42 protein-coding genes and 2 pseudogenes (2 of these 44 running past the window's edge) are annotated in these 57,671 nt (G+C 71.2%); 27 read left to right on the forward strand and 17 right to left on the reverse strand.

The features are described from left to right. A protein-coding gene (locus tag Phou_RS47605; protein WP_173070952.1) for an AMP-dependent synthetase/ligase crosses the window boundary here: on the reverse strand, positions 1 to 1,709 show its 5' portion. The gene continues 88 nt to the left of window position 1, outside the view; only the first 1,709 of its 1,797 coding nucleotides appear in the window; it begins with the start codon at positions 1,707 to 1,709; its stop codon lies beyond the left edge, outside the window. 76 nt (positions 1,710 to 1,785) lie between these two features. Here Phou_RS47605 and Phou_RS47610 point away from each other — a divergent pair, with 76 nt between their 5' ends. From Phou_RS47610 to Phou_RS47630, 5 genes and pseudogenes are all read left to right on the forward strand, one after another. Further along, the gene (locus tag Phou_RS47610) at positions 1,786 to 2,232 is read left to right on the forward strand and encodes an SRPBCC family protein (RefSeq protein ID WP_173070953.1); all 447 of its coding nucleotides are present in this window, start codon (positions 1,786 to 1,788) and stop codon (positions 2,230 to 2,232) included. Further along, a pseudogene (locus tag Phou_RS47615) lies at positions 2,229 to 2,487 on the forward strand (hypothetical protein); the annotation flags it as partial. The gene Phou_RS47610 and the pseudogene Phou_RS47615, both read left to right, overlap by 4 nt. Before the next feature lie 172 nt (positions 2,488 to 2,659). Further along, positions 2,660 to 3,607 (forward strand): ROK family glucokinase, encoded by a 948-nt coding sequence (locus Phou_RS47620; RefSeq protein WP_173070955.1) that lies wholly within the window; start codon positions 2,660 to 2,662, stop codon positions 3,605 to 3,607. A gap of 135 nt (positions 3,608 to 3,742) precedes the next feature. Then, entirely contained in the window at positions 3,743 to 4,420 is a 678-nt protein-coding gene (locus tag Phou_RS47625; protein ID WP_173070956.1) for an endonuclease/exonuclease/phosphatase family protein, read from the forward strand. A gap of 80 nt (positions 4,421 to 4,500) precedes the next feature. Continuing rightward, on the forward strand, positions 4,501 to 5,130 hold the full coding sequence (locus Phou_RS47630) for a hypothetical protein (RefSeq protein WP_173070957.1): 630 nt from the start codon (positions 4,501 to 4,503) through the stop codon (positions 5,128 to 5,130). 61 nt (positions 5,131 to 5,191) lie between these two features. Here Phou_RS47630 and Phou_RS47635 read toward each other — a convergent pair whose 3' ends face one another. Then, positions 5,192 to 5,548, reverse strand: a complete 357-nt coding sequence (locus tag Phou_RS47635) for a YciI family protein (protein ID WP_173070958.1) — start codon at positions 5,546 to 5,548, stop codon at positions 5,192 to 5,194. Positions 5,549 to 5,654: 106 nt separating this feature from the next. Here Phou_RS47635 and Phou_RS47640 point away from each other — a divergent pair, with 106 nt between their 5' ends. Together Phou_RS47640 and Phou_RS47645 are read left to right on the forward strand one after the other, a co-directional pair. Continuing rightward, the gene (locus Phou_RS47640; protein WP_173070959.1) at positions 5,655 to 7,049 is read left to right on the forward strand and encodes a flavin-containing monooxygenase; all 1,395 of its coding nucleotides are present in this window, start codon (positions 5,655 to 5,657) and stop codon (positions 7,047 to 7,049) included. Beyond that, a complete protein-coding gene (locus tag Phou_RS47645; protein ID WP_173070960.1) occupies positions 7,046 to 7,843 on the forward strand; it encodes an alpha/beta hydrolase in 798 nt (265 codons plus the stop codon). Before Phou_RS47640 ends, Phou_RS47645 begins: the two co-directional genes overlap by 4 nt. A 943-nt stretch (positions 7,844 to 8,786) precedes the next feature. Here Phou_RS47645 and Phou_RS47650 read toward each other — a convergent pair. Both Phou_RS47650 and Phou_RS47655 read right to left on the reverse strand, forming a co-directional pair. After that, the gene (locus Phou_RS47650) at positions 8,787 to 10,202 is read right to left on the reverse strand and encodes an alpha,alpha-trehalose-phosphate synthase (UDP-forming) (protein ID WP_173070961.1); all 1,416 of its coding nucleotides are present in this window, start codon (positions 10,200 to 10,202) and stop codon (positions 8,787 to 8,789) included. A 179-nt stretch (positions 10,203 to 10,381) separates the two neighbouring features. Continuing rightward, positions 10,382 to 11,161, reverse strand: a complete 780-nt coding sequence (locus Phou_RS47655) for a DUF308 domain-containing protein (RefSeq protein ID WP_173070964.1) — start codon at positions 11,159 to 11,161, stop codon at positions 10,382 to 10,384. A 215-nt stretch (positions 11,162 to 11,376) separates the two neighbouring features. Here Phou_RS47655 and Phou_RS47660 point away from each other — a divergent pair, with 215 nt between their 5' ends. Beyond that, positions 11,377 to 12,114: a lysophospholipid acyltransferase family protein gene (locus tag Phou_RS47660; RefSeq protein WP_173070966.1), complete on the forward strand. Its 738-nt coding sequence runs from the start codon at positions 11,377 to 11,379 to the stop codon at positions 12,112 to 12,114. 165 nt (positions 12,115 to 12,279) lie between these two features. Here the strand turns inward: Phou_RS47660 and Phou_RS47665 are convergent, their stop codons facing one another. Beyond that, positions 12,280 to 15,735 (reverse strand): ATP-binding protein, encoded by a 3,456-nt coding sequence (locus Phou_RS47665; RefSeq protein ID WP_246274726.1) that lies wholly within the window; start codon positions 15,733 to 15,735, stop codon positions 12,280 to 12,282. Between the two features lie 111 nt (positions 15,736 to 15,846). Continuing rightward, positions 15,847 to 16,539 (reverse strand): Crp/Fnr family transcriptional regulator, encoded by a 693-nt coding sequence (locus Phou_RS47670; protein ID WP_173070968.1) that lies wholly within the window; start codon positions 16,537 to 16,539, stop codon positions 15,847 to 15,849. A gap of 371 nt (positions 16,540 to 16,910) precedes the next feature. Between Phou_RS47670 and Phou_RS47675 the strand changes: the two genes are divergently transcribed. The 4 genes from Phou_RS47675 to Phou_RS47690 all read left to right on the forward strand — a co-directional run bounded on the left by Phou_RS47675 (position 16,911) and on the right by Phou_RS47690 (position 20,045). Then, on the forward strand, positions 16,911 to 17,402 hold the full coding sequence (locus Phou_RS47675; RefSeq protein ID WP_173070970.1) for a polyadenylate-specific 3'-exoribonuclease AS: 492 nt from the start codon (positions 16,911 to 16,913) through the stop codon (positions 17,400 to 17,402). 219 nt (positions 17,403 to 17,621) lie between these two features. After that, positions 17,622 to 18,650, forward strand: a complete 1,029-nt coding sequence (locus Phou_RS47680) for a 6-phosphofructokinase (RefSeq protein ID WP_173070973.1) — start codon at positions 17,622 to 17,624, stop codon at positions 18,648 to 18,650. 74 nt (positions 18,651 to 18,724) lie between these two features. Further along, positions 18,725 to 19,543: a pyrroline-5-carboxylate reductase gene (gene proC, locus Phou_RS47685; protein WP_173070975.1), complete on the forward strand. Its 819-nt coding sequence runs from the start codon at positions 18,725 to 18,727 to the stop codon at positions 19,541 to 19,543. Positions 19,544 to 19,676: 133 nt separating this feature from the next. Beyond that, the gene (locus Phou_RS47690; RefSeq protein WP_173070977.1) at positions 19,677 to 20,045 is read left to right on the forward strand and encodes a hypothetical protein; all 369 of its coding nucleotides are present in this window, start codon (positions 19,677 to 19,679) and stop codon (positions 20,043 to 20,045) included. A gap of 110 nt (positions 20,046 to 20,155) precedes the next feature. Here Phou_RS47690 and Phou_RS47695 read toward each other — a convergent pair whose 3' ends face one another. Further along, on the reverse strand, positions 20,156 to 20,356 hold the full coding sequence (locus Phou_RS47695) for a hypothetical protein (protein WP_173070979.1): 201 nt from the start codon (positions 20,354 to 20,356) through the stop codon (positions 20,156 to 20,158). Positions 20,357 to 20,648: 292 nt separating this feature from the next. On the opposite strand from Phou_RS47695, the gene Phou_RS47700 reads away from it, so the two are divergent. Then, positions 20,649 to 21,005 carry a DUF2203 domain-containing protein gene (locus Phou_RS47700; protein WP_173070984.1) on the forward strand — a complete coding sequence of 119 codons (357 nt, stop codon included), beginning with the start codon at positions 20,649 to 20,651 and terminating at the stop codon, positions 21,003 to 21,005. 85 nt (positions 21,006 to 21,090) lie between these two features. Here Phou_RS47700 and Phou_RS47705 read toward each other — a convergent pair whose 3' ends face one another. From Phou_RS47705 to Phou_RS47715, 3 genes are all read right to left on the reverse strand, one after another. Next, positions 21,091 to 21,723, reverse strand: coding sequence for a class F sortase (locus Phou_RS47705; protein WP_246274728.1), 633 nt, complete (start codon positions 21,721 to 21,723; stop codon positions 21,091 to 21,093). Continuing rightward, entirely contained in the window at positions 21,723 to 22,610 is an 888-nt protein-coding gene (locus Phou_RS47710; RefSeq protein WP_246274730.1) for a DUF4397 domain-containing protein, read from the reverse strand. Before Phou_RS47710 ends, Phou_RS47705 begins: the two co-directional genes overlap by 1 nt. A 169-nt stretch (positions 22,611 to 22,779) precedes the next feature. After that, positions 22,780 to 25,092 carry a toast rack family protein gene (locus Phou_RS47715; RefSeq protein ID WP_173070986.1) on the reverse strand — a complete coding sequence of 771 codons (2,313 nt, stop codon included), beginning with the start codon at positions 25,090 to 25,092 and terminating at the stop codon, positions 22,780 to 22,782. 461 nt (positions 25,093 to 25,553) lie between these two features. On the opposite strand from Phou_RS47715, the gene Phou_RS47720 reads away from it, so the two are divergent. Then, the gene (locus tag Phou_RS47720) at positions 25,554 to 27,194 is read left to right on the forward strand and encodes a glycosyl hydrolase family 18 protein (protein WP_173070988.1); all 1,641 of its coding nucleotides are present in this window, start codon (positions 25,554 to 25,556) and stop codon (positions 27,192 to 27,194) included. 338 nt (positions 27,195 to 27,532) lie between these two features. Further along, the gene (gene tuf, locus Phou_RS47725) at positions 27,533 to 28,720 is read left to right on the forward strand and encodes an elongation factor Tu (RefSeq protein WP_173070989.1); all 1,188 of its coding nucleotides are present in this window, start codon (positions 27,533 to 27,535) and stop codon (positions 28,718 to 28,720) included. A 38-nt stretch (positions 28,721 to 28,758) separates the two neighbouring features. Here tuf and Phou_RS47730 read toward each other — a convergent pair whose 3' ends face one another. After that, a complete protein-coding gene (locus Phou_RS47730; protein WP_173070991.1) occupies positions 28,759 to 29,361 on the reverse strand; it encodes a TetR/AcrR family transcriptional regulator in 603 nt (200 codons plus the stop codon). Positions 29,362 to 29,762: 401 nt separating this feature from the next. Here Phou_RS47730 and Phou_RS47735 point away from each other — a divergent pair, with 401 nt between their 5' ends. From Phou_RS47735 to Phou_RS47745, 3 genes are read left to right on the forward strand one after another with little or no spacing between them, the layout of a single operon-like run. After that, positions 29,763 to 32,228 (forward strand): sensor histidine kinase, encoded by a 2,466-nt coding sequence (locus tag Phou_RS47735; protein WP_218579622.1) that lies wholly within the window; start codon positions 29,763 to 29,765, stop codon positions 32,226 to 32,228. Beyond that, on the forward strand, positions 32,182 to 32,601 hold the full coding sequence (locus tag Phou_RS47740; protein WP_173070996.1) for a roadblock/LC7 domain-containing protein: 420 nt from the start codon (positions 32,182 to 32,184) through the stop codon (positions 32,599 to 32,601). The genes Phou_RS47735 and Phou_RS47740 overlap by 47 nt, the downstream gene beginning before the upstream one ends. Beyond that, positions 32,598 to 33,566, forward strand: a complete 969-nt coding sequence (locus Phou_RS47745; protein ID WP_246274732.1) for a TAXI family TRAP transporter solute-binding subunit — start codon at positions 32,598 to 32,600, stop codon at positions 33,564 to 33,566. Before Phou_RS47740 ends, Phou_RS47745 begins: the two co-directional genes overlap by 4 nt. Before the next feature lie 1,205 nt (positions 33,567 to 34,771). Here the strand turns inward: Phou_RS47745 and sigJ are convergent. After that, positions 34,772 to 35,665 (reverse strand): RNA polymerase sigma factor SigJ, encoded by an 894-nt coding sequence (gene sigJ, locus Phou_RS47750; RefSeq protein ID WP_173071563.1) that lies wholly within the window; start codon positions 35,663 to 35,665, stop codon positions 34,772 to 34,774. 78 nt (positions 35,666 to 35,743) lie between these two features. Between sigJ and Phou_RS47755 the strand changes: the two genes are divergently transcribed. Further along, the gene (locus tag Phou_RS47755) at positions 35,744 to 36,529 is read left to right on the forward strand and encodes an SDR family oxidoreductase (RefSeq protein WP_173070998.1); all 786 of its coding nucleotides are present in this window, start codon (positions 35,744 to 35,746) and stop codon (positions 36,527 to 36,529) included. Positions 36,530 to 36,571: 42 nt separating this feature from the next. Beyond that, a complete protein-coding gene (locus Phou_RS47760; protein ID WP_173071000.1) occupies positions 36,572 to 38,668 on the forward strand; it encodes a PBS lyase in 2,097 nt (698 codons plus the stop codon). A gap of 78 nt (positions 38,669 to 38,746) precedes the next feature. Here Phou_RS47760 and Phou_RS47765 read toward each other — a convergent pair whose 3' ends face one another. The 4 genes and pseudogenes from Phou_RS47765 to Phou_RS47780 all read right to left on the reverse strand — a co-directional run bounded on the left by Phou_RS47765 (position 38,747) and on the right by Phou_RS47780 (position 43,834). After that, positions 38,747 to 39,973: an MFS transporter gene (locus Phou_RS47765; protein WP_218579623.1), complete on the reverse strand. Its 1,227-nt coding sequence runs from the start codon at positions 39,971 to 39,973 to the stop codon at positions 38,747 to 38,749. Positions 39,974 to 40,075: 102 nt separating this feature from the next. Beyond that, positions 40,076 to 41,295: pseudogene (locus tag Phou_RS47770) on the reverse strand (vWA domain-containing protein). Further along, a complete protein-coding gene (locus Phou_RS47775) occupies positions 41,292 to 42,518 on the reverse strand; it encodes an AAA family ATPase (RefSeq protein WP_173071004.1) in 1,227 nt (408 codons plus the stop codon). The pseudogene Phou_RS47770 and the gene Phou_RS47775 overlap by 4 nt, the downstream one beginning before the upstream one ends. Before the next feature lie 38 nt (positions 42,519 to 42,556). Beyond that, positions 42,557 to 43,834, reverse strand: coding sequence for a hypothetical protein (locus Phou_RS47780; RefSeq protein WP_173071006.1), 1,278 nt, complete (start codon positions 43,832 to 43,834; stop codon positions 42,557 to 42,559). Between the two features lie 328 nt (positions 43,835 to 44,162). Between Phou_RS47780 and Phou_RS47785 the strand changes: the two genes are divergently transcribed. Beyond that, entirely contained in the window at positions 44,163 to 46,604 is a 2,442-nt protein-coding gene (locus Phou_RS47785; protein ID WP_173071008.1) for a M14 family metallopeptidase, read from the forward strand. Between the two features lie 10 nt (positions 46,605 to 46,614). Here the strand turns inward: Phou_RS47785 and Phou_RS47790 are convergent, their stop codons facing one another. After that, a complete protein-coding gene (locus Phou_RS47790) occupies positions 46,615 to 47,724 on the reverse strand; it encodes a hypothetical protein (protein WP_173071010.1) in 1,110 nt (369 codons plus the stop codon). Positions 47,725 to 47,918: 194 nt separating this feature from the next. Between Phou_RS47790 and Phou_RS47795 the strand changes: the two genes are divergently transcribed. From Phou_RS47795 to Phou_RS47815, 6 genes are all read left to right on the forward strand, one after another. After that, positions 47,919 to 48,191 (forward strand): amphi-Trp domain-containing protein, encoded by a 273-nt coding sequence (locus tag Phou_RS47795; protein ID WP_173071012.1) that lies wholly within the window; start codon positions 47,919 to 47,921, stop codon positions 48,189 to 48,191. 691 nt (positions 48,192 to 48,882) lie between these two features. Continuing rightward, the gene (locus Phou_RS55960) at positions 48,883 to 49,386 is read left to right on the forward strand and encodes an N-terminal phage integrase SAM-like domain-containing protein (RefSeq protein WP_218579624.1); all 504 of its coding nucleotides are present in this window, start codon (positions 48,883 to 48,885) and stop codon (positions 49,384 to 49,386) included. A gap of 97 nt (positions 49,387 to 49,483) precedes the next feature. Beyond that, positions 49,484 to 50,239: a tyrosine-type recombinase/integrase gene (locus Phou_RS51945; RefSeq protein WP_218579625.1), complete on the forward strand. Its 756-nt coding sequence runs from the start codon at positions 49,484 to 49,486 to the stop codon at positions 50,237 to 50,239. Positions 50,240 to 50,695: 456 nt separating this feature from the next. After that, the gene (locus Phou_RS47805; RefSeq protein WP_173071014.1) at positions 50,696 to 54,283 is read left to right on the forward strand and encodes an NACHT domain-containing protein; all 3,588 of its coding nucleotides are present in this window, start codon (positions 50,696 to 50,698) and stop codon (positions 54,281 to 54,283) included. Positions 54,284 to 55,748: 1,465 nt separating this feature from the next. Next, on the forward strand, positions 55,749 to 56,333 hold the full coding sequence (locus tag Phou_RS47810) for an RNA polymerase sigma factor (RefSeq protein ID WP_173071016.1): 585 nt from the start codon (positions 55,749 to 55,751) through the stop codon (positions 56,331 to 56,333). A gap of 344 nt (positions 56,334 to 56,677) precedes the next feature. After that, positions 56,678 to 57,671 carry the 5' portion of a hypothetical protein gene (locus Phou_RS47815; RefSeq protein WP_218579626.1) on the forward strand. Its footprint extends 140 nt past the window's final position, so only the first 994 of its 1,134 coding nucleotides appear in the window; the start codon lies at positions 56,678 to 56,680; its stop codon lies beyond the right edge, outside the window.

Raw genomic sequence — 57,671 nt, forward strand, 5'->3', positions numbered from 1 at the left:
GTGGCCTCGGTGAAGTCGTGCGGCAGGACGCGGAACACCTTGATCGCCTCGGCGTGCGAGACGGACTTGTTGGCCTCGTCGACCGCCTTCTGGATCTCGGCGCGCAGCTTGTCGTCGTCGCGGCGGTCGGCGACCGTGTCGGTCTCGGGATAGCCCGCCGAGGCCAGCCACTTCGGCCACGCCTCCTCGTCGATGGTGACGAGCGCCGCGATGAACGGCTGCCGGTCGCCGATGACGAGCGTCTGGCTCACCAGGGGGTGGGCCCGGACGCGGTCTTCGAGCATCGCGGGTGCGACGTTTTTGCCGCCCGCGGTGACGATGATCTCCTTCTTGCGGCCGGTGATCTTGAGGTATCCGTCGCCGTCGAGCTCGCCCAGGTCACCGCTGTGGAACCACCCGTCGCCGTCGAGCACCTCGGCCGTGGCGTCCTCGTTGTTCCAGTACCGCGGAAAGACGATGTCGCCCTTGATCAGGATCTCGCCGTCTTCGGCGATGCGGACGGTCACGCCGGGCAGCGGGCGGCCGACGGTACCGATGCGGATCGCGTTTTGAAGGTTGACCGCGACGGCGGGTGAGGTCTCGGTCAGCCCGTACCCCTCGTAGACGGTGACCCCCACGCCGCGGAAGAAGTGCGCGAGCCGCACGCCCAGCGGTGCCCCGCCGGAGATCGCGTCGGCGCACTGGCCGCCGAGGGCGGCGCGAATCTTGCCGTAGACAAGGCGGTCGAAGAGCGCGTGCTGGAGCTTGACGCCGAGGCTCGGGCCGCCGGGCTTGTCCAACCCCTCGCTGTACGCGATGGCGACCGCCTCGGCCCGGTCGAAGATCTTGCCCTTGCCGTCGCCGTGGGCCCGCTGCTTGGCCGTGTTGTACACCTTTTCGAAGACCCGCGGCACCGAGAGCACGAACGTGGGCCGGAAGCCCTGGAGGTCGGTCACCAGGTTTTTCACGTCGGAGCAGTGCCCCATCCGGGCCCGCGCGGTGACCACGCCGACCTGGATCAGCCGGGCGAACGAGTGCGCCAGCGGCAGGAACAGCAGCGTCGACGCGCCCTGGTGGAAGAGGTTGTGCAGGCCGGGGATGGCGTTCTTGATGTCCGAGTGGATGTTGCGGTGGGTGAGCACGCAGCCCTTGGGGCGACCGGTGGTGCCACTGGTGTAGATGATCGTGGCGATGTCGTCCGCGTTGACCGCGGCGCGGCGGCGGTCGATCTCGGCCGCCTCGACGCCCGCGCCCCGCTCGACCAGCGCCGCCAGGTCGCCGGTCTCGATCTGCCACACCTGCGCGAGGGCCGGGACATCCTCACGGACGCCGGCCACGGCCAGCGCGTGGGTGTTGGTCTCCACGAAGGCGGCGGTGGCGCCCGAGTCGGACAGGATCCAGGCCACCTGCTCGGCGCTCGAGGTCTCGTAGATCGGCACGGTGACGCCGCCGGCGGACCAGATCGCGTAGTCGATCAGGGTCCACTCGTAGCGCGTCTTGCTCATCAGGGCCACCCGGTCACCGGGCTCCACGCCCGCCGCGACAAGGCCGCGGGCCAGCGCCACGACCTCGTCCCGGAACTGGGCGCAGGTCACGTCGACCCACCCCTCGGGCGTCCGCCGCGAGAACTGGACCGTTTCGGGTGCCACCTCGGCGTTGTCCCAGACAGGGTCGGTCAGGTTGGCGGTGGCGTCGATCGTCACCACCGGCGGTACGGCGAACTCGCGCACGGCACTCCTCACGGAAAACTATCCGCAACCTACCCGGGAACAGGGCTTCTCCGCTTGCACGGGTAACCTCGCCGGCATGGCGGACTCCTCCACCCAGTCGATCGTCGTCGCCGCGCCGCCCGAGCGGGTCGCGGCCGTCATCTGCGACTTCGCCAGCTACCCCGAGTGGACCGACGCGATGAAGCGGGTCGAGGTGCTCGAGGAGTACGAGGACGGCTACGCCAGCCAGGTGCGGTTTACCCTCGACGCCGGTGTCATCGCGGACGAGTACACCCTGGCATACGAGTACGCCGAGGACATCTCCCGGATCGAGTGGCACCTGGTCGGGCCGTCAAAGATGCAGAAGGTGCAGAACGGGTCGTACGACATCGCCGACAACGGCGACGGTACGACCACCGTCACCTACACCTTGGAGGTGGAGTTGTCGGTGGGCATGCTGGGAATGTTCCGCCGCAAGGCGGAGAAAATGATCATGGATACCGCTTTGAAGCAGCTCAAGCGCCGGGCCGAGGGGGACGCATGAACCCGACCGATCCCGCCTCCGCCCGCCAGGAGGCCGAGCGCCTGGTCGCCACCGTGCTGGCCACGGTCTCATCCGGCGCCATCTTCGGTGCCGTGCCGGCACACGGTCCGGTCGCCACCGGGTCAGCCGAGTGCTGCGTGTGCCCGCTGTGCCGGGTGATCGCCGCGATGCGCGACCCCAACCCCGAGTTCGCCGAGCGGGTGGCGACGGGTGCCGGCGACTTCGCGGCCGGGGTGGCGAGCCTGCTGCGGTCGCTGTCGACGCCACAGCCCTCGGGGCCTCCGGAGGGCGGAGCGAGCGCCCCCGAACCCGCGACGCCGGATTCCGGTTCGCGGGACGATGAGGAGGATGTCTGGCGCGCGGCCACCCGGGCCAGTCATTATCCAGGGCCGTAGTAGGTAGGGCGCTCGACAGAGGGGACACGGCGTTGACGCTGACCATCGGTGTGGACATCGGCGGTACCAAGGTCGCCGCTGGCGTCGTCGACCCGACCGGCGCGGTGCTGGCGCAGACGCGCCGCGACACCCCCGCCGATGATGTGGCCAAGACGCGCGACGTGATCATCGAGGCGGTCGCCGAGCTGGCCGCCGGGCGCGAGATCGAGGCGGTCGGCATCGGCGCCGCCGGCTGGATCGACGCCTCCCGCTCGAACGTGCTCTTCGCGCCGAACATCGCGTGGCGCGACGAGCCCCTCCGCGAGTACGTCAGCGCCGCCACCGGCCTGCCGGTCATCGTCGAAAACGACGCCAACGCGGCCGCCTGGGCGGAGTTCCGCTTCGGCGCGGCCCGGCAGGCCGAGGACTCGATGGTCATGTTCACCATCGGCACCGGCGTGGGCGGCGCGATCGTGCTCGGCGGCGACCTCGTCCGCGGCACCCACGGCGTCGCCGCCGAGCTGGGACACATGCTGTCCGTGCCCGAGGGACACCTGTGCGGCTGCGGGCGGTACGGCTGCCTGGAGCAGTACGCGAGCGGCAACGCGCTGGTCCGCTTCGCGCGCGCCGGGGCCCGCCAGGAGCCGGGCAACGCGCCGGCCCTCCTGGAGCTGGCCGACGGCGACGCCGAGTCGATCACCGGGCCGATGGTGACGGCCGCGGCGATGGATGGCGATGCGGTGTCGCGGCAGGCGTTCGCGCAGATCGGGCACTGGCTCGGCATCGCGCTCGCCGACATGGTGCAGATCCTCGACCCGCAGATGCTCGTCGTGGGCGGTGGCGTGGTGGAGGCAGGCGACCTGCTGCTCGGTCCCGCCGGACGCTCCTATGTGGACTCCCTTGCGCAGCGCGGCCGCGTGCCGGTGGCCGAGCTGAAGGCCGCCGAGATGGGCAACGCGGCCGGCGTGGTCGGTGCGGGAGACCTCGCGCGCCGCCGATAGGGTCGTAGCCGTGAGCGAGCGAGTTGGCGCGGCGGCGTCTGGACGGAGCCGGCCCGCCGACGGAGTCGGGGTTTCGGGCCGGCGGAGGAAGACGTCGCCTTTGGTGCCGCACGAGCGAGCGAACCTGGAGGTGCGGTGGATCTGCGGGTGCTGACGTACAACGTGCACAGCCAGCGGGACGACCAGGACGCGCTCGCCGCGGTGGTCCGGGATGTGGCGCCGGATGTGCTGATCGTGCAGGAGGGGCCGCGCCGCTTCCGCTGGCGCGGCAAGACCGCGGCGCTGGCCCGCTCGTTCGGCATGGTGGTCGCCGCCGGCGGGCTGCCGTCCCTGGGCAACCTGGTGCTGACCACCCTTCGGGTGCGGGTGCACGACGCGTGGTCGATCCGCCTGCCGCACACGCCGGGGCGGCACCTGCGGGGTGCGGCCTTCGCGGAGTGCTCGGTGGGCCCGACGCGGTTCGTGGTGGTCGGCTCCCACCTGTCGAAGTACCCGGACGAGCGGCCGGCGCAAGCGACCGCGCTGCGGGCCGAGACGTCCAAAATAGATTTGCCGGTCGTGCTCGGCGCAGATTTGAATGAGTCATTTTTAGGTGACGCGTGGCGCATTCTCGCCGAGGGAATGACGGACGCCGCGGCCGAGGCCGGTGGCGCCGACAGACCCACGTTTTCCTGCGCAAACCCGCGTGAGCGAATCGACGCGCTCTTCGTGGATCCGCGGGTGACGGTGCTCGGATACGACGTGGTGGACACGCCCGACGCGCTGCGCGCGAGCGATCATTTTCCTGTGGTCGCGCACCTTCACTTCACGTGAATCCCTTGGGGGAGCTGTATTCACGCTCATCGGGGTAACACTCTCCATAGAGATATCTATATGTATCTATGGAGAGTGCCGTGTTGCCCTCGATTCGCGCCGTCCTCACGCCCGCCCCCACCGGTCCGTCCCTGGCCCTTCGGGCCTACCGGGACTTCTACCGTGACCCCGCCTCCCGCCTGGCACTGCTGGTGACGGCGCTGATGATGTGCTACATCGGCGGTCTGGCGATGTTCTGGTTCCACTCCGTCTACCTCGACGAGGGTGGCCCCGCGATCGGGTGGACGGTGCACTGGCTGCTCGACTCGTCGTTCGCCTTCGTCGCGCTGACGCCCGCGCTGGCGCTCATCATGCCGTTCGCGGTGTGGCTCGCGCGTGCCGTGGCGCCGGCGTCCAAGCGCTGGATCCCGTGGCTGTACGCCACCGTGGCCGGTACCGCCTTCGCCATGGTGACCACGCCCGGACCGATCGCGCACGACATGCTCGTCGGCCGTGGCACGTGGGTGGCCGAGCGGGTGACGCAGGCGCTGGGTGACCCCTCCGCCCCGCTGGCGCCGGCCGCCGACTACCCGCCGCTGGCCGCGATGGCCCAGCAGTTGGGCGCGGGCGTGCCGCTCTACGTCGCGCTGATGGCCGCGACGGTCGTGGTGCTCCGCGCCATCCTGCGCCCCGCGCCGGCGCGGGAGGCGGTGGGCGCGGCCGAGGGCTGAGCCCACCACGGGTGACCAGCGGCCCTCAGCGTCGCTGGTCACCCAGCCGGCGGAGCCGGCTTCACGCCTGGGCGTCGGACATGGAGGTCGGGAGGCGGCCGCCACCCTCGAAAGCGACAAGGCCCTCGGGAACCAGCCAGCTCATCACCTCGACAGCGAGGCGGCCGGCACGCACGGACGGGTCCTGCTCATAGAGCGCGCGGGCCTCGTCCGGCGGCACGGTCAGGTACACCACGCCGCGCAGGCGCTCGTCGTCCTGACCGACCAGCGGGCCGGCCGCCAGCACCTTGCCGGCCGCGTGCAGTCCCGCCATGTACGCGAGGTGGGCGTCCTGCAGCGCGTCCGCCTCCTCTTCGGTGAGCTCGGGCGGCTCCGGCGGCCGGACCAGGAGCACCATTGTGTGCTGGTCGAACTTCATGCAGACGCACAATAGTGGCGTTCATACCGCTTAAACACTCTCTCGGGGTGGACAAAGGGGTCGGGCAGCCGAGAGGATTTCGCAGCCGCGATTTCAAGGAGACTCGGTGACCACCTCCACCGACCACGACAGTGCGACCCTTTGGCGGGACGGGCGCCCGGTTTACGACCGGGGTGACACCGTCTGCGTCGTCGGCGCCGGGCCCAGTGGCCTTGTCGCGATAAAAAACCTCAGGGAGCACGGCTTCGGCGTCGACTGCTACGAGCGCGAGACCGGTGTCGGCGGAGGGTGGAATTGGCGCCATGACCGCAGCCCGGTCTACGGGAGCGCGCACCTGATCTCGTCCAAGCCCTTCACGCAGTACCCGGACTTTCCGATGCCGGACGACTGGCCGGACTACCCGCACCACAGCCATGTGCTGTCCTACCTCGAGCGCTACGCCGACCATTTCGACCTGCGCCCGCACATCTGGTTCGGCACCGAGGTCGTCAAGGTCGAGCCGGCCGACGGGATGCGGTGGGACGTGACCACCCGCAGCACGGGGGGATATGGCGCGGAGCGCACCCACAGATACCTGGGGGTGGTCGTCGCCAACGGGCACAACTGGTCGCCCAACCTCCCGGCCTACCAGGGCCTCGACGACTTCAAGGGCCGCGTGATCCACTCCTCGGCGTACAAGGACCCGGCCGAGCTGCGCGGCAAGCGGGTGCTCGTGATCGGCGGCGGCAACACCGGCTGTGACATCGCGGTCGAGGCGGCGCAGCAGGCGTCCCGCTGCTGGCACTCGACACGGCGCGGGTATTGGTACGCGCCGAAGTACGTGCTCGGCCGCCCCGCCGACCAGTTCCACGACGCGATCCTGCGGCTGCGCCTCCCGCTGTGGCTGCGGCAGTGGCTGCTGCAGCGCACGCTCCGGCTGACGGTGGGCGACCTGCGGCGCTTCGGCATGCGGCGCCCCGACCACAAGGTCTTCGAGACCCACCCGATCGTCAACAGCCAGCTGATCTACCACGTCGGCCACGGCGGCATCGCGCCGGTGCCCGACATCGCCCGCTTCCGGCAGTACAGCGTGGAGCTCACCGACGGCACCGAGGTGGAGCCCGACATCGTGGTCGCCGCGACGGGATACCGGCCGCGCTTCGAGTTCCTGGCGCCGGAGACGCTGGCCGCCACGCCCGAGGGACGGCCGAGGCTGCACCTGCACGCCTTCTCGCGGCGGCACCCCACGCTGGCCGTGGCCGGGCTGCTGGAGTCCGACTCGGGCCTGCTCCCGCTCGTGCACTGGCAGACCGTGGCCATCGCGCGGTGGCTGCGACTGCGCGAGGCAGCGCCGCAGCGGGCCGGCGAGTTCTGGGCGAGCACGGTCGCCAAGGCGCCCGAGCGGCGCTTGACCGGCGCAAAGGTCCAGGAGACGCCGCGCCACTGGTTCGAGGTCGGCCACGTGGACTACCTGCGGGCCCTGCAGAAGATGATCGACGGCCTGGCGGGAGCGCGCGCATGAAGCTCATCCGCTTCGACGACTGGGCCAAGCCCGTCCCGCCGGTGCGCCGCGAGATGCGCAGCGCCACGCCGGAGCTCGACGAGGGCAAGCCGCCGGTGCTGTTCGTGCCGGGCTTCGGGCACGGCGCGTGGGCGTTCGCCGAGTTCTGGCTGGAGCACGCGGCCGGCCGCGGCTTCCCCGCGCACGCGGTCAGCCCGCGCGGCCACGGCGCCAGCGGTGCGGCACCCAAGGCAAGCCTCCGGGCGTATGTGCACGACGTCGTGCAGGCCGCCGCCAGCCTGCCCCGCCAGGCCGTGCTGGTCGGTCACGGCGCGGGCGCCCTGGTGGTGGAGCGCGCGCTGGCCCGCTACCCCGCACGCGCCGCGGTGCTGGCCGCGCCGGTGCTGGGCGGCTGGGCCACGTTCGGCACGGCGCTGCGGCGAAACCCGGCGGGCACGCTGCCGGCCATCGTCGGCGGCCGCCTGCGGCTGAGCCGCCGCCAGCTCTTCAGCCGCGCGGTGCCGGACGCGGTGGCCAGGGGATACGTCGACCGCCTCGGCCGCGCCTCGGCCCGCGCCCAGTGGCAGCTGCTGCTGCACCGCGGCCCCGAGCCGGCCGTGGGCGACCCGCCGGTGCTGGTGGTGGGCAGCCCCGACGACCGCGTGGTGCCGGCGTCCGCACTGACAAGAGCTGCCCGCCGCTACGGCGGCGCGCCGCTGATGTTTCCCGGCATGGGCCACGACCTGATGCTCGACGCCCGCTGGCGCGAGCCCATCGACGCGATCCTCGACTGGCTCGAAAAGGGCGGGTCGTAGGCAGCAGATTTGCCCCGGTCCGCGCCAGCTGCGGACCGCACGCTCCCGCGGGCACCGCTCCAGCCGGCGGCTCGCCAGGGCTCCCCGAAACCCCGGCCTCCGCTGCCAGGCCCGGGGGACAAGCCCAACGCCGAGGCTCCTTGATCGGCGCTGCCACGCGGTCCGCGCACATGTGGGTCGGCGTCGGGGCGCGGTGCCTACGCGATGCTCGCGGTGATCCAGGCCGTTGCGATGCGGTCTCACGCTCGCAGCCGGCCGGCCCTCTGCAGATCTTGGTGAGACCCTTCGGGTGGGATCTTCGTGGTCTTCAGTAGATCCGTTTGAACCAGACGCGAGCTACCGCGACGCCCGTGGTGGTCCGGACCGTTGCTCCCGCAGCCTCACCCTCCGCGGTCGCCCAGCTCAACTTGGGAGCCTGCTCCGGCAGATCTTGGCAAGTTAGCGTCGAAATAACGCGCCAACTCACCAAGATCTCGATTGTGGTGCCGCTTGTGCCCGACGGATGGTTGCTGACGGTAGTGAAGGTCTCCACGACGGCGCCGCGCCGTGGAGGGAGACCTTTCGGCTTAAGGGTGGGTGGATCTCCGTGGCCTTCAGTAGATCCGCCCGAGCCGGATGTGAGCTGCCGCGACATCCGTCGTGTCCGGACCGTTGCTCCCGCGGCCGCCTCACCCTCCGCAGTCGGCAAGCCCACACCAACAGCCGCCGCCACGCAGATCTAGGCGACTTACGGCTGCTATGGCGCCCGGTGCCGCCGTTGCCCCGAAAGCTCTCTCCAGATCTCGCGCTGCGAGAGCTCGTTGATGAGCGCTGGCGGTGGCGCTGCGTGGTCCCGCACCCCGACGCCGGACGGGCTCGCGCTGGTCAAGGAGCCCACGCCCGGCCGCGGGTGCGTGGACCGCGCGCGGCGGTCCGGACCACCGCGGGCGTCGACGCGGGGCTTCTAGTCGGCGCGGAGTCGTGCGGCTAGGGAGCCCGTGTGGTCGAGCGCCGTCAGGTACGAGCGGGCCCACGCCTGGATGTCGTGGCCGCGCAGGTGCTCGCGCATCGCGCTCATCCGGGCGTTGACGTCGTCGGGGGAAGCCTCCTTGGCGTGCATCAGCGTCAGCTTCAGGCCGTCGAGGTCGTGGGGGTTGACCAGGTACGCCTGGGTCAGCTCGGCGGCCGCCCCGGCGAACTCGCTCAGCACCAGCGCGCCCGTGTTGTCGACGCGGGCGGCCACGTACTCCTTGGCCACCAGGTTCATGCCGTCGCGCAGTGGGGTGACCACCATGATGTCGGCGGCCCGGTAGAGCGCGACGAGCTCGGCCCGGTCGAAGGGCTGGTTGAGGTAGTGGATGGCGGGCTCGCCCACCCGGCCGAACTCACCGTTGATGCGGCCCACCCGGTGCTCGACCCGGTCGCGGAGCACCTGGTACTGCTCGACGCGCTCGCGGCTCGGCACCACCACCTGCACCATCACCGTGTCGCGGACCTTGATGTGGCCGTCGGCCAGCAGCTCGCTGTACGCCTTCAGCCGGTGCTCGATCCCCTTCGTGTAGTCCATGCGGTCCACGCTGAGGATCATGTGCTGCGGCTCGCCGAGGTCGGCCCGGAACTGTTTCGCGCGCGCGACCACCTCCGGCTGCTCGGCGAGCTGCGCCATCTCGGCCATGTCGATCGAGACGGGGAACGCGCCGATGCGCACCACCCGGTCCTCGACGGCGATGCGGCGGTCGGTGGCCGGCACGTTGAGCACCTTGGCGCAGAGCTGGGCGAAGTTGTGCGCGGCCTGGGCCCGCTGGAAGCCGACCAGGTCGGCGCCGAGCATGCCGAGCAGCAGCTCGGCCCGGCGGGGGAGCTGCATGAACAGCTCCGGCGGCGGAAACGGCACGTGCAGGAAGAACCCGATCAGCAGGTCGGGCCGCAGCTCGCGGAGCATGCCGGGCACGAGCTGGAGGTGGTAGTCCTGCACCCACACGACCGCGCCGGGCTCCGCGATCTCCGCGGCCGCCTCGGCGAAGCGCTGGTTGACCCGCTGGTAGGACTCCCACCAGCGGCGGTGGTAGACGGGCTGCTCGACGGCGTCGTGGTAGAGGGGCCAGAGTGTGGCGTTGGCGAAGCCTTCGTAGTGCTCACGCACGTCGTCGGCGGTGAGGGCCACCGTGTGCATGCGCACTCCGTCGACCTCGGGCAGGCTCGGTGCGGGGCCGGTGCCACCGGCCCAGCCCACCCAGGTCGCGGGGGTGTGGTGAAGGATCGGATGCAGGGCACTGACCAGGCCGCCTGGGCTGCGTCGCCACTCACAGGCGCCATCTGGCGCGACTGTGTCGTCGACGGGCAGGCGGTTGGCCACCACCACGAGGGAAGTCTGCCGCATTCGGCACCTCGCTTCGGCGGGGCGGCGATCGGAAGAGGGCATCGACAACCGCGCGCCATGGTCGGGGGAATTGGCGTGTTAGGAGTATTCCTACTGACGCCAAGTTACACAAGCGTTACGTAACGGAGACAGCGGTAGATGAATTTCTCTGTCTAAGGGCTTGTGCGACGCAAGGTTTTTCAGACGACGGCGCCGTCGTCGGGGTCTTCGTCCTCGTCATCGCCGGATCGGAGGCGCCAGACCAGCGTGACGAAGCCCGCCAGGATCGCGGTGAACCCGAGCAGCGTGGTGATCCCGCGGTCGGCGGGCAGAAGCTCCGGGAAGAGGAAAAGCACGAAGCCGCCGATGATCGCGAGGATGCCGAGCACCGCGTACTTCGAGATCCGGGGGAAGGGCGGCGGCGGTGGCGGCGTGTACCCCTCGTCGTCGTCATCGCCGGGGAGGTCCGCGCCGAAGGTGTCCAGACCGTCCAGAAGGGACGGCTCCTCGTGGCGGCTGCCGAGCGTCACGCCGCTCACGCGGGTGGCGTCGGTGAGCGGCTCGCTCGTGTCGGCCTTGTGCGCCGGAGCCGCCTCCTCGGCGGTCGGCCAAGGGGGCGTGCGGTCGCCCAGGTCGCTGTGGAAGCCGGCCACGATGCGCTGCCACTCCGCCTCGACGTCGACATTCACCTCGCGCGGCTCGGGCTGCGGCGACTCGGCCAGCTTGGCCAGGTGGTCGCGGGCGACGTCGAGGTGGGCACGGTCCACGTACAGCCGGTCGGTCGGTCTGGGCGGGATCGTGGTCGTGCGGGTGACCGGGTTGAGGTCGGCGGAGGGCTGGAGGTAAGCCGCGATGCCGCCGGCCGCCAGCACGTCGAGGAGGTGCTCGCCGACCCGGGGGTCGACGTCGCCGGCCACGGCGTACTCGGTCGCGTCGAGCCCGTTGTCCCGCCGCCCCCGCCGGGCGCCACCCGCTGACACCGCACACACTCCTCGCTGGCGCTCGTGGCGCCGGGTCGGCCTGGCTTGGACGGCCCCACTCGACCGTGCGAGCCGTGCACTGAATCGTGACACGGCGAGGACTGGTTGCGGGAGTGCGTTGTGGCGCGGCGTACCCGCTTCGTAGGCTCATCCCGGACGGGTTCGTGCGTGGAAGGATACGGTTCCGTGCGCGGAGCTCTGCGGGAAGGACGCCTGTGCTGTACTGGTTGCTCAAGTACATCCTGCTGGGGCCATGGCTCAGGTTGATCTGGCGGCCGCAGGTAGAGGGTCGGGACAACGTGCCCGACGACGGGCCGGCCATCATCGCCAGCAACCACCTGTCGTTCTCCGACTCGATCTTCATGCCGCTGATGGTCAAGCGGAAAGTCACCTTTGTCGCCAAAGCTGAGTATTTCACCGGCAAGGGGATCAAGGGTTGGCTGGTGAAGATGTTCTTCGTCGGCACCGGCACGATCCCGGTCGACCGCTCCGGCGGCCGCGCGGCACAGGCCGCGCTGGACACCCAGCTGCGCGTGCTGCGCGAGGGCAACCTGGCCGGCATCTACCCGGAGGGCACCCGCTCGCCGGACGGCCGGCTGTACCGCGGCAAGACCGGCGTGGCGCGTCTGGCGCTGGAGAGCGGCGCCCCGGTCATCCCGGTCGTGATGCTGAACGCCGACGAGATCCAGCCTCCCGGCAAGATCATCCCCAAGATCCAGCGCGTGAAGATTCGCTTCGGCCAGCCGCTCGACTTCAGCCGCTACGCGGGTATGGCGGGTGACCGCTTCGTCGAGCGGGCCATCACCGACGAGATCATGTACGAGCTGATGGAGCTGTCCGGCCGCGAGTACGTGGACATCTACGCCCAAAAGGTCAAGACCCAGCAGGCCAAGGCCGCCGTCGCCCCCACAGACACCGGCGCGGAGCCCCCGCCCGCCCCGGTTGCCGCCTGACCCCGCCGCCCCACACCAGCCGGCGCCCCGCGGTCGGGGCCGGCGCTGAGGCGGACCTGGGAGCTTGCCCCACGCGGAGGGTAAGGCCGCGGGAGCAACGGTCCGGACCACCGCGGACATCGCGGTAGCTCGCTGTCTCGAATTCGATCTTCGGGGTTGTCGTGCTCAGGAGGCGAGGATCGGCGTGTAGTTGCTGTCGGGCGAGGCGCCGTGGGCCAGGCGCAGCAGGCCCGGCGCCTGGTTGCGGTGGGCGAACGCCCGCACCTCCTGTGACACCGCGTCCGCGGCCGGGTGGTCGCCGGCCCGGCGCAGCTCGCCGGCCGCGAGGGCCAGCGCCAGCACCCGGTCGGTCGCGTCCGGGATGCCGCCGTAGATCTCCGCGGCGGCGAGGAACCCGGCCGCGGGCCTCGACGGGGCGGAGACCGTGTGCAGCGCGGCCTCGGCCCACGGGGTGCGGTGCCCGACCTCGCCGAGCGCCGACCGAAGCAGTGCGGCGGCGTCCGGGCCGGTCAGCGCCGCCGCGTAGGCCGCGGCCGCCACCCACTCGCCGCTGGCCAGCGCGGGCACCGGGCGCCACGCGGCCACGAGCTCGTCCAGCAGTGCCGCCGCCTCGCGGGCCCGTCCGGCCAGGGCGCGGCAGAAGGCGCCCAGGCCGAGCGCGGTCCAGTGCGGCCGGTGGAAGCCGCTGCCGCGGGCGGTGTCGACCGCCTCGTCCACGTCGTCGGGGTGCGCCTCGCCGCGGAGCAGGCGCAGGACCGAGCGGACGCCGCGGACCTGCATATCCCACCTGCCGGTCGGCGTGTGCAGGAAGGCGTCGGCGGCGGCGAGCAGGGCGGGGAAGTCGCCGGCGAAGTAGGCGCGCATCGCATCGCCGGAGTACCCGGTCGCGAGCACGCCGGGATCGGTCCCGCCGGCGAGCAGCGTGTCGGAGCCGACCCAGTCGCCCTCCTCGCGCACCGCCCACGCGAGGTTTTGCACGGCGCGGGGGAGGGCGAGCAGGTGGCGCTCGCGGCAGAACCTCGTGACCTCGCGCAGCTCGTCAAGGCCGGCCCGGTCGCCGGCCTGGTAGCGGGCGGCGGCCACCGTGATGCGGGCGTTGGCGATCACCTCGACCGCGCCGAGCCGCTCGGCCATCTCGGCCGCTGCCGTGGCGGCCTGGATGGCCGGCTCGCGCTCGTAGTTGAGCATGTGGAGGCGGCCCAGCTCGGCGTACGCGTCGGCCTTCTGCGCGCTGTCGGGAAGCGCGTCGAAGAGCTCGACGGCCCGGTCGAGGCTGGCCAGCGCGGCGGTGCGGTCGGCGCGCACCCAGGCCGCCTGGCCGAGCAGCGTCCAGGCCCGCGCGGCACCGGCGTGGTCGCCGCCGGTGAAGAGGCGGTCGGCCAGCGAGGTCAGCGACGGCACGTCGAGTGAGCCCTGCCGGTGGAACGAGATCTCCGCCGCCAGCAGCTCGAGGTCGAGCCCGGGGATGCCGGGCAGCGCGAGGGCGCGCTCGGCGTGGGCGGCGGCCGCGTCGAGGGCGTGCAGGGCGTACGCGCGCCGGGCCGCGCGGTGCAGCGCTTCGCGGGCGGCGAGCGCGTAGCGTTCGGCCCGCACACCGAGGGAGTGGGCGACCTCGTGGGCGGCCCACCGGTGGTGGGCCAGGACCTCCGCGAGATCCGTGTCCCGGGTACGGGACAGAGCGTCCAGCCACGCGGCGGTGCGTTCGTGGCGGGCGACCCGCTCGGTGCGGGGGAGCCGCCGGTAGCAGACGTCGCGCACGAGCACGTGGCGGAAGCGGTACTCGGCCTGGCCGGCGATCGTGGACTGGGTCCGCTCGTGGACGAAGTCGCGCTGCTCAAGGCGGCGCAGGCAGCGCTCGACCCACTCGACGGGGCGGCTGAGCGCGGCGGCCACCGCGCCGGGCCAGAGCGACGTGCCGACCACCGAGGCGGCGAGCAGCACCTGCCGGTCGTCGCTGTCGAGCAGGTCGATGCGGTTGGCGATCACGCCATGGACGCTGTCCGGCATGGGCAGCTCGCGCCCGGCGTCGAGTGACCAGCCGCGCCCGGACTGGCGCAGGGCGCCCTGCTCGATCAGCATCCGCACGTACTCGTGTGCGTAGAGCGGGTTGCCGTCGGCGACCTCGACCAGCGGGCCGAGCATGTCGGCGGCGACCGGGCCGCGCCCGAACAGGTGGCTGTAGAGGGCGGCGATCCCGTGGTCGGGCAGCGGCGGGAGCGTGATCGCGAGCGAACTCGTGCCAGCCCAGCCGGGCGCCTGGTCGACGAGCTCGGGGCGGGCGGTGCAGAGGACCATCAGCGGCACGTCGCGGGCCGAGGCCGCGAGCAGCTCCAGGAAGCGCAGCATGTTTTCGCCGGCCCAGTGCAGGTCCTCGAAGACGAGCACGGTGGGGCGGCGCGCGGCGAGCGCGACGAGGAAGCGCCGCCACGCCGACTCCGCCTCCTCCGCCGGCATGCGGTTGCCGTCCAGCCCGACCAGCGGGCGGAGCGCGTCGACAAGCCGCGTGGCCTCGGCGGCCGGCACGAGGTCGGCGACGGCGCTGGACAGGCGCTGCGCGGCGGCGGGCGCCGTGTCGGTGTCGAGGATGCCGCACTCGGCCTTGACGATGTCGGCCAGCGCGGCGAACGCGACGTCGTCGCCGAACGGCGGGCAGTTGCCCACGAGCCAGCAGACGCCTGCCTCGCCGCCGGCGGCGGAGGCGGCCGGGGTGGCGAGGGCGTGCAGCTCGCGTACCAGCCGGGATTTCCCGATGCCCGCGTGACCGAAGAGGGTGACCAGCTGGGGCGCGCGGTCCTGGAGCGCGCGGCGCAGCGCGTTGTCGAGCAGGCGCAGCTCGTGCTCGCGGCCGATCATGGGCGTCGCGTCCGCCGCGCGGTCGGCGCGTGCCGCGCGCAGCGGAGCCTCGGCCAGCCACACCTCCGTCGGTGCCGAGCGGCCGCGCAGGGTGACCGCCGGCCGGGCGGCGAACCTGATCGCGTCGCGGGTCAGCGCGTACGTCGTGCCGCACACCAGCACCCCGCCGGGCGGTGCCACGGACTGCATCCGGGAGGCGGTGTTGACGACGTCGCCGGCCACGATCGCCTGCCCACCGTCGCGGGCGGCGGCCACGTCGACGAGCGCCTCACCGGTCGCCACGCCCACCCGGAAGCGCAGGTCGCCCGCGAACCCGGCGAGCACCCGCTGCAGCTCGAGCCCGGCCCGCACGCACCGCAACGGGTCGCTCTCGGTGGCCACCGGCGCGCCGAAGAGGGCCATCACGGCGTCGCCGATGTACTTCTCGACCACCCCGCCGTACTGCCCGACGACGCGCCGGGCGGCCGAGAAGAAGCCGGTCTGCATGCCGCGGACGAGCTCGGGGTCGCTGCTCTCCACGTACGGCGTGAAGTCGATCAGGTCGACGAACAGCACGCTGATCCGCCGCCGGTCCTCCTGCGGCACCGTGGCCTGCACCGTGCCGACGGCCGCTCCGCACCCCGTGCAGTAGGCCGCGCCCGCCGCGAGCTGCCGCCCACACCGCGCACAGGCCGCGCTCAGCTCCGCGCCGCACCCCGCGCAGAAGCGGTCAGCGGCGGCGGCCGTCCGGGCGCACCGGGGGCATGGGGCGGTGATGCCGTCCTCCAAGAAGGTAGGGGCCCTCCTGTGACGTAGGGCGTGGGTCCCGTACCAAACCGAGTATCGCCGTGCCCCGCCAAGCCCGGAAGCGGGCAGTCGGCCGAATCACCCGGCCAACGGTCAGCGGTCGGCCATGCCCGCACGGCGGCGCAGGGCCGCCACGTCGGTGACCACGATCCGGCGTCCCTCGGTGCGCAGCCAGCCACGGCTGGCGAACGAGCCGATTGCCTGGTTGACGCTCTGCCGCGAGCCGCCGGCCATCTCCGCGAGCTGGCTCTGGTTGAGCTCGATGGTGATCATCGGGGCCTGGCTTTCACCCGCAAGGCGGACGAGCGTCTTGGCGACCCGGCCGGGCAGGTCGAGGAAGACGTGGTCCGCATTCTGCTCGGTGAGCCGGCGGATCAGCGCGCCCAGCGACCGCATGACGGCGTCGAGGATGCGCGGATTGTTGTGCACCAGCTCCATGAAGGCGGGCCGGGACAGCGCCAGCGCGGTGCAGTCCTCGATGGCTTCGGCGGAGGCGGATCGGGTGGAGGCGTCCAGAAGGGACACTTCGCCGAGCACGTCGGGTGGGCGCACGACGGACAGCACGGCGCGCTCGCCGGTCGGGGATGTGCGGAAAACCGCGACGGCGCCGCGTTTCAGCACGATCAGCGAATCGCCGGGGTCACTCTCCACGAACAGGAGTTGACCTTTCCGGTAGGTACGCGGCACGGCCGCGTTGATGACACGCTGTCGCGCCTCGGGCTCGAGACCAGCGAACATCTCGACGCCCGTCAGTGCGTCGCCAGGATCCGGCAGGCGACCTTCCACGGTCCAACCCCTCCCCGGTAAGGACCACATTCCCGTTTCGCCAGCCATCGCGGCAGAAACAGGTCGAACACACAACAATCACCGCCAGTGGCGGAGCTGTCAACACCGATGCTGTCCCGCGTGTCGCGTGCTGTACACCCCTGCGATCACATCGGTGACAGTCAGAGTCTCAGCATACGTGCAGGCTAGAAGACAGATCCGTCGCAGGTGGGGGAACTTACGGGGGCCACGGCGGGTTCGGCGGCGGGGATGAGGGGCTGGCCGGGTAAAAGCGAGGGGGCCTGCAATTACCCGGTCGGCTCGTCGCTGTAGACGGGTGAACCATTGGCCGCTGCGTACTCGTTCGGGGTACAGGGCATGATGGTCCACCGATGGTGTACCGCTATTTTTACGACTGCGAGTTCATCGAGGACGGCCGGCTGGTCGACCTCGTCTCGATCGGTGTCGTCGACGAGTTCGGGCGTGAGTTTTACGCCGTTTCCACGGAATTTGACGACAGCCGGGCCGTCCCGTGGGTACGGCGCAACGTGCTCGACCGCCTCCCTTCGCCGAGTGACCCCGCGTGGCGCTCCCGCGAACGGATCCGGGACGAGCTCTTCGAGTTTCTGATGGAGCCGATTCGTGGCCGCCAGCACGAGCGGATGGAGCTGTGGGCGTGGTACGCGGCGTACGACCACGTCGCGCTCGCCCAGCTCTGGGGCGCAATGCCGGCGCTGCCACGCGAGATACCCCGGTTTACGAAGGATCTTCGGCAGCGGTGGGACGACCGCGGTCGCCCTCCGTTGCCGAATGCCGAAGCCGACCGCCACGACGCGCTGGTGGACGCCCGCCACAACCTGGCGCGGTGGCGGGCAATGGGCTGAACCCGGCCATCTTGGGTTCAGACAGGGCGACTACAGTGCGGTTTTGACGGCCCCGCCGCGGGGTCGGCGACATACTGCCCGAGGAGCACAGCGACGAGGGCGGGCGGAGCCGGCACCGGGCGGAGGCGAGCGGAGCGAGCCAGCGAGCACAGCCCCGGGCCCGGCAACGACGCCGACGGGCCATTTCTCATTCACATTTCCAGGAGGATTGAGGACATCATGCGTATCGGCGTGCTCACCGGCGGCGGTGACTGCCCAGGTCTGAACGCGGTGATCCGAGCTGTGGTGCGCAAGGGCGTAGCCACCTACGGGCACGAGTTCGTGGGCTTCCGGGATGGCTGGCGGGGTCCCCTGGAGGGCCTGACCAAGCCGCTGGGTATCGCGGAGGTGCGGGGCATCCTCCCGCGCGGCGGCACCATCCTCGGCTCCTCCCGCACCAACCCGTTCAAGATCGACGGTGGCGTGGAGAAGATCAAGGAAAACCTCGCCAGCCTCGGCGTCGACGCGCTCGTCGCCATCGGTGGCGAGGACACGCTCGGCGTCGCCACCAAGCTCGACGAGCTGGGCGTCAAGGTCGTCGGCGTGCCGAAGACCATCGACAACGACCTCAACGCGACCGACTACACGTTCGGCTTCGACACCGCGGTCAACATCGCGATGGAGGCGATCGACCGCCTGCACACCACGGCGGAGAGCCACCACCGCACGCTGGTCGTCGAGGTCATGGGCCGCCACGCCGGCTGGATCGCGCTGCACGCGGGCATCGCCGGCGGCGCCAACGTGATCCTGCTGCCCGAGCGGCAGTTCGACGTCGACCAGGTCGCCCAGTACGTGGAGAAGCGCTTCCAGCACCAGTACGCGCCGATCGTGGTCGTCGCCGAGGGCGCCCAGCCGCTCGACGGCCAGATGGTGCTGCACAACCAGGAGCTCGACTCGTTCGGCCACGTGCGGCTGGGCGGCATCGGCCAGTGGCTGGCGGAGCAGCTCGAGGCGAAGACCGGCAAGGAGGCCCGCACCGTCGTGCTCGGCCACATCCAGCGCGGCGGCACGCCCACGGCCTTCGACCGGGTGCTCTCGACCCGCTTCGGCCTGCAGGCCATCGACGCGGTGAACGAGGGCGACTTCGGCAAGATGATGGCCCTGCGCGGCACCGACATCGTGCGGGTGCCGCTCAAGGACGGCACCGGCGAGCTCAAGACCGTGCCGATCGAGCGGTACACCGAGGCCGAGGTCTTCTTCGGCAGCTGAGAGCCCGCGTCCAGCCGGCGCGTCGCCCCGAGGGCGGCGCGCCGGCTCGGTTGCGCGAGGGGGAGGATGAGCCCATGGCAGCCGGAGTACACACGGTCGCGGTGATCGGCGCGGGCAAGATCGGTGAGCTGATGCTCTCGGGCCTGCTGCGCGCGGGCTGGCCGACCGACAAGCTGATCGCGACCACCCGCCGCCCCGCGCGGGCCGAGGAGCTCGCCGAGCGGTACGGCGTACGCATGGTCGACAACCTCACCGCCGTCGCCGAGGCCGAGGTGCTGGCGATCGCGGTCAAGCCGCAGGACGCGGGCGCGCTGCTGGACGAGATCGGCGCCAAGGTTCCGGCCGACAAGCTGGTGATCTCGCTCTGCGCCGGCCTGCCGACCGGCTTTTTCGGTCGGCGGCTGCCCGAGGGCACGCCGGTCGTGCGGGTCATGACCAACACGCCCGCGCTTGTGGACGAGGCGATGACCGCGATCTCGGCGGGTCCGCACGCGACGGCGGCGCACCTGGCGCTGGCGGAGGAGATGTTCAAGCCGCTCGGCGCCACGCTCCGTGTCCCCGAGTCGCAGCAGGACGCGGTCACCGCGCTGTCCGGCTCCGGCCCGGCCTACTTCTACCTGCTCGTCGAAGCCATGATCGACGCAGGCATCCTCCTGGGGCTGCCGCGCCAGGTCGCGCACGAGCTGATCGTGCAGACCGCGATCGGTTCCGCGGTCATGCTCCGCGACTCCGGCGAGCATCCCGTAAAGCTCCGCGAAGCAGTGACTTCACCTGCTGGTACAACGATTTCCGCGATCCGCGAGCTGGAAAACCACGGGGTCCGGGCGGCCCTTCTCGGCGCGCTGGAGGCGGCTCGCGACCGGGCCCGCGAGATCGCGCAGCAGAGCGCCTGACGCGAAGATCAGGAGCGCCTGCCACTCTCGGGTGCTCCTGATTCACTCACGCGTTCATCCCTTCCCGCCCGCTCCCAGCACTCCTAGTGTCATGACAGGGAGTAGTGATAGCGGCACTCAGGGAGGTACGGCCATGCGACGTCTCGCGGTGATCCTCGGTGGTGTGGCGGCGGCCCTCTGGGTGTCCTCACCGGCCTCGGCGTTCGCCCACGACAAGGTCCACAACCCGGTCCTGCACACCGTGCTCGACGTGCTCGTGCTGGCCGTGGTGACGGCGCCCGTCTGGACGGCGTACCTCTGGGGCGGCCGAAGGCGGGGCCTGCTGATGGCCCTCGTGGCAGTCGTCCAAGTGCCGGTGGCGATCATCGCGTTCGTGCCCATCGTGCACCCGCTCGTGCACGCCGTCGCGTTCGTGACCGGGCTCGGCCTGACCGCGGCATCCCTGCTGTACGTCCGCCGGACCGCGCCCGCCGGGGTGCGACCGGCGCGCGCACACCACTAGCCCGCGCTCGGCCCGAGCGCGAGAGGGCGCCCGCTCTTCCCCCGCAGCAGGCGGGCGCCCAGGACTTGAAGAAGTGCACAAACTCAACAGGGACCCGGGCAGCGCCCCGATCAGGACCCGCTGTCGGCCGCGTATGCGGCCGGCGGCGGCCAAGGTCCGAGTCCTCCCAGCCCGCCGACCGCTGGCAGGACAGCATCCGGACCCGGAGCGCGCGCCTCACCCGACGGCGGGCCGGTCATCGGTTCGGTGGGCAGGATGTGCTCGCCGAGCGTGAGGGCGGTGACCCGCCCGCCGTCGTGCACCCTGGACACCGGGGGCAGCCCTGGCGCGGCGGCGCCCATGTTCCGTCGGTCTGGCGTAACGCGTTGTAGCGGCAGTGCTCCTCGCCCACGTAGCCCCAGGCCATCATCAGCTCGGCGCCCCCGTAGCTGTAGACGCCGACGCTGAGCAGGCCCGACTCGGTCGAACAGCGGTGGAAGCTGCCTCGCAGGCCGCGTACGACCACGCCGTCGAGGTCTACATCATCGATTACCTTGTGTAGTCGGTATCCCGACAAATCGGGCAGCAACATGTCTGAATAACGAATGCCCCATACTGTCGGACGTGTTCACTCTGGCCCAGGCCCGTCACCTGCTCGCCACCCTCCGCCCGCGCATCGACGAGCTGATCGTGCTCCGCGCCGACCTCGCCGAGCTGCACGCCGATCTAGCCGACGGCGGCACCAGCCCTCACGGTGGGTTACCCGAGGTCAAGGGCCTAGAAGCGCGCATCTACGGCATCCTCGACGAGCTTGGCGAGCACGACATCCAAGTCAAGGGCTACGCGCCTGTGCTCCTCGACTTCGCCGGCGAGCGCGAGGGCCGGCCGGTGCTGTGGTGCTGGCTGGAGGGCGACCGCGACATCGGGTGGTACCACCGCCTGGAGTGCGGCTTCGCCGGCCGCCGCAAGCTCAACGCTTAGGCCACGCTGGTGCGGTGGCCACTAACTCTCGCCCGGCAGGGCTTGGTTCGCCGGGGAACCCGGCGAACCACAGTGGTCAACCGCGCTAGCCCACCGCGGACTTGGGGATGACATCGGTCGGCTGCGTCACCGCGAACACCACGATGTTGTCGCGGTACGAGTTGCGGACCCGGTCGAAGACGCCGCCGCAGGTGACCAGCCGCAGCTCCGGGCCGGGCGTCGGGCCGTAGACGGCGGCGGTGGGAAACCTGTCCTTCGGGTGCCGGGTCACGCCGGTCACCGTGAACGTCACCGTGTCCCTGCCCCGCTGCACCTCGATCTTGTCGCCGGCCTTCAGCTCGTGCAGCCGGTAGAAGACCGCGGGGCCGGCCTTGGAGTCGACGTGGCCGGCGAGCACGGCCGGGCCGATGTCGCCCGGCGAGGGGCCGCCGCTGTACCAGCCGGCCTTGTCGTACACCGTGGGGGCCTCGAGCTTGCCGGCCTTGTCCAGCCCGAGCCTGACCAGCGGCGAGTCGACGCCGATGCGGGGCAGGCGCACCCGGGTGGGCGGACCCTGCGGCCGGGGCTTCGCCGCGGTCGTGGCCGCGACCGGCGCGGGCGACGGCACCGGCGCCAGCCACGAGGGCGCGGCCGCCATCCGGTGTGGGATGGTGGCCGCGCCGACGATCGCCGCCGCGAGCCCGATGGCGGCCGCGGTGACCAGGACGTACGCGCGCACTAGACCCGCGGTCCGGACCCTTCGCGGGCAAGGGCGGCGCGGCGCCGCAGGGCGAGCAGGCCGACCGCCGCGCAGGCGGCGACCAGCACGCCCACCAGGCCCGTGAACATCAACGGGTACGCCACCGGGCCACCCGCCGAGCCGCCGGCGCCGGTGTCCACACCGCCCGCGGGCACCACGACGCCACCCTTGGCGTCCTCGCGCAGTTCGGTGGTCAGGCCGCCGGACTTGGCGTCGAGCACGATCAGCGAGTACACGCCGCCCTCGGCCATCGTGCACTTGGCGACCGTGGCGTCGCCGCCGGTGGGCTGGAGGCGTACCTGCCAGTCGCCCGGGTTGACCTCGCGGTAGTCGGTGGTGGTCGCGAACTGCACGCCGTTGGCGATCGTGGTGCCGGAGGCGCTGCCGATGTCGAGCACCGGCGCGCGCACCGACGCCTGCACGACCCGCACCTTCGACTTGCCCTCGGCCGGCGCGCTGATGTCGTCTTCGAGGATGCGCAGGCCCAGGTCGGCGTAGCGGCCGACGCCCGCCACCGTGTACGCCTGCCCGGTCGTCACGGTCACGTCGGTCGTGAGCACCGGCGGCGTCGAGGCGGCGGCGCCCTTCTGGCGCATCGACACCGCGTAGCGGCCGGCCGGCAGCGGCAGGTACGCCGACATCACGCCATAGCCCACCGCCTTGAACACCTGGGTCTCGGCGGGCCCGGACAAGTCGTCGAGGTACACGTCGACCTCGGGAGTGTCCGGCGACAGATGCGCCAGCCGCACGTAACCGACGCTCGCCGCGCCCGCAGGTGCGGCGGCGGCGAGGCCGGCACCGGTGCCGAGCAGCAGGGCACCGGCGAGAACAGCGGCGCGTTTAAGAGCACGGAGTGGTGAAGTCACGGCCCCTCCCCAATGTGGTGACTTCCCGCGCCGGCGTAGCCCCCTCGACAGCGCGACTCGTGGGAAAGGATTCGCGACGCCCTAACAGATGGCAAGAGCCTCTTCTGTCATCAATTTGTCATCCGTGCGCACGAAACCAGTCACTCGGGGCGGAACCTCGTACATCGGCTCAGCGGCGGTCCAGTTTCACCGTCCCGATGCCTTCCGCGGCGTCGATGTCGTACCGCGTCTTGGCCTGCGCCCAGCCATTCGGTGTGAACGTGGTGTCGGGCGCCACCTTGGTGCGGTTGAGCCGGTCCAGCGTGACGTTGGTGGCACCCTTGGTGACCTTGACCCGCGTCGGTACCCCCTGCGGCGCGTGCACGAGCAGCTCCTGAAGCCCGCCGCGGAGCCGGATCGGCACGGTGCCGGCCGGCTTCGGCAGGGTCAGCTCCAGTCGGGTGGCGCCGCCGGCCATCTCCAGGCTCGCGAGCCGGCCCTTGCTGAAGTCCACGGTCTGCGTCTTCGCCCCGCCGGTGAACACCAGCCGCCACGGCACCCGCGAGTTGAGCCGGATGTCGACCGCGCTTGCCTCCTCGCCGCGGTTCGACGCCAGCGTCACGGTCGTGCGGTCGCCCCGGATCGTCGCGAGCGGGATCGCGTCGCCGCTCTCCGGCGTGCTGACCTGAAACATGTCCTCACCGAGGTCGGCGCCGCTCACGGTCACCGTCGCGGCGCCGGTGGCCAGCTCGAGCTCGCCCTTGGTGCGCTTGCCGAGCGCCGTCGCGATCGTGTGCGACCCGGGCGTCTCCGGCTCGAAGACCAGCCGGTAGATGGTGCCGGCGGCGACCACCGCGGCCGCGGCCACCACCGCGGTCAGCCCGATCGCGAGCACCATCAGCGGCTTGCGCCGGCGCCGGGGTGGCCGGCCACCCGTGCGCCCCCCACCGGAACGCCCATCGGTAGGCGGACCGCTCGGCCGCGGACCGCGCCGCCGCTTGGCCGGTGGCTCGTCGAGGTCGTCGTCGGGCGTGATGTCGAGGGGCGCGGGCCACGGCTCGGGCGTGGGCGCGTCGCGCGGCTCCAGCTCAGACCAGCCGCCCTCAGGAGCCGCCGCCGGCGCGGCCGGGACCGGGCTGGTCACCCAGTCGGGCCGCGGCTTCTGCTCGGCGTCGCGCCCCCAGCCGACCCGCCGCCCATCCGGCTCGGACCGGTCATCCCAGCCACCGCGCCGGTCGCCGTCCGCCGCGCCATCTCGCGCAGGCCCGCTGTTCCACCCACCGCGGCGGTCGTCCTGCGCGGGCCCGCCGTCCCGCGCCGGGCCGCTGTCCCAGCCCCCGCGGCGGTCGTCCCGTGCCGCGTCGCTGTCCCAGCCGCCGCGTCCGTCGTTTCGCCCGGGCCCGCTGTCCCGCATGGCCTCGCCGTCCCAGCCGCCGCGGCGGTCGTCCCGTGCGGCGCCGCTGTCCCAGTCGCCGCGTCCGTCGTTTCGCCCGGGTCCGCTGTCCCGCGTCGCGTCGCCGTCCCAGCCGGCGCGGCGGTCGTCCTGCGCGGGGCCGCGGTCCCAGCCGCCGCGTCCGTCGTCTCGCCCTGGCCTGTCGTCCCAGGCGCCGCGGCTCCCGTTTCGCCCGGAACCGTCGTCCCAGGCGCCGCGACGGTTGTCCGGCGACCCCTCCGAGTCCCAGGCGTCGCGGCGATCACCCGCCGCCGCCGAGGCGTCCTGGCTGCCGTCCGGTGCGGGGCCGCCGTCCCAGCCGTTGCGCCGGGCGTCCTGGTCGGGCCCGTTGTCCCAGCCGTCGCGGCGGTCCGGCTCCTGAGGGCTGGTCACCCAATCAGGTCGCGCGGCCGGCTCCGGGCTGGTGACCCAGTCCGGGCGCTCCCGACCCGCCGCCGGTGCCTCGTCCCAGCCGCCGCGCCGGGCGGACCCGTCCCGGCCTTCCGGCGGTGGCTCGTCCCAGCGCGGCGCGGATCCGTCCCGGCCCGCCGCCTCGTCCCAGCCGCCGCGCGCGGCGGGGTCGTCCCACTCCGGACGGTCCGCCGCGCGAGGAGAGTCGTCGCGGGGCGGTGTGTCCCGGGGTGTGAACCAGTTTTCCCGCGCCGCCGGAGCCGCCACGGCCACCTCGGCCGGCGCGGGCTGGCCTGCGGTCCAGCCGTCGTCGTCCAGCACACCCTCCGGAGCGGCGGCCCAGGCCGGGTGCGGTCCGGTGCTGCGCGCCGACGCGTCGGGGGCCTCGCTCCACTCCGGCGCCGGCGGCCCGTCGTCGCGAAGGAGCGCCGGCGCCCCCTCGTCGCGGAGGAGTGGCGGGCCCGAGGGCGCCGGCCCGTCGTCGCGGGAGAGTGGCGGGCCGGAGCGCGGCGGCCCAGCGTCGCGGAGGAGTGGCGGTCCGGCGTCGCGGGGAGCCGGCGTGCCGGAGCGGGAGGCGGCCTGGCTCGGCGCCGGGCCGCGAAGGGTCGTGAGCCAGTCTTCGCTGGCCGGCGCCGGCCAGTCTCCTGCGCGCGGCGTCACGTCGCTGGGTGGGGGTGTGTCTTCACGCGGGGGCTTCTCCTGGGTCGCCTTGTTGCGCCGCCACAGCTTGCCGCGGGACGCCTTCGGGGTTTCGGGGGCTTGGGCGGCTTTTCACGCCGGGACTTCTTGCCAGGTCGTGGCTCCTCGACGGCGGGCGTCAGGTCGATCACCGACTCCACCGGAACGAAAGGCTTGGCGCCCCGGTTGGGGTCGTCCTCGTCCAGCCACGACACGGTTCGTTCGCCTGGCTGGGCCGTCATGGGCCGTCCTCCCCTCGACTGGAGCGCGTGCCCGAGCCGCCGCCGTCCGGACCGATCGCTCACCCCTACGTACGTAAGTGAGCCGCCTGCGGTTGAGCCGCGGCACGGATCGAGAAATTCACATCTTGACGACGTCGCGCGGCTGTGAGTAACGTCGCATAAACCTTCTGGAAAGTTTCCTAACAATTAGGGAGACGTCGGATGAGGAGATCCCTACGGCGTGCGCTGTGGGCCAGCACGGTGGTCGCTGTGGCAGTCGCCGCGGTCCCCGTCGCGTCGGCCTTTGGCGCGGGGAGCGTCACCACCCAGTTCACGGCCACCTCCGACTGGGGGAGCGGCCACGAGGTCCGAGTCACGGTCAGCAACGGCTCGGACGCCTCCGTCGCCACCTGGCGGGTCGAGTTCGACCTGCCGGCGGGCACCACCATCAGCAGTTTCTGGGACGCCGACGTCACCCGTAGTGGCAACCATTACGTAGCGGTCAAGAAGAGCTGGGCCGGCTCCATCCCGCCGGGCGGCTCGCAGACCTGGGGCTACATCGGCACCGGCGCCTACCGCGCGCCGACCAACTGCACGATCAACGGCGCGTCCTGCGGCGGCGGTACCACCCCCACCACCGCCCCACCCACGAGCAACCCACCGACCACGGCACCGCCCACCACCGCGCCTCCGACGACCGCACCGCCCACCACGGCGCCGCCTACCACCGGTCCGCCGCCGCCGGCCGGGCGCAAGCTCGTCGGGTACTTCGCGCAGTGGGGCGTCTACCAGCGCCAGTACTTCGCCAAGAACATCCACACCAGCGGGTCGGCCGCGAAGATGACCCACATCCTCTACGCGTTCGGCAACGTCACCAACGGCCAGTGCGTCATCGGTGACTCGTACGCCGACTACGACATGGCGTACACGGCGGCCAACAGCGTCGACGGCGTGGCGGACACCTGGGACGCCGGCGCGCTGCGCGGCAGCTTCGGCCAGCTGCGCAAGCTCAAGCGGATGTACCCGAACCTCAAGGTGATCTGGTCGTTCGGCGGCTGGACCTGGTCCGGTGGCTTCGGCCAGGCGGCGCAGAACCCCACCGCGTTCGCCAACTCCTGCTACAACCTGGTCGAGGACCCGCGCTGGGCGGACGTCTTCGACGGCATCGACATCGACTGGGAGTACCCGAACGCCTGCGGCCTCACCTGTGACTCCAGCGGGCCCAACTCCTTCAAGAACCTGATGTCGGCGCTGCGCACCCGCTTCGGCTCCAGCGCTCTGGTGACGGCGGCCATCACGGCGGACGGCACCTCGGGCGGCAAGATCGACGCGGCCGACTACGCCGGCGCGGTGGGCAGCCTCGACTGGCTGATGCCGATGACGTACGACTACTTCGGCACCTGGGCCGCGCAAGGCCCGACCGCTCCGCACTCGCCACTGACGTCCTACACCGGGATCCCGACACAGGGCTTCTACGCCGACGCGGCGATACAGAAGCTGAAGAGCAAGGGCGTACCCGCCAGCAAGCTGCTCCTCGGCGTCGGCTTCTACGGGCGCGGCTGGACCGGCGTCACACAGAGCGCGCCGGGCGGCACGGCCACCGGAGCCGCACCCGGCACGTACGAGGCGGGCAACGAGGACTACAAGGTGCTCAAGACCCGCTGCCCGGCCACCGGCACCGTCGCCGGCACCGCCTACGCCTTCTGCGGCAACCAGTGGTGGAGCTACGACACGCCGGCCACGATCGGCGGCAAGATGAACTACGCCCGTACCCAGGGCCTCGGCGGCGCATTCTTCTGGGAGCTCTCCGGCGACACGACAAACGGCGAGCTGATCACCGCGATGCGCAGCGGCCTCGGATAAGCCTCATACGCAAGTCCCACACAGAGGCGGGGAGTCAGGTTACTGGCTCCCCGCCTCGCGTTTACCTATGGGAAATATGGTTGGGCCCGCCAGCGTTGGTGGGTATCGTGATCGTCATGTTCGCCCCGGTTGGCTTCGCGCGGCCCGCAGGCATCGGCCTGCCCGCCGCGGCCGCCGCGTGCGCGTCGCCGGTCCGTCTGGATACCTGACCCTCCTCCCGTTCCCGCGGGCACGCCGTCCACTCCGGACGGACAGTGCCGTGCGCGCGGACGCCGGGTGGAGGGTGCCCCGCTCTTCCTTCCAGCCGAAACCCTTCCCGAACCAGAGGTTGATCCACCATGGCCAAGAGCCAGTTCGTGCGGAACAAGCCGCACCTCAACATCGGCACGATGGGGCACGTCGACCACGGCAAGACCACGCTGACGGCCGCCATCACCAAGGTCCTCGCCCAGCGGGACCCGTCCGTCAACCAGTTCGTGTCGTTCGACGGCATCGACCGGGCGCCGGAGGAGGTCGCCCGCGGCATCACCATCAACATCGCGCACGTCGAGTACGAGACGGCCACGCGGCACTACGCCCACGTGGACATGCCCGGCCACGCCGACTACGTGAAGAACATGATCACGGGGGCGGCGCAGGTGGACGCGGCGATCCTCGTCGTCTCGGCGCAGGACGGCGCGATGCCGCAGACCCGCGAGCACGTGCTGCTCGCGCGGCGGGTCGGCGTGCCGTACCTGGTGGTGGCGATGAACAAGGCGGACGCGGTCGAGGACACCGAACTGCTCGACCTTGTCGAGCTGGAAGTGCGTGAGCTGCTGTCCGAGTACGGGTTCCCCGGCGACGAGGTACCCGTGGTGCGGGTCTCCGCCCTCCGCGCGCTGGAGGGTGACCCGGCCTGGACGCAGTCCATCGTGAACCTGCTCGACGCGGTCGACCGGTACGTGCCGGTGCCGCCGCGGGTGCTCGACGAGCCGTTCCTGATGCCCATCGAGAACGTGCTCACGATCTCCGGCCGCGGCACGGTCGTCACCGGCGCCGTGGAGCGCGGCGCGCTGCGCGTCGGCGAGGCGGTGGAGGTCGTCGGCTTCGTGCCGGTGACGTCCACTGTGGCCACCGGCCTGGAGACGTTCGGCAAGTCGCTGGAGCGGGCCGAGGCGGGCGACAACGCGGCCGTGCTGCTGCGCGGCGTCAAGCGCGACCAGGTGCGGCGCGGCCAGGTGGTCGTGGCGCCCGGTTCGATCCGGACGCACACCCGCTTCCGGGCCCGCGTGTACGCGATGACGACCGCCGAAGGTGGCCGGCACACGCCCTTCTTCGGCAACTACCGGCCGCAGTTCTACTTCCGCACCACGGACGTGCCGGGCACGGTCGACCTGGGCGAGGTCACGATGGTCATGCCCGGCGACACCGTCGACCTGACGGTCCAGCTCGGCGCGCCGATCGCGATGGAGGTCGGGCTCGGCTTCGCGGTGCGCGAGGGCGGCCGGACGGTCGCGGCCGGCTCGGTCACCGAACTGCTCGACTGAACACGGGAGCGCGGCTCACGAACGTGGGCCGCGCTCTCCTACGCGAGCTGGACCGCCTCCACGCCCACCTCGCGGGCGGTGGTGTGGCGGATCCACTCGCTGAGCTGGCGGCGGCTGATCACCCGATCGTGCACCGAGACCTGCACCGCGAGCCCGTCGATGAGTGCCAGGATCCGCCACGCGGCGCCGGTCGGGTCGTCGCACTTGAACAGGCCCGCGTCGACGCCCTCCGAGATCACTTCGGTGAGCGCCTCCTTCCACCGCAGATCCAACCGCCGGGAAACCTTTTCCAGCTCGGGTGTGCGCAGCGACTCCGACCAGCCGTCAATCCACATGGCCCACGACTTGGAACGGCCCTGCGGCGCGTACAGCCGGAGGATCTTTTTGAGCTTTTCCAGCGGGGTCGCGGTGGACTGGACGACCGTGTGCAGCCGCCCCAGATCCTGCTCCGCGGCGTACGCGAATGCTTGCGCGAGCAAATTTTCCTTTGTGGCGAAATGGTAGAAGACCAGCGCTTGGCTGACTCCCGCGGCGGTGGCCACGTCGGAGGTGCGGGTGTTTGCCAGTCCGCGCTCCACGATCACGTCGCAGGCGGTGCTCAGCAGAGCATCAAGGCGGACTTCCGCGGCACGTCTCGTCACAGCGCACACAGTAACTCATGAATGCCTGCGCTATTTCCGCAGCATTAGTCGCTGTCATTCCGGAACGAAATCGAATTCGCGATCGGGCTGGTCGCCGGTAGGGGGAGGGGGCACCCGCCGATCATCCGAGCCGCGCAGTTCAAGATCGGCCGTGGTCGTTACCCCGTGGCACTATCGGTTCGCATGAGGTAGCTGTGCAGAGGATGCCGCTAAGGCCCGAATGGGCCGATCGTAGGCGTGGTCGCCCGCGGGGGGTGACTTAGGGCTTCTCTCCTGGATTGCCGGCGGGCGCCATCCGGGGTACGCCCTACCTGGCCGGTGAGACGGAGTGTGCGGCTATGGGCGGCTTTGGGCGGGGGCCGGCTCAAGCCGACGCCGTCGTGCCGGCTGTCCGGCGCGCCATGCACCGCGCACCCGAGGAGAGCAGCGGAAACGTCGCCGGGCACCAGTCGGGGCCTGGCCCGCTGCGCTCGATCGGCGTGCGCATCCTGCTGCCGGTGTTGGTGGCGACCGTCGGCCTCGTGACCCTCGGCGTGATTCAGACCCGCGACGCGCTGCGCGAGTCCGGCCGCGCCGGTGACGCCCGCATCCTGGCCCGCACCGCCAGCGCCGGCATCGCGGTCGCCCACCAGGCCGAGCTGGAGCACGCCGAGACGATCGCGCTGCGGCTGCGCGGCGGCGAGGCGGGCAAGCAGCTGCTGGAGGCGCAGCGCGCACGCACCGACGCGGCCCGCGCGCGGTACACGGAGGCGGCCCGCGAGGCCCGGCGGGTCTCGCCCGACCTGATCGGCGAGCTCGACGAGGCCGAGGCCGTCCTCGACGTCCTGCCCAGCGTGCGGGCGGTCGCGGTCAGCGCGCCCGACGGCTCGCCCGAGGTCTTCGACGCGTACAACGCGGTCACCCACGCGATGATCGGCATCGCCGACGCGGTGCCCAGCCAGCTGAGCGAGCCGCGACTTGTGGAGAGCGCCCGCGCGATCGTCGTGGTCACCGAGCTGGAGCACCTCGCCGCCGAGCAGCTCGACCTGTTGCGCCGCGTCTTCACCCGTGAGCGCCTGGAGCCGGGCGAGCTGGTGCGCCTTGCCGCGTGGGAGGGCGCCGAGCACCAGCAGCTGGAGGTCATCGAACGGCTGCCGGGCACCACCGAAGGCCGCTTCGCGACGCTGGTCGCCGGCGACGACGTGACCCGCGCCCGCGACATCCGCGACACCGTGCTCAACAGCGGCGGCGCGCCCGCCACGCTCCAGGTCGACCCCGACGTCTGGTACTCGGCGCAGAGCGGCCTGCTGCGCCGGCTGCGGCTGATGCAGTCGGAGCTGTCCACGTCGATGGAGCGGGAGGCGTACCAGATCCAGGTCGCCGCACACCGCCGTACGCTCGTGACCGCCTCGCTCACCGCCCTCCTCGTGGGGCTGGCACTGGCCGGCGCGATCATCCAGGCCGTGCGGACCAGCCGCCGGCTGCGCCGCATCCGGGCCACCGCGCTCGCGGTCGCGCACGGCGAGCTGCCCGACGCCGTCGCCCTGGTCTCGGCCGCGCCCGACGAGGCGACCGTGCGCGGCACGCTGCAGGACTCCGGCACCCGTGTCGAGGCCATGCTCCAGCCGGGCGCCGACGAGATCGGCGAGCTGGGCACCGCGTTCGCCACGGTGCACCGGCAGGCGCTGCGGCTCGCCGCCGAGCAGGCGCTGCAGCGGATGGAGACCACGGCCACCTTCACCGCGCTGTCCCGCCGCGGCCAGACGCTGGTGCAGCGGCAGTTGCACATGATCGGCGAGTTCGCCCGGTACGAAGTGGACCAGTCCGTCCGGGCCCGCCTCTTCGCACTCGACCACCTCGCCGCCCGCATGCGGCGCAACGAGGAAAACCTGCTCGTTCTCGCGGGCGGCGACCCGGGGCGCCGGTTCACCGAGCCGGTGGCGGCGATCGAGGTGATCCGGCTCGCCGCCGCGGAGATCGAGGAGCCGGGCCGGGTCGACGCCGTGTCCACGCCGCTGGTGGCGGTCGCCGCGCACGTGGTCGGCGACGTGATCCACCTGCTCGCCGAGCTGATGGAAAACGCGGCCAGCTTCTCGCCGCCGACCACGACCGTCCGGGTCGCCGCGCGCCAGGCCGTCGACCACGTGTCGTTGACCATCTTCGACGAGGGGATCGGGCTCACCGCCGACCGGCTCGACGAGGCCAACGAGCGGATCGCCCACCCCTCCGCCCTCACCAGCACGCTGGTCGGCACGATGGGCCTGCTGGTCGTCGGCCGGCTGGCCGCGCGGCACGGCATCCAGGTGCGCCTCACCAGCGTGGCGGGCGGCGGCACGGCGGCCACCGTCACGCTCCCGGACCGCGTGCTCGCACCGCTCCCGCCGCCGTCCCGGTTCTACCGTGGACAGTTGCTGGGCCCGCTGCCCGAGCCGCCACCGTCGGCCGCGCCACCGCGCACGGTCCTGGCGGTCGTCGAGGAGGCGGCCGAGCCGGCGCCGTCGATCCTGCGGCCGGCCCTCGTCGACGGGCTCACCGCCTCGGGCCTGCCCAGGCGCGCCCCGGCGCAGGCGCTGCCCACCGGCCCGGTCGCCGGCCGCCCACCCGCCGCGCGGCCGGGTGGCAGGACCACACCGGACCCGGACGAGGTCCGTGCGCGACTGTCCAGCTTGGCCAGTGGTTTGGCCGCCGCCCGCCCGCCCGCCGCACGGCCAGCAGGCAGGGCCACGCCCGACCCGGACGAGGTCCGTGCCCGACTGTCCAGCTTGGCCAGTGGTATCGCCGCCGGCCGCCGTACCGACACGACACCGACGACCGGCTCGCAGCCGACCCGGGAGGACTCTCATGAACCACGCAACGGACTCCCTACCGGCCCCCGTCGACTACGGTGACCTCGGCTGGCTGCTGACCTCGTTCGCGCGCAAGGTCCCGTCCATCGTGTACTCGCTGGCCGTCTCCGTCGACGGCCTCGCGCTGGCGGCCTCCGAGCGGCTCGACCCCAACCAGGCCGACCAGCTCGCCGCCATCACCAGCGGCCTCGCCAGCCTGTCGGTGGGCGCGGCCAAGTGCATGGAGACCGGGCAGATCCGCCAGTCGGTGCTCGACATGGACGGCGGGGTACTGCTGATCATGGCGGTGGCCGACCGGGCGTACCTGGCCGTGCTCGCCGAGTCCGGCGCCGACCTGGGCCAGGTGGGCTACGAGACGGCCGTGCTCGCCCAGCGCGTGGCCACCGCGCTCGACCCCGGCGCCCGCCCGTCGTGACCCGCCCGCGCCTGCTCCGGCGCGCCACCGCCCTGCTCGCGGCGGTGGCGCTAGCGGCCGGCTGCGCGCCGGATCCGCCCACCGGCCTGCGTGACAGCCACCTCGTGCTCGGCACCGGCAACACCAGCGGCGTGTTCTACCAGGTCGGCGGCGCGTACGCGGACGTCATCACCACGCACCTGCCCGGCTACGAGGCGATCGTCGCGCCCACCGCCGGCTCGGCCGACAACCTTCTGCGCATGGGCCGCGGCGACGTCGACATCTCGCTGACCTTCGCCGACGTGGCCGCCGACGCGGTGCGGGGGCGCGGTGCCTTCGCCGACGGCGCCCAGCCGCTGCGCGCGCTCGCGGTCGTCTACCACGGCTACACCCACCTTGTCGTACGCGCCGACGCCGGCATCAAGACGCCCGCCGACCTGCGCGGCAAGCGCGTGTCCACCGGTACCGTCAACTCCGGCACCGAGTTTCTCGCGCTCCGCCTGATCCGGGCCGCGGGCCTCGACCCCGACCGCGACATCCAGCGCTCCAGCCTCTCGCTGGCCGCCACCACGCGCGGCCTGGCCGACGGCACGCTGGACGCGACCTTCTGGTCCGGCGGCCTGCCGACGGTGGGCATCACCGAGCTGATGAGCAACCCGAAGGCGAAGATGCGCTTCCTGCCACTCGACGGGCTGCAGCCCGAGCTCGACCGCCTGTACCCCGCCACGTACGGCACCGGCCGCATCCCCGCCTCCACCTACGGACTGCCCGGCGACATCCCCACCGTGACCGTCGGCAACCTCGTCGTCGTCGAGGCGGACATGCCCGAAACGCTGGCGCACGACTTGACCGCGCTGATCTTCAAGTACCGCCAGGAGCTGGTCAACGGCCACCCCGAGTGGGGCTCGACCGACCGCGAGGCGGCGGGCCGCACCGGCGTGGTCCCGCTGCATCCCGGCGCCCAACGCTTCTATCAGGGCCGCTAGCGCCTGCGGGCCCGGCTCGTCGCATGCTCCCCGCCCCGGTGGGCTCGCGCGCGAGGCCTTCAACGGCAAAGGCACCCTGAATACCCGGCAACCCCGCACGACCCGACCCTTGCGGCCTACCTACGCGCTCTGTCAGGCCCTGCCGGCCGCCCACTAGGACCGTCCTTTTCGGAACCCCGTCCGCGTGATCATGGGTTCCCCAGCGTTGCCCATGGTTTGCTCAGCAGTTGTTGGACGATATTGTTTCTGTGCAAACCATGATCACGGGAGAGCGGCGTTCATTCGCGGGTGCTGCTGGCCGACGTTGGTCCGAAATCGCGAGACCGTAGTCGAGGTCGGCCGCCGCGAACCCGCTCCAAGCCTGATCATGGTCTAGTCGGGAACCTCGACTTCCGGAGTTTTGCTTCCCGTGCGAAAGCCCGCAGTTCGGCGCCGTCGTCGCGGTCTGTGACTGTCGATCAGGTGCAGGCGGCGTGAGCGTCGAGATCTTGGTGAGTTAGCGCGGCTATTTCGACGCTAACTTGCCAAGATCTGCCGGAGCGGGCTCCTGGATTGTGCTGGACGACCGCAGAGGGTGAGCGGCAAACCGCGGGCAGGGGCGGCAGCTCACATCCAACTCGGGGTCGGACTTAAGAGGGCTCACCCTGACCGGGAAGAACTCCAGACGACGAGACTCCGAGAGTCGAGTGGAACAGATTGCCCGAAACTGCTGACCAGACCATGGTCAACGCTGGTGACGTCATGATCACCGAGGCGACAGGCGATGGCGGAGCGGCACAGCCGGCCGCCAGGTCAGGTCGGCAAGCGCGCCGGTTATGGGCTGCGTGCGCAACCGTCCCGACCACGACGGGCACCGCAGCACGCCAGACCCGAGCCGGAGTGGAACACCCAGGACATCGCTATCCGCGCAGACAACCCGCGAGCGCGGTTGATCAGGGACCTCGTGGGTGGACACGCCGGGCGACACGCCCGCCAACTCCTTGATCAACCGCCCGCGGGGTCGACACGCCCGGCGACACGCCCACCAAGTCCCTGATCACCGGCCGAGAGGGGCAAGCCACCCCGAGGGGCAAGCCACCCCGAGGGGCAAGCCACCCCCGAGGGGCAAGCCACCCCGAGGGCAAGCCACCCCGAGGGCAAGCCACCCCCGAGGGGCGAGCCGCCCGAGGGCAAGCCACCCGCGAGGGCGAGCCAGCGGCGAGGGGTCAAGTGCCCGAGGGGTCGAAAGCAGAGACGTCGAGGGTGCGGAGGCGTTCCGGGTCGGCGAGGACGTCGATCGCCACGATGCGGCCCTCCGCGACCGTGAAGGCCATCACGAACTGGGCCTGCCCCCGCATCGCGACCACCGCGCCCGGCGTGCCGTTCACCAGCGCCCGCCGCACGAACGGTGACAGCCGGCCGGACGCGAACGCCTGCCCGCCCACCGCCTGCGCGCCGTGCAGCGTGAAGGTCATGCCGGGCCGGGCGCGCCCGCCGTCCGAGCGCAGCACCACGTCCGGGTGCAGGACGGCCACCAGTGCCTCGAAGTCGCCGGCCTGGGACGCGGCGAAGAACGCGTCGACGACCTCGCGCTGGCGCTGTACGTCCGGGTCGGGCGCGGGCGCCTGGCCGCGCACCCGGCGGCGGGCGCGGCTGGCCAGTTGGCGGGCGGCGTCCGGCGTGCGGTCGATCATCGGGGCGATCTCGTCGAACGGCACCGCGAACATGTCGTGCAGCACGAACGCCAGCCGCTCGGCCGGCGTCAGCGTCTCCAGCACCACCAGCAGCGCCAGGCCCACCGAGTCGGCCAGCACCGCCTGGTCCTGCGGGTCGACGCCGGAGTCGGGGCTGAGGATCGGGTCGGGTACGTGCACGTCGAGCGGCGCCTCCCGGCGGGTCTGGCGGGAGCGGAGCATGTTGAGGCTCACCCGGGCCACGACGGTGGTCAGCCAGGCGCCGAGGTTGTCCACCTCGCTGGTGTCCGCGCGCCGCATCCGCAGCCACGCGTCCTGTACCGCGTCGTCGGCCTCGCTGACCGAGCCGAGCATCCGGTACGCCACCGCCCGCAGCCGGCCGCGGTGCTCCTCGAACCGCTCGGTCAGCCAGTCCCGATCTCCCACGCCTGTCACATTGCCTCCTCGCGTCGGGTCAATGCGGTAGACCCAGCAAACTCCTGCGATGTGACGGGGAAGATCGACATGACCACACCCATCCTGCTCACCGGCGGTACCGGCACGCTCGGCCGCCAGATGCTCCCGCTGCTGCGTGCGGCCGGCCGGAAGGTGCGGGTGCTCAGCCGCCGGCCGGGCGAGGACGCCGACGGCGTGGAGTACCTCACCGGCGACCTGGCCACCGGCGAGGGGATCGACGCGGCCGTGACCGGTGTCGAGACCGTCGTGCACTGCGCCGGCAGCGCCAAGGGCGACGACATCAAGGCCCGCCACCTGGTGCGGGCCGCGTCGGCGGCGGGCGTGCAGCACCTGGTGTACATCTCCGTGGTGGGCGCCGACCGCGTCCCGGTGACGAGCCGGGCGGACCGCGCGATGTTCGGCTACTACGCCGCCAAGCGGGCGGGCGAGGTCGCGGTGGCCGGCTCGGGCATCCCGTGGACCACGCTGCGGGCCACCCAGTTTCACGACCTGCTGCTGCTCACCGCACGGCAGATGGCGAAGCTGCCGGTGCTGCCCGTACCCTCCGGCATCCGCGTGCAGCCGGTCGACTCGGGCGAGGTGGCGGCCCGGATGGTCGAGCTCGCCCTCGGCGCGCCGGCCGGGCTCGTCGCCGACCTGGGCGGACCTCGCGTGTACGGGATGGACGAGCTGATCCGCTCGTACCTCCGCGCGGTCGGCAAGCGCCGCCCGCTGCTGCCGATGCGCATGCCCGGCGGGGCCGCGGCCGCTATGCGTGCCGGCGCCAACCTCACCACGTCCGGCACGACCGGCCGGCGTACGTGGGAGGAGTTCCTGGCGGGCGTGGACGGGTGACCGTTTGCACGCGGTCCCGATCGATAGGCCAGAATGCGTGGCGTGTTTGCCGGACTTGACGAGATCGACTGGGCCGCGATGAAGCACGCGTACGGCTCGGCCGCCGAGGTGCCCGAGCTGCTGCGCGGCCTGGTCAGCGACGACCCCGCCGTGCGCGAGGCGGCCCTCGACGGGATGCACGGCGCCGTGCACCACCAGGGCGACGTCTACGCGTGCACGCTCGCGGCGGTCCCGTTCCTGCTGGAGGCGGCGGGCGACCGCGCGCTGCCCGGCCGCGGCGGTGTCCTCAAGCTGCTGGCCGGCATCGGCGCGGCCGAGGAGGACGACCTCGACTACGAGGACGACGTCGAGGACGAGGAGGACGGCGAGCCGGTCATGTTCTTCCGGGCCGCCCGCCACGCCGTCGCCGCCGGCAGCCCGCTCTTCCTGGAGCTGCTCGCGGACCCCGATCCGGAGGTACGGCAGGCCGCCCCCGAGGCGCTGCTCACCTGCCGCACGGACGTGGGTCCGCTGGTCGAGGCGCTGCGGGCGCGGCTGCCGCTGGAGGGCGACGCGGAGGCGCGGGCGGCAGTGGTGGCCGCGGTCGGCACGTTCGGTCGGCGGTCGGCGGCCGGGCAGGTCACCGGCCTCGACGCGACCGCGGTCGGCACCTGGCTAGCCGAGCAGGCCAACGCGTCGGCCGACGAGTCGTACCGGTTGGCCGCGCTCGCGGAGCTGGCCCGCACCGCGCCCGGCGCGCTGCCGGAGGACGTGGTGGCGACCGCGGTGACGCTGCTGCGGTCGGTGTACGCCGAGGGCACGCCGGCCAAGCCGGAAGCCGGGTTCGAGACGGACACGCTTGCCGGCGCGATCCGCCGGATGTCCGAGCGGGAGGCCGAGGGCCGGCGCGCGCCGGCAGCCGCCGAGCTGGTGCGGCAGCTCAGCGTCGCGCTCGGCGACCGGGTGGACGACCGCGTGCGGCTGCTCACCGAGCTCCTGCGAGCCCCCGCGTGGGAGGCGCGCTATGACGCGCTCCGCCCGGCCTCGGTCCTGATCAGTGGATGGCGTGGCCCGTACCAGGAAATCGTGGCCCTCGTCGGCGAACAGCTCCTGGCCACCGAACCGCGACTGAACGCGGTGGCCGCCGGTGCTCTTGAACATCTCGACCAGCTGGCCGCCCCCGCGGCGGACGCGCTGGTGCGGGCCTTGGAGGCGGCGCCGCGCGAGGCGCCGCACACCCGCGATGGCGGCGCGCCCGCGTGGGTGACGGTGTGGGGGAGCGGGCTGCCGTCGCTGGGGCCGACGCTGTCGACGCTCGCCGCGCTCCGCGACCCGCGCGCGCTGCCGGCCCTGCGGTGGGCGATCGAGCGGCCGGAGATGCCGCGGGACGCCGGGTCCGCCGCCGGCAGGTACGGGGCGGAGGTGGCCGACCTCGTCCCGCTGATCCGGCGGCGGCTGCACGATCTGCCCACAGTGGACGGATACGACGAGCGGCGGTCCGGCCTCGTGGTCGCGCTGGGCCGGATCGGACCGGCCGCCGCGCCGGCCCTGCCCGACCTGCTGTCCCGCCTGCCCGAGCAGGCCGCGCTTGTCGCGGTCGGCCGTCTGGGGCCCGCGGCGGCCGACGCCGCGCCGGACCTGCGCCGCCTGCTCGACCACCGCGACGCCGCCACCGAGATCGCCGCGGCGAGCGCGCTGTGGCAGGTGACCGGCGACCCCGACGCGGTACTGCCGACGCTGACCCGGCACCTCGCGGCCGGCGGTCGGGTCGCCGCCGCGGCCGAGGCCGTCGCCGCGCTCGGCCCGGCCGCCGAGGTCCTGGCGCCCCGGCTGCGCAAGCTCGCCAAGGCCCGCGACGCCAACGGCTGGACCTCGCTGCACGCCGCCTGGGCGCTCTGGCGGGCGACCGGCGACGCGGACGTGGCGGTGCCCGCGCTCACCGCGGCCTGGACGGCCAACGTGTACGTCCGCGAGCCCGCCGCCCGCCACCTCGCCGAGATGGGCCCGGCCGCGGCGCCGGCGGTACCGCTGATCCGCGCGGAGGTGGCCCGCCGGCGGCGGCACACGGCCAGCGACAACGGCTGGAGCAGCGACCAGGTCCGTTCGGACGAGGCGCTGCTGCGCGCCTGCGCCGCCGTGCTCTCCGCCGCCGGCGGTTAGTGCGATGGCCACTAACGTTTCCGGGTCCGCCCGCGGACCCGGAACTCTCCGCCGCGGAGCCGCGGACGGCTAGCGGTCTCAGGCGGGTTGGGCGGCGGGTACGGGCGGGCAGGGGTCCGGGGCTCTGCGCAGGCCCCGGATGCCGGGGACGGCGAGCAGCACCAGGCAGCCGGCCACGCCCACCGCCGCGCCGACGCCGAGCACCGACTCCGCGCCGAACAAGGCCGCCGCCGGTCCGGCGAGGGCCTGCCCGATCGGCACCGTGCCGACCGAGCCGGCGATCTCGTAGGCGCTCACCCGGTTGAGCACGTCCGGCGGCACCTGGGTCTGCACGCTCGTCGCCCACATCACCGACCAGAACGCCCACGCCGCACCGCCGACCGCGTGCCCGCCGAGCAGCAGCCCGAGCGGCGCGTGCGTGGCGTACGTCAGCGGGATCATCGCGAACCCGAGCAGCGCCACCGCGCCGGCGGCCAGCGGGCGGGCCGGGCGGTACCGCATCGCGACAAGCCCGCCGACGACCGTGCCCGCGCCCAGCGCCGACATCGTGAAGCCGTACGCGTGCTCGCCCAGCCGCTCGGTGACGAGACCCGACCCGAGCGGGTAGATCGGGCCGAACAGCAGCACGCCGTAGCCGGCCCAGATCAGGATCACCGACCACATCCAGCTGCGCGAGCGGAACTCGTACCAGCCCTCGCGCAGGTCGCGGAGCATCGAGGCGCCCCGCGCGACCACCGGCGCCGGGCCGAGGCGGAGCGCGACCAGGCAGGCGGCGCTGATCGCGAACGTGCCGGCGTTGAGCAGGTACACGACGCCCGCGCCGAACGCGGCGGTCAGCGTCGCGGCGAGCACGGGCCCGAGGAGCTGGGCGCCGGCGTCGGCGACCCGCAGGGTGGCGTTGGCCCGCTGCACGTCGGCCGCGACCCGCGGCACCGTGCTGGCCACCCCGGGCTGGAACATCGCGGCCGCCGAGCCGGCCAGCGCGGACATCACCAGCAGCAGCCACAGCGACGGGCGGCCGGTCAGCAGCGCGACCGCGACGACCGTCTGGGTCGCGACCCGCACCAGGTCCGCGCCGATCATCATGCGGCGGGCGGTGAACCGGTCGGCGAACACACCGCCGAACAGCAGCAGCGCGGCGAACGGGCCCATCCAGGCGGCGAGCACCAGGCCGACGCCGGAGTCGCCGTAGCCCGCGCCGCGCACAGCCAGTGCCACCGCGACGGGCAGGATCGCGTCACCGAGGAGGGCGACCGAGCGAGCCACGAAGTACAGGCCGAAGTTGCGCGTCCACAAGCCCGCCATGCCCATCCTTCCGTACGGGGTGCCCGGCTGAGCATCCCTTACTAGAAGGCTTCTTTCCAGTTGATTACGATCACGTCCGCCCCTTGTGGCCGCACGAAATACTCAGCGGCCGATCGTGACGACGCGGGCCCAGTCCGGTGGCGTGTCGGGCCGGTACTCCTCGCTGTCCTCCCAGTTCGGCGCCGGTCGCGCGAACAGGCCGACCACCGTGCGGCAGCGCGGCCGCGCCGAAGGCCATGGCGTCTGGCCGTCGGTCAGCGCGACGACCACGTCGGGCTCCGGCCGCGCCCGCAGCGCGCGGTCGAAGCCGGCCCGCAGGTCCGTCCCGCCCCACCGGCCAGCGGGATCTCCGCGACCTGGCAGAGCTGGTGCGCGACCGGTGCCGCCGCGTCGCACGGCAGGACGGTGACAAGGTCGCGGCGGCCGCCCACGGCGCGGGCTATCGCGGTCACCTCCAGGAGCGCGCTGCCCAGCTCGGCGTCGCTGACCGAGCCGGACGTGTCGATCACCACGGTCACCCGCGGCGGGCGGCGGCGCAGGCTGGGCAGGACGGCGCCGGGCACGCTGGTGGAGCGGCGTGACGGCCGGTGGTACGTGTAGTCGTCGCCCGCACCCGAGCCCGACACCGCCGAGCGGACCGCGGCGCCGAGCAGCTCGCGCCAGGGCTGCGGCGGGTGGAACGCCTCCTCGGCCCATCGCCGCCAGCCCTGCGGCACGTCGCCCGGCCGCGCGTTGATGCCCTGCGCGACCCGAAAACGCACCGCGTCCCGCTCCTGGTCGGTGAGGGCGTGACCGCCGTCGGGGCCGAGCTCCCACTCGCGCTCCAGGCCGTCGGCGCCACTGCCGCAGTCGAGCCAGACCCATCCCTGTGTACGCGGGCCGAGCGTGAACCGGCGCACATAGTCCTCCATCAGCTGGCCCTCGGGCAGGCACAGCGTCGCCGGCAGGACCGCGCCGTCCGGGGTGACAAGCCCGTCCCCGAACGCGTCGTCGTTGATCTCGCAGTCCGCGGCGATGTTCATCCGCAGCCGGTCGCCCGGCCCGCTCATGCCCTCGTCCCGAGCGAGCCGGTCACCTCGGCCGTGGTGGTCGCGGAGCAGGTGCGCGACCTCGTGCACCCACACCGCGGCGAGGTCTTCGAGCGGCGTGCGGTCGACGAAGGCGGGGGAGGCGTAGCAGCGCCAGTACCGGTCGACCGCCATCGTCGGTACCCGCGCGGACTCCACCGGGTGCAGCGCGAAGAGCGCGGTCGCCAGGTATGGGCGCACCTTCGCCGCGTACAGGCGGGCGGCCAGCAGCTTGTCGCGGTCCAGCGCGGTCATCGGCCACTCCCCGCGGCGGCCGCGACCCGGGCGACCGCGCCGTCGGCCCGGCGGGAGAGGTCGAGCACGCCGGCGAGCCCTTCGATGGCCGGCGGCACGTCCCACTCCTCGCGGCGCAGCGCGGCGAGCGTCGTGGCCGGGACGACGACCAGGTCCGGCGGCCCGGCCTCCGCGGCGCGGGCGAGCAGGAGCCAGGCGGCCTCCCACCGCGAACGTTCCGGTCGCTGCCGCACGGCCTGGACCACCCCATCGAGTACCGCCTGGCGCAGGTCGCCCCGCTCCGGCAGCGCCGCGCCCAGCGGGTCGGCCAGCACGTCCTCGGGGTCGGGCAGGTCCATGCGGTCCAGGCTGGCCAGCAGCTCCAGCCCGGGGCCGTCGCCGACCGTGCCGCGCACGAGTGCGGACAGCACATCGCGGGACGTGCCGGCCGCGGTGGCGAAGGCGATCAGGCGCAGCGCCATCTCCCAGCTGCGCGGCGACGGCCACGGACCGCCGCGCTGGGTCTCGCTGGTGGGCAGGCGGTGTACCAGCGTGGGGCGGGCGGCCAGCAGTGTCGTCACGGCCCGCCGGGCGAACGCCACCGCCTCGGGCAGCCGGGCCGCCTCGAGCCGTGGCAGGCTGGCGCGGGGCCAGGTGCCGCCGAGGCCGCGTACCACCACGCCGTGCTCGTATGTCCACTGTAGATGAACGAAGCGGTTGGCGAGCGGAGCGCTCAGCTCCCAGGCGTCGGCGGCGGAGGAGCGGGGGTTGGCGGCGGCGACGATCCGCACTCCGGGTGGGAGGCGCAGCGCCCCGACCCGCCGTTCGAGCACGAGCCGCAGCAACGCGGCCTGCACCGCGGGCGGCGCGGTGGACAGCTCGTCGAGGAAGAGGAGGCCTCGGCCGGCGCGCACGAGGTGTACGGCCCAGTCCGGCGGCGCCATCGGCACGCCCTGCCGGGCCGGGTCGTCGCCGACGACCGGCAGCCCGTTGAAGTCGGACGGCTCGTGCACGCTGGCGATCACGGTGGTCAGCGGGAGGTCGAGGTCGGTGGCGAGCTGCGCCATGGCGGCGGTCTTGCCGATGCCGGGCGCTCCCCACAGCAGTACCGGCAGGTCGGCGACGACGGCCAGCATCAGCGCTTCGAGCTGCGGGTCGGGGCGGGTTTCGACGGTGGTGTCGCCGAGCAGCGCGAGCAGCCGCGCGGCGACGTCGAGTTGGCGGGTGTCAGTGGGCATAGGCATGCGTCATCACCTTTGGGAGTGTCGGCGGAAGCGTGAGGTCAGCAGTAGGTGGCGTGGCGCGGGTGCGCGCGGCGGCCGGCGGGCGGCCGTGGACCGGGCAGCGCGATGCCCGGCGGCGGGTCGCCGAGCCCGGCCCGGAAGAGCCCGTACGCCACGCGCCGCCGGGCGGCCGTCTCCAGCTCGTCCCGGAGCGCACCGTCACGCAGCACGGCGGCCGCTCCGATCAGCCCTTCGACGGTGGCGAGGGCGCCGCCGGTGTCGCCGTGGTCCAGACGGGCGCGGACGTCGGCGAGGTTCGCCGGGTGGCGGTGCGCCTCGTCGATCGCCTGCAGGCAGGGAACCGGGGTGCCGGTGAGGGCGGCGAGCAGCTCCTCGCGGCGCACCTCGGCCGGGTCGTGGTCGAGCGGTGCGAGCGTGCCGCCGACGAGCGCGATGCGGTGCACGGCACCGCGGCACTCGACGAGGCGCGGCGCTCCCGGCGGGTCAGGGGCGCGCGGCCCGCCCGCCGGTGGATCGCCCGGCGCGAGGGCGGAGGCGACAAGCGGGTGCAGCCGGTCGACCGCGATAAGCCCGCGCCGCAGCAGCTCCAGGTCCGGCAGCGCCCAGGTCGACGCGTAGGGCAGCACCGGCGCTTGCCGCTCCACAGTGGACAGAGAGCAGGGGAGGACGTCCAGGTGGAGGTGGCGCCGGCCTTCGAGCCGTACGACGACGCTCCCGCCGTCCTGTCCCCGCGACCGCAGCAGGATGCGCGCCTCGGCCGGCCACCGCGCGACCGCGTACCCCTTTGTCCAGGACCGGCCGGCGCGGCCGCGCAGTTCGCCGGTGCGGCGGGCGTCCCACAGGTGGCGGTGCAGGTCGAGGCGGTACCGCCGGTCGGGCCGGGGATGGGGATGGTGGCCGCGCGGGCCGTCCCGCCGCCACAGCGCGATGCTCATCCGCTGCCCGCCGGCCGCCCAGCCCGGTGGCGTACGCACGACGAGGTACATGCCGGCCGCCTCGTACGCGGCGAGCGAGACGGTCAGCCCCGGCCGGAGCAAACCGTCGGGCGCCACCCTCGGCATGTGCCAGCGCAGCAGGTCGGGTGCGAGGTGCCGCAGGTCGGCGCGGACCGCCGCGGCCAGCTCGGCACCGTGTGACCGGGCCAGGGCGCGGAGGTCCACGTCGACGTCGACGTGCGCGGCGCTGCACGCACCCGCCCAGTCACCGGCCAGCCGGCGGGCGGTCGCAGTCTTGATCATGGAGGGCGGCACGGCGAAGTCGCGCACGTGACGCCAGAGGGAGAGGCGGGAATCCGCGGTCGCGGCGGGGGAGCGCATCAGCACTCACCTTGTGCGACGGGGACCCCCAATCTGCGAAGAGTCGAAATCTTCATCGCCGAGAACCATACCGCGCCGCCCACCCCGCCCGCCAGATGTCGAGCCAGGGTCCAGTGTGGAGCCCTCTCTTTGCTACACGTGATGAGTGGCCCAGATGATCATTGACAGGCCAAGTGGGCGGCATCCAGGATGATCGAACCCACCGACCACGGCGCCCCCTCCTCGCGGGGGCGCGGCCGACCAGTATCTGTCCACAATGGACGGCGACGTTTTCGCACGTCCACGTGCTCTCCAGGTCCAGTGGCGCAGCAGACGAAAGGTACCAAAGATGTCTCCTTCCTCTCTGCCACGATGGCGAAGGGGCCTCGTCGCGGCGACCGCCGCGGCAGCCGCCTTCCTGCTCTTCGCCGGTCCGGCCACCGCCGTGCCCGCCGACCCCGCCCCGGCCGATCCCGGCGGCGCCCACGCCGCCCTCGTGCGGTTTGCCGGTGAGGAGGCAAGCGTCGTCGAAGTGGCGGTCGCCGACCGCGACCAGCTCGACAAGCTCGTCGCCACCGGGGTCGACCTGGACCACCACGTCTCACACACGGACGCGGGCATCGTGGTCCACGCCGTGGTCACGCCGAACGAGGTCAACGGCCTGCGCGCGCTCGGCTACCGGGTCGGCTCGACGCTCTTCGACCCGGCCGACAGCGACGACCGCATCGCCGAGCGCGACGCGACGATCGCCGAGCACAAGGCGGAAAACCAGGCGTTCAGCGCGAGCCTGGCCCAGAACGCGGCCGCCTCGGACGTCAAGATCGTCCGGGCCGACTACTACACGTCCGGTACCAGCCAGGTGCTCTCCGTCGAAGCGAAGTGGGCACAGGGACAGACCTCGGCCAGCACGCTGACCGTGAGCCGGGACAGCGGCCCCGGCACCCCGATGGGCTCCGGCGGCACGCAGAGCATCTCCCGTTTCGTCGACGCCGGCGTGTACCTGTACCACCGCGGCGCCGCCGCCGTCACCAGCCGGCCTGACAAGATCCAGATCGTCAGCCCCACCGGCGACGTCGCGGTCGCCCAGGTCAAAGAATGGCTACCGGTCGAGGGCGACGGGCCCGAGGGACCGGGGTACCAGAAGGACTTCGTCACCAGCTACCTCACCCCGACCGAGCTGTACGACCGGATCAAGCGGCTCGCCGCCGAGTACCCGCAGCTCGCCGAGATTGTCGAGCTGCCGTACAAGACCAACGGCTACCGCCGCAAGGCGCAGGCCGTGCTCGGCTCCGCCACCGCCAACCGGGTAGCTGTCGACTCGCTCGCGTGGGGCCACGAGGGCGGCAACGACATCACCGTGGAGCTGGCCGACCCCGGCGCCGCGAACCAGCCGCTGCTGGCCACCGTCACCGGCAAGGCCATCCGGGTCAGCCTGGCCACCGACGCCGCCGGCACGGTCACCAGCACCGCCGCGCAGGTCGCCGCGGTCGTCAACGGAGCGGCGGGCAGCCTCGTCAAGGCGTACACCTACCGAGGCAGCGCCGGCGACGGCGTGGTCGCCCCGGTCGCGCCCACGCCGCTCAGCGACAACCTGAGCGCGCCGGCCAGCGTCTCGCGGGACCCGCACCCCGTGTACGCGATCCGGATCGGCAAGTACCGCGACGGCTCCCGCACCGGTGTCCTGGCCTACGCGCAGGAGCACGCGCGCGAGTGGGTGCCTCCGCTGGTGACGATCGAGACGGCCGAGCGGCTGCTGCGCAACCAGAAGCATGACGCCAAGACCCAGGAGCTGCTTCGTACCCTCGACATCTGGATCGTGCCGTCGATCAACCCCGACGGCGGGCACTACTCGTTCTACGACTTCAACTCCCAGCGCAAGAACATGACCAACCACTGCGCGCCGGGCGGCGAGACCGACGCGCTGGCCCGCAACTCGTGGGGCGTGGACAACAACCGCAACTACACCGAGTACAGCCTCTTCGACGGCTACTCGGGCGCCTCGTCGAGCTGCACGAGCGGCACGTACTCGGGTCCCAGCGAGCTGTCCGAGCCGGAGGACAAGAACGTCGACTGGCTCGCCCAGCGCGCCAACATCAAGTTTTCGATGAACCTGCACTCCTCCGGGAACTACTTCATGTGGTCGCCGGGCTCGTACGCCCTGCCCGGCCGGATCTCCGCGCCGCGTCCCACGCTGGCCGAGGAGTCGTTCTTCTGGGGTGCGTCCTCGCGCATCCTCACCGAGATCAAGCGCCACCGGAACATGGCCGTCACGCCGGCCCGCACCGGCCCGATCGCCGACGTGCTCTACTCGGCGGCCGGCAACTCCGGTGACATGCTCTGGTACAAGTACGGCATCTACGCCTGGAACTTCGAGGTCGGCACGTCCTTCCAGCCGGAGTGGGAGGAGGCGCACGCGGAGACCATGGAGTTCAGCAACGGTCTTGTCGAGCTGTTCCGCGTCGCCCGCGACTTCGACAAGGACAAGAAGCGCCCGACAAGCTCGCTGGCCGTCGCGCCCGGCACCGGCGAGGGCACGGTGGACATCACGTTCAACACGAGCGAACCGGCCGCGGTGTTCTACACCCTGGACGGCAGCAAGCCGACGTACGCGTCGAACCTGTACGCGTCGGCCGGCGTGCGCGAGGGCGGCGAGACGCTGACGGTGCCGTACGGCGCCAAGGTCTTCTGGTTCTCGGTGGACGCCGCCGGCAACATCGAAAACAACTACCGCCCCGACGATCCGAACTCCAAGAACTGGAACCGCGCGTTCGCCGTCGTTTCCGACAGCTGACCCGGCTGCGTTAGGAAACCGTGGCCGGGGCACCTGGTGCCCCGGCCGCTCCTGCTCCGGCTGTGCGGGCCTCCTGGATGGGGCGGTAGCGGTCGTCGAGCAGTGTGATGAGGCTCAGCAACAGGATGAAGAACAGCGCGTTGCCCAGGTTCAGCCCGCCGTCGCCGCGGCCCAGCAGCCAGTCGGCCAGCACGACGAGCCCCACGTTGATCAGCACGCGGACGCCGAACGCGGCGAGGATCGAGTCCCGACCGCGACCCGCGCGGGCGGCCCACAGGCTGATGGCGGCGTTGGCGCAGACAAAGGCGGCGACGCCGAGGAAGAGCTCGCCGTCCGTCGACTGGCGATCCGGCAGGACCCGGCCGTAGATCACGCTCAGGCAGCCGACGAGCACCACCTTTTCGAGCGTGGCCAGGGACAGGAAGCGTCCGTGCGCGACGATCCACCGGTCCCGCCCGGCCGCGGTGGCCAGCCCGGCGGGGAGCGGGTCGGCCGCCACGCGCCAGCGCCAGTCGGGGGCGGGCAGCCGCGGCCGGATCACGAACCAGACCACCAGCGCCGCCGCGACCAGGGCCACCGCGATGAGGGGACCAAACCAGGGGTACGCGGCGAGCGTGTCGGTGAAGTCGAGTTGCGCGATGTGGATCCAGTACTCCTGCGGCAGCTTCACGAAGATCCAGATCACCGCGGCGACGGTGATCCAAGCCCGCATCCCGTAGCGCGCCGGGTTCCGCCGCAGCCGCACGACCTCGTACGCGATGAAGAAGTACTCGAACGTGTTCGGGAAGATCAGCAGGAGGCCGCGCCACTGCGTCAGCTCGAAGGCCACGACCCCGGCCAGCCGGTAGAAGTAGAGGAACGCGGCCACCTGGAGCGCGGGCAGGCTGGCCCAGTTGCGCATCGTCGACAGGTACGCGATGGCCAGGTAGTACATGTCCATCGCCTTGTCGTAGCCCTGGTAGCCGGGTGGGTCGTAGCCGAAGGCCTGGAAGATCGACTGGTCGGCGGCGTCGAGCACCAGCGCGGCGAGCACGGCCGGCAGCGGAAACCGCGGAATCAGCAGCGGCACCAGGAACCGTGCGCCCACCACGACGACGAAGAGGGCTGTCTCTCCCGTCACCGGTGCCAGAGTAATGCCATGCGCCCCTTTCTGTGAGAACTGTACGTATTACGCCGAATAGTGGCGGATGCTGGACGTGGACGCCGCGGTGGTGGAAGCCACCCGACTACACGCAGACGCGACGCTGTGGAGAAGGTCCGCCTCGCCGTCGCCGAATGAACCGCCCGCATGTGGGTGTCTGACTGGAGGTCGCGGTGGCGAACGTCAAGGTGGAGCGAAAGGCGAGCCTGACCCGCAAGGAGGTGGCACAGGCCCTCTCGGCCCTCGCCGCCGCACTCGACGCCGGGTCGAAGGTCGAGGTGACGATGGCCGGGCTTGAGGTGAGCGTCCAGGTCCCGAACGAGGTGAGCACCGAGTTCGAGATCGAGGTGGACGGCGACGAGATCGAGATCGAGCTGGAGCTGAAGTGGTCGACCGCCGCGCCGCCCCCGCCGCCCCCGAGGCCCTCCCGCCGCCGCGGCCGCTGACCTACCCCGGCCGGCCTGGTGGTAGCCCTACCCGACGGAGGCAGGATTTGTGTGCGCCGGAGGCGGGCTCGCGCCTCCATCTTGGCTAATGGTCGGTAGCTCAGGAGCGTTCGCGCCTCGTTGTTGAGGCGTAGCCGCGGCCTGAGCCGCCTTCTTCGCGTCTCGTTTCGCTTTGGCGTGCGTCACCCGAGCTGGCGACTGAAAGACCTCGTTGAGCACTTCAGTCATCAGGGCGAGGACCAGGTCGATGTCTTCGTCTTGACCGGTCGACGAAGTCGCCATGCGCCTGGCTGCCGATCGCCCCTGGCCTGACACCAACAGGGCCGCGGCATACCTAACTCCTCGACGGGCTGACGGACCTGCGCTGGGAGCGGTGCGAGCCGCGCGCCGTTCCGGATCGCCCTTGTCCGGGACGACGTGCCAAGTGTCGCTCACGAAGTAAGGCCGGTCCCTCGTCTGGAGGAAACCGGCCCTGACCTGCGGAAACGTGTGGGCGATACTGGGTTTGAACCAGTGACCTCTTCCGTGTCAATGCCGTTTTTCCGTTCAACCTTTGCTTCGCTGACTTCGATGCTGGCATCATATCGGCAGGTAGATGGCGTATATCGGTGTCATTAAATGCCATGCTCGGGTGTGGCGTGACGCCTGGTTCGCGGACAAACCACGGACAAATGATCATGCGGGAGGGTCCATGGGATATCCGAAGAAACGCCTCGGTCGAGATGGCAAGACTGTGCGGTATACAGCCTGTTATCTAGATCTTCGCGGCGTGCTGCGGTCGGCCGGTACCTACTCCAGCGAGAAGGAAGCCAACAAGGCGTGGCAAGCCGCCGAGGCGAAGCTTGCCGAGGGCAGAGCAGGTGACCCCGCGCGTCAACGCCGACGGTTTCGTAGATACGTCGAGGCGGAGTGGCTACCGCACCACGTCATGGAGCCGACGACCCGCGAGTCGTACACCTACATGATCCGCAAGCACATCCTTCCCCGCTTCGGCCCGATGAAGATGATCGAAATCCTGCCCAGCCACGTCCGTGAGTGGATCACTGAGCTTCGACACGGAGGCGTAGGGCCGGCAACGATCGAAAGCTCAGGTTCATCCTTAGCGCGATCTTCACCACGGCGCTCAACGACCAGATCACGTTCTTGCACCCTTGCCGCGGCGTCAAGACACCGACTGTTCCGAAGAAGCCGTTGACGATCATTACGCCTGAGCAGTTCGATGCGCTCTACTCCAAGCTTCCCGACGCCGACATGCAGTTGCTCGTGGAAACCGATATTGAGACAGGGCTCCGATGGGGGAGCTGACCGAGCTTCGAGGCGTGGACCTGGCAGCCGCCAGCCGGACCTTCATGATCAGCCGTGCCGTGGTACAGGTCAACCCGGAGTTTCATCCCGAGGGAAAGCGCTTCTATGTGAAGGACTATCCAAAGGACAAGGAGTACCGGCGCGTCAAGGTCAGCGCCCAGCTCGTTGCAAAGATTCGAGCCCATATCGAGGCTCAAGAGCTCGAACGAAACGATCTTCTCTTCGCCATCCGATCCCAGGTGGCTCCTCCGCAACCTCCTCTTCAACGGGTGCCTGTTTCCGACGACTTGGGCCTCACAGAACCTAACGCTGCGGGCAGACGGTACCGGCATGGCACGCTGACGGCCTACAACGCTGGAAAGTGCCGATGCCAGCATTGCAAGGACGCCTTCGCCATCTACCGTGCATCTCGTCGTGCCGCGAACCCAGACGCCCGAGGAACCAAGCGCCGAACCATCGACACCGATGGCCATATACCGCGTGACTGGTTCCGGAACCAGGTCTGGACCCCGACGATCCAGGCGCTCGCCTTGGACCATCCCGTTCGTGTTCACGATCTACGGCACGCGCACGCATCCTGGCTTCTGGCCGGGGGAGCGGACCTGCAGGTCGTCAAGGAGCGCCTTGGCCACGGAACCATCCGGACGACAGAGCGGTACCTCCACACGCTGCCTGACACCGATGAGTCGGCCGTCGACGCGTTTGCCTCCATTAGGTACCGAGCGGCAAGCCAGCCCAGGTAGCGGAACGAGGGGCCCTGCGGCTGCGAGGGGCTCATAACCCAGAGGTCGCAGGTTCAAATCCTGTCCCCGCTACAAAGAAAGTCCAGGTCAAAGGCCGCCTTCCTGATTCGGGAAGGCGGCCTTTGATCGTTTGGACCGTCATTGGACCGTGAAACCAGACAGCAGACCGCGGCACTGTCTGATACGTCACAGCCTGCTCCATGTCGTTCTCGCTAGGACTGAACGTCCGCAACGCCGCCGCACACAGCGAACTCGGACAGGTCGTCCCCGCAAGTTCGTCGCGCTCGTTACAGAAGCCTGCCTGTCCCTCCTCGAGGAGATCCGCAAGACCATCTAAGGGGCCTTCGCGGGTGGGCGTGCGAGTACGACAGCCCCTAATGCCACATGATGCCGGGATGGTTCTTGACCCAGCGCGTACGCCGTGCGTTGGGCCAGCCGCGTGGGAGGATCGTCGACGTGCACTACCGGTATGAGGACCTGGGAGATCGCGAGTTCCAGCAGCTCATCCAGGCTCTGCTGGCGTACGTGCTCGGTCCAGCGATGCGAGCGATGCCGATCGGCAAGGCCGACGGTGGCCGTGACGCTCTGCACGAAATGACCGTCTACCAGGTCAAGTTCACACTGTCCCCGGAGGCGGTGAAGGACCCGGTCACCTGGCTCCTGGCCGCCCTCGACAAAGAGGCGGAGAAGATCCGTGCGCTGGTGAGGCGAGGCGCGCGGGAGTACTACCTGGTCACGAACGTGGGCGGCACCGGCAACCTCGACAGCGGCACGATTGACCGACTTGACGCCGAACTGGCGACCCGGTCGAAGTCGTGGTCGATCAAGATCATTCCGTGGTGGCGGGAGACGATCGACGCTCAGGTGAGTGCCGCCCCTGACAATCTGGTTCGCGCGTTCACGCGGATGCTGCCGTCTGACCAGATCATGGCTCTGGTCGCCAAGGAGCCCTCAGAGGCGACTGCTCGCCGGGATCGGTTGCTAGGCGCCTACCTGCGCGACCAGTACGACGTAGACGACCAAGTGAAGTTCGGCGAGGTTGACCTACTTGGGCCCTCGGTGCACAAGCTGTTCGTCGATGTCGAGGTAGTCAGCCACCAGGTGTTCAGTGGTCCGTTCCGGTTGATGGCCCAGTTGGGCGGCGTCGACGCGGACGTTTTCGAAGGGACGTGGGCAGGGACCCCTGGCCAATGGAGGACTGGCGGGGCGCGGCTATTGCTGCATCCGGCCTGGCGCGGCCACGCCGTGATCATCGGCGGTCCTGGGCAAGGAAAGACCACGCTGCTGCAGTACGTGTGCCAGGTGTACCGGTCGGTGTTGTTGGACCGGACGGCGTACCCGGTTAAGGATGAGGCGCCGAACGTCGCCCGCGTCCCCTTCAGGATCGACCTGCGCGCCTACGGTCAGTGGCTGTCTGGACGCGAAAAGAAGGGCAAGAAGCAGGATCAGGTGTCGGTCGCGCTGGAGGAGTACCTCGCTGTCCACGTCAGCGAGCACAGCGGAAACCAGACCTTCACAACTGACGACCTGGCCGCCGTCGTCGCTGGCAAGCCAGTCCTGCTTGCACTAGACGGCTTGGACGAGGTAGCCGACCTGGCGCTGCGAGAGCGCGTCGCTGAGGAGATCGCCAAGACGAAGCGGCGCCTGGACGGCCCCGGCATGGACGTGGTCATCCTGGTCACGACCCGGCCCGGCGCGACGGCGGCGCCTCTTAAACTGGGGGAGGACTTTCCCGAGCTGATCGTGCAGCGGTTGACTAAACGCCTCCAACTAGCATACCTGCGTCGCTGGGCCGAGCAGAACAATCTGCAGACAGCAGCGGCCGAAGGACTGCAGCAGCAGTTCATCGCCAACCTGGACCTCCCGCACGTGCGGGAACTAGCCGGGAGCCCCATGCAGATGGCGATCCTGCTGCACTTGCTGCAGCGGCGCAGCATCCTGCCCGAACAGCGCACCGACCTGTACGCCGACTACGTCAAGGTGTTCTTCGACCGGGAACAGTCGAAGGAGCCGATGGTCGCCCAGCACCGTCGACTGGTTATGGCGCTGCATCGGTTCCTGGCCTGGCACCTGCAGACCCAGGCTGAGCTCGGCGGCAGCGGCAAGGTTGAGCTGGCCGAGATCAAGCGGCTGATCGGCGAGTTTCTGCGCGCATACGACGACACCAGCCCAGACCTGACGGCGTTGTTCACCTCGGTCACCTCGCGCGTTGTCTGCCTGGTCCAGCGCGGCAGCGGCTTCGAGTTCGAGGTGCAGCCGCTGCGGGAGTACTTCGCTGCCTGTCACCTTGCGGAGGGGGCTCGGTCCCGTGGATCCGGCACCAAGGACGCCCGGCTGGCGGAGCTGATGAAACGGCCCTACTGGTCTAACGTGCTGCGCTTTTTCGTCGGACTCCTATCCGAGGCCGAGATCAAGGGCGTACCCACCATCACCCGAGAGGTGCGCGTAAACGCGCCGTTCGACGTCCTCCCACTCACTCGTGCTGTCCTTGTGCAACTGCTGCGGGACCGGGTGTACCAGGGCTTCACCACGGTGGCGGTACGCGGCGCGGTTGAGGCCGCCCTCGAAGGGCCCGGCTGCGTACTAGCCGAGGACGGGCTGCTGGACGACACCGGCGAGTCACTAATGCTGGCTGATGCCGCCGGCGCAGGCCAAGTCGCCGCCTATGCCCAGACCCGCTTGGAGAGCGAGAACGATCCCGCCCAGCGCGACGCCCTAGCCCGGTTGCTGTACCGGCACGGCAAGCCCGAACAGGTCCGGGCCTGGTGCTGGAGCGACGGCATCCGCCAGCCGACCATGAGCTGGCTCCGTACCGCGGCGCATCTACACGCCCTGTCCGGCCTGACCAACGAGCAGGCCGCCCACGTACTCGCGTGTGCCGACAACGCCGCCTCCGGCGGCCGCCGTGAGCCCGTCCTGCCGTTGCTACTTGAGGCGGGCAGTGATGTTGACGACGGGCCCCTCGCGCGTGCCTGCCTGGCAGACCTCGGTGACGGAACCTTCCACGCCTACAGACCAAACGACAAAAACACCTTCCTCGCCCGCCTGTACTCGGCTACGCACGCCGACAGGCTCCACGGAAGCGGCCTCATCGTTCTCGGCACCACCGAACCGCCTGTCCGGCGTCGTCTGCGCCGAGGCGTGCCTCAGCTAACCAGTCCGAAGCGGTTCTTGACACAGCTTCAGGTCGCCATGGCCGCGGCCAACCGGGAAACACCTGACGGCTGGGCTCACCTTATAGACGTGTTAGTCGGCGGGCTCGGCGACTGTTGGCTTCTCCGGGAAGCGGTGATGGCCCTCGAACGACTGCTGCCCACCGCACCCGAAGAACCAAATATCGGCGCCGGCGCGACGCCTGCAGGTATCACCGCCTGGCTGCGCCAGGCCCGCCGTAACAAAGACGACAGCGCATGGTGGCTGCGGCACGTACCGTCGCCCGGCGATAGCCTCGCTGCCCGCACCTGGATAGTCGGCCTTGCACTATTCGCCCGTGCCCAAATCGTGCACGCATGCGTTCCACACATGGACGAGATACTGGCCAACCTCACCGGCCACGACGCCGCAACGATCATCGCCGCCACCACGCGCCGCTACGCAGACAACCACGCCCCGCGCCGACTCGATCTCTACGCACCTCTGCATCACCGGGTGATTAACCCATCCCCGCTGACCGCGCTCCTCCTGCACCTCACCGCGTTCGACGCCACCCGCCCGGAACTCGTCCGGATCATCGCGGACCGCGCAGGCGACGTCCTCGCCATACGTAGCGACGTGACCGCCCTCGCGCTAGCCGCCCTCGCAGACCATCCGAAACCTCTCCAACCCAGGTTGTTCGCTGGCACCCGACCACACCTTCCAGCCGGAACGCTCAACGACGCCCGGGTCAGCTCCCTCAATCTGACCACCGCGACACGAGTGCTGAAACATCCTGGACAGTGGCCTTCGGACCTTGTAACGACCGCTCAAGTCGTGCTCTCCAGTGGACTGCCGCCCGTACCCTCGCTGGCCGACGTCGCACAGAAAGCTCACTGGTTCAGCGACTGAGTGACGCCGGCGATCGGCCGCTGGTACCGGACGGTGTAACGCCGCGACGTCCAGGAGATTGACGGGGGACGGACATCGCGCACGCGGTCGAAGACTTCCTCGAGGGCCGGTGGGCGCGCGGCAGCGACGCGTTCGTGATCGCGACCCCGGGTCAGTGGTGTGCGAACGGACCGGGCCGAGGCGATCGAGACAGCCGCCGCGACGTTGCGGTCAGCCGGTGTCCGTTTCGAGCTGTGGGATGACGAAGAACTCTCGCAGCAGCCGCGGACGCGCCGGCAGCTGATCGAGGCGTTCTTCGGCCCAGACACCGCCGGTGGTTCTGCCCAGCTGTGCATACCGCGGCGGGGCCGGGGAGCGCGGTGACCGAGGCGGAGATCCGTAGCCGGCTGGAGCTGTTGCCACCCGCGCCTCGGCCACGGATCTTGTCGGCGTGACGCGCCGCAGCAGACGCGATGGCTGGTCACGACGTTGACCAGCGTCGAGGAGCGTCCAACGGCTGTGGTGTGTGGCTGGGGCGGCATCTGCCGGCTTTGTAGCGTGAGGCGTGGCAGGTTCAGCTCGCGGCTAGCGAGTTGGCTGGTTCCTATCAGAGCGGGCCCCGGCAGCGGCGGATCTGCTCATGTTGGCGGCCGGGCAGGGCGCCCCGCGCCGTACGTATTGGCTGGCCCGGGCAGCCATATTGCACGACGGAGAACAACGACGCGGAGCGGAGCGGGCCGCCGAGACCGACGCGATGGGCGACTGACCGTATGTCGAGCTCTACACCGGCGTGGACGACTCTAAGTGACCGGCCTGCTGAAGGGCCGGTCGACGTCACGATCCGGGCGGCGTTGCAGGTGCGGTTGGTGCAGCTGGAGGCCGGGGAATCTCGATCCATCCTGGACCGCTGCCTGGCGATCCTTCCTGGCGGTGCGACTTCGTCAGGGCGAGGCCGCGGCGATCCGGGGTTCGTAGGTCCTCTTGGTCGCGTCGAGGCTGCCCCATGCTGCTGGGGCGCCGTCGACGGGGCAATCCCTCCCGGTTGACCAGCTCATCGCGCTGCTCGGCAGTCGAGAAGGCTCCGCCCGACATGCGGCGGCAACGACGGATGCTCAAGGAATACTGGCGCAGTCCCCGATAGAGACCGCCCGAAAGAATCTTGGTCAAGTGTTGGACGGGTTCGACCGCGTTGACGTGCTAGAGATGTCGGCAAGCTGCGGGAGGATGAGATGTTCGATCAATGGGTGGCACTGCTCGTAGCCTCGGTAGGATCGGCTGTATTTGCCCGAGGCCTCGTTGTCGCCATCCGCGAGTTGATCGGGTTGCGCCGGTCTCGCCTTCGTCGCGCCAGTCTTGAGCGGGTCATCCGTACGATGCGAACTGGCTTCCGTATGGTCGACTCGGACGGAAGAGGCGCGCGTTTGGAGCTTCGTGTCGACGACGGGTCCGCCTCCCCGACCTCGGGTGACGTCACACTGCAGCGGCGGTGACCGTGGTGTCATCGGAGGGCGGGCCATGTGGTTCGGATCCCGACGAGGCGGCGTGCTCGGATTTCGCGGAGTTTTACACTTCGACGGTCCGTCACACGCTGCGGGCGATCCGCTCCTTGGCAGGGGATAACGACACTGCTCGGGAGGCGGTCCAGGAGGCGTACGTCCGCATTCTGATGATCTGGCCACGAAGGAATACTCTGCCGGCAGAAGACAACTTGAGGTACACCATTGTGACGGCCCGAAATGTCGTGCTCGACGGTTTCCGGCGTGACCGACGTTCGGTGAAATTCGATGAAGATTCTCAAGTTGGCGAGGACGATCCGAATCTTGTCGCTGTCCTGGAAGAGATGTCGCTGATGTGCGCGGTTCGGGCACTGATAGACAAGTGGCCTGAGCGTCGTCGTGCTGTGGCGATCATGTATCTCCTTGAGGGGCACGACTACGCAGAGATCGCCAGCCGCCTGGACATGGCACAGTCGACGGTACGCTCGCATGTGGGCAAGGCCCGCGACGTGCTTAAGCCGTACCTGCAGCGGATGGAGGAGCTGGACGCAGAGAAGGGAGGTCGTTCGACATGACTGAAGGACGCGACGATGCGCTGCGCGAACTGCTGCTGCGCGCGAACAACGCTGACGTCAACGACCCGCCCTTCGACATTAGGGCTGGCCTCGACGAGGTCCTACGTCGCGCAGCATTTGAGCGTGCTGCGGTCGAGAACGCCGATCTCTCCACCCATTCTCTCGGTCCTCCGGCACCGCCTGCCCGCGCCGGGCGAGGACAGGTGAAGGCCGAGGTCGGTGCGAGCGCTGGCGGGGATACCGGCGCCGCCGGCATCACCGCCCCTGCCGTGATCGAGACCCACCATCAGCGTCAGTCGGCCGCGTCCCCGGGTGACGGAGCCGTCAGGGTCCGCATTTCCGTGATGCAGATTCGGGAGATCATCAAAGAGAAGTGCGGCCGGGAGAGCGCCCTCTGGGCCCAGCTCCAGGACGAGGGCTTCGCCGGCCGTACCTACGAGGCCCTGGCGATGGAGCTGGCCCGGTACGGCACGAGCGTGTTGCTCAGCTTCCTCCACGGCGGCCACATCCACGCCGCCCTCCGGAATGTCGGTCGTTCCGTGCCCGGCCTCACCCAGGCGTTGCGCGACATGACCCGCGATGAAGTCGAAGAGCTCGTCGGGCTGACCATCGCCCACGCCCTCAGGCTCTTCCGTCGCAACGCGCTCGCCGGGTACGGGTGGCAACCCGGCGGCAACACCACCGTCGCCACCTACTTCGTCAACACCTGCACGTTGTGCTTCAGCAACGCGTTCCGGGAGATGGCTGGCCACGGCAGGCCGAAGGAGGAGACGCCGGTGGACTCGATACCGGACGAAGCCGGCGTGACGACGATCGACATCGCGGACCGGCCAGGCACGCTCCGCGAGGCCATGGATGAGAAGGGCATCCGCGGCGTCTTGGCCAGCATCGCCGAGTGGACGGTCGAGGGCTACACGCAGGACGAGATCGCCAAGGAGCTCGGCACCACACCGAGGGCCGTCGAGGGAAAGCTGCGGCGCCTGCGGGACAACCTGCGAAGGCGGGGGATTCGTGACCAACGAGGAACCATGACAGCGGGACACTCACCCAACGTCACCGGCCGCCGGCCACGTAAGTTTGGCCGAAGCACCCCACCGGCGACGGTGGCGGCCTGTGCGGTCGCCGCCGCCCTGGGTCGCGAGGACGACGCGCGCTACATCGCCTACCTCACCGCTCTTGGCCTCGTGACCAGTCCACGCCCGCGGGACCAGGACGTCGGTGTCGCCGACATGGTCGGTTTCGCTGCCGACCCGTTGTACGAGGTGGAGGCGCGTGCCACTCTGCGCGAGTTCCTCGACGCCGCCGCCCGGCCCCGCAGCCCGGCGTGGTGGCCGACCC

The organism is Phytohabitans houttuyneae (assembly GCF_011764425.1).
Lineage (GTDB): Bacteria > Actinomycetota > Actinomycetes > Mycobacteriales > Micromonosporaceae > Phytohabitans > Phytohabitans houttuyneae.

Excerpts from the sequence above, each read along its gene's own strand:
- Phou_RS47610 (WP_173070953.1), top strand. The coding sequence starts at position 1,786 with ATGGCGGACTCCTCCACCCAGTCGATCGTCGTCGCCGCGCCGCCCGAG.
- Phou_RS47635 (WP_173070958.1), bottom strand. The coding sequence starts at position 5,548 with ATGAAGTTCGACCAGCACACAATGGTGCTCCTGGTCCGGCCGCCGGAG.
- Phou_RS47645 (WP_173070960.1), top strand. The coding sequence starts at position 7,046 with ATGAAGCTCATCCGCTTCGACGACTGGGCCAAGCCCGTCCCGCCGGTG.
- Phou_RS47650 (WP_173070961.1), bottom strand. The coding sequence starts at position 10,202 with ATGCGGCAGACTTCCCTCGTGGTGGTGGCCAACCGCCTGCCCGTCGAC.
- Phou_RS47675 (WP_173070970.1), top strand. The coding sequence starts at position 16,911 with ATGGTGTACCGCTATTTTTACGACTGCGAGTTCATCGAGGACGGCCGG.
- Phou_RS47680 (WP_173070973.1), top strand. The coding sequence starts at position 17,622 with ATGCGTATCGGCGTGCTCACCGGCGGCGGTGACTGCCCAGGTCTGAAC.
- proC (WP_173070975.1), top strand. The coding sequence starts at position 18,725 with ATGGCAGCCGGAGTACACACGGTCGCGGTGATCGGCGCGGGCAAGATC.
- Phou_RS47690 (WP_173070977.1), top strand. The coding sequence starts at position 19,677 with ATGCGACGTCTCGCGGTGATCCTCGGTGGTGTGGCGGCGGCCCTCTGG.
- Phou_RS47720 (WP_173070988.1), top strand. The coding sequence starts at position 25,554 with ATGAGGAGATCCCTACGGCGTGCGCTGTGGGCCAGCACGGTGGTCGCT.
- tuf (WP_173070989.1), top strand. The coding sequence starts at position 27,533 with ATGGCCAAGAGCCAGTTCGTGCGGAACAAGCCGCACCTCAACATCGGC.
- Phou_RS47735 (WP_218579622.1), top strand. The coding sequence starts at position 29,763 with ATGCACCGCGCACCCGAGGAGAGCAGCGGAAACGTCGCCGGGCACCAG.
- Phou_RS47740 (WP_173070996.1), top strand. The coding sequence starts at position 32,182 with ATGAACCACGCAACGGACTCCCTACCGGCCCCCGTCGACTACGGTGAC.
- Phou_RS47755 (WP_173070998.1), top strand. The coding sequence starts at position 35,744 with ATGACCACACCCATCCTGCTCACCGGCGGTACCGGCACGCTCGGCCGC.
- Phou_RS47765 (WP_218579623.1), bottom strand. The coding sequence starts at position 39,973 with ATGGCGGGCTTGTGGACGCGCAACTTCGGCCTGTACTTCGTGGCTCGC.
- Phou_RS47775 (WP_173071004.1), bottom strand. The coding sequence starts at position 42,518 with ATGCCTATGCCCACTGACACCCGCCAACTCGACGTCGCCGCGCGGCTG.
- Phou_RS47780 (WP_173071006.1), bottom strand. The coding sequence starts at position 43,834 with ATGCGCTCCCCCGCCGCGACCGCGGATTCCCGCCTCTCCCTCTGGCGT.
- Phou_RS47785 (WP_173071008.1), top strand. The coding sequence starts at position 44,163 with ATGTCTCCTTCCTCTCTGCCACGATGGCGAAGGGGCCTCGTCGCGGCG.
- Phou_RS55960 (WP_218579624.1), top strand. The coding sequence starts at position 48,883 with ATGGGATATCCGAAGAAACGCCTCGGTCGAGATGGCAAGACTGTGCGG.
- Phou_RS51945 (WP_218579625.1), top strand. The coding sequence starts at position 49,484 with ATGGGGGAGCTGACCGAGCTTCGAGGCGTGGACCTGGCAGCCGCCAGC.